Raw genomic sequence first — 56,371 nt, 5'->3', positions numbered from 1 at the left:
GTAGATGTCGGCGGAGACCACCATCACCTTCTTCTTGCGCCGTTCCTTGAGGTGCTTGGCGAGCTTGCCGACGGTGGTGGTCTTGCCCGCGCCCTGCAGGCCGGCCATCAGGATCACCGCCGGCGCCGGCACGTTGAGGTTCAGGTCGGCGGCCTGCGAGCCCATCACCGCGGTCAGTTCGTCGCGCACGACCTTGATCAGGGCCTGGCCCGGGGTCAGCGACTTGAGCACTTCCTGGCCGACCGCGCGCACCTTGATGCGCTCGATCAGCGCCTGCACCACCGGCAGGGCGACGTCGGCCTCCAGCAGGGCGATGCGCACCTCGCGGGTGGCTTCGCGGATGTTCTCTTCGGTCAGGCGGCCGCGGCCGCGCAGGCGCTCGATGGTGCCGGAGAGGCGTTGGGTCAGGGACTCGAACATGGCTGGGGGCGGGGCTGCGGCGACGGGGCGGGCAGTATAGCGGGGCCGGAAGTGAGCGGAGAGGAGCGAGAAGTGAGCGAAAGCGCCCCTGCTCGCTCCTCGCTGCTCTCCGCTCGCTCCTGCCCTTATGCCAAACTCCCCCGATGACAATCGTTCTCATCGCCATCGCCCTGTACCTGAGCGCGGCCGGCCTGCTGGTCCGCGCGGTGCGCCGCGACGGCGGCCGCGGCGCGCGCGGCTGGCTGCTGCCGGCCAACCTGGCGGTGTTGCTGCACGGACTGGCCCATCTGATGGCCTGGCGCGGCGCCGGCGGCGCCGACCTGCACTTCTTCGCCGCGCTGTCGCTGGTCGGGCTGGGCATGTCGATCCTGACCGCCATCGTCGGCGCGGCCGGACGCATGGCCGCGCTCGGCGTGGTGGTGTTCCCGCTGTCGGCGCTGATGCTGCTGGCCTACCAGCTCTACGGCCACGTCCAGCATCCCGAGCCGCTGGACTGGCGCCTGCAGCTGCACGCATGGATGGCGCTGCTGGCCTACGCCACCCTGGCGGTCGCGGCGCTGTTCGCGGTGATGCTGTGGCTGCAGGAAAGCGCGCTGCGCCGGCGCGAGTTCCACGGCTGGCTGCGCGCGCTGCCGCCGCTGGTGGAGCTGGAAAGCCTGCTGTTCCGCACCATCGCGGTCGGCTTCGTCCTGCTCACCGCGACCTTGCTGACCGGCGTGCTGTTCGTGGAGAACCTGCTGGCCCAGCACCTGGTGCACAAGACCGTGCTCAGCGTGCTGTCGTGGCTGGCGTTCGGCGGCCTGCTGCTGGGGCGCTGGCGCTACGGCTGGCGCGGCGTGGTCGCGGTGCGCTGGACCCTGGCGGCGATGGCGCTGCTGGTGTTGGCGTTCTTCGGCAGCAAGTTCGTGCTGGAACTGGTGCTGCGGCGGGTCTGACCGCCGCGGATCGAATCGGGGGCGGCCGACCCGGTCGGCGCAGGGAACGCACGATGGTCAACTGGATCAAGTCGCTGTCGGAGCGCAGCGAATTCGTCGGCGTACTGACCCTGGCCTTCGGCTGGTCGATCTACCAGAGCCTGAGCATGGCGCTGTCGCCGCAGCCGCTGACGGCGGTGTTCGACAACGCCAGCCTGAGCGGACTGATGGGCACGCAACTGGCCACGCTGGCGATCATCGGCGCCTTCCTGCGCCTGCGCGGCTGGACCTGGGCGCGGCTCGGGCCGGCGCCGGGCTGGCGCGACCTGCCGCGCGGCGTCGCGCTCGCCGCCGCGACCCTGGTCGGGTTCTGGCTGTTCCATGCCGTGGCCGCGCTGATCGGGCTGCTGCCGATCGACGCCGACGATTCGGTACGGGTCGCGTCCGACCTGGACTGGCGGCTGATGCTCGCCGCCTCGGCGGTGAACGGATTCTTCGAGGAAGCCCTGGTCTGCGGCTACCTGGTCTCGGCCCTGCGCGAACGGCCGTCGATGTGGACCGCGATCCACCTGAGCACCGCGATCCGCGCCAGCTACCACCTCTACCAGGGCGAGGCCGGCGCGGTGATGGTGCCGATGGGGCTGGCCTTCGCCTGGCTGTACTCGGTCACCGGCCGGCTGTGGCCGCTGGTGGTGGCGCACATCGCACTGGACGCGCTGGCGCTGTTCGCGCGCTGAGCCCCCGGGCCGGCGCCGGCGCTGCGTGGATCGGCGCCGCCGGTCGCGCCCCCCGCCCGCCGGATCCCGGCCCCGTCCGTCGCCGGCTTGGCCATGTTTGGCCTGTTGCGGCGCAACAAATCGTCCTCGCGGCGCGACGGTCAGTATTCGACCGCTTCGGTCACAGACTCGCGTCCGCGAGGAATATCTTTTTAATCAGATAGTTGCCGAAAACGAACGGAGCGAATCGCTTTGCGAACGCCCGGTCGGTACTTGCTGAACGGGCCTTTTGCCAGCTCAATATTTGCATTGACAACTATTGCGCGGGCGAGCAACATGCCGCGCCATGACGACCCCGACCCCCACCCAGCCCTGCTCCACCTCCAACCTCGGCCTGCTGTTCCGCCAAGTGCGCGACGCGATGTGGGCGCAGATGGAGCGCGAGCTGGCCCAGGCAGGCCACGATCTGACCTTCAGCCAGTTCATCACCCTCAAGGAGTTGGCCATCGGCACCGCCGGGGTCACCGAACTGGCGCGAGCGGCCCAGCTCAATCCGGGCGCCATGACCCGCCTGCTCGACAAGCTCGAGAGCCGCGGCCTGGTCGCGCGCGTCGCCGATCCGGACGACCGCCGGGCGCTGAACATCCACCTGACCGAAGCCGGCACCGCGATCTGGGCCGACATCGACCAGTGCGGCCGCCGCGTGCGCGAGCGCGCCATGTCCGGCCTCAGCGACTCCGACCGCGAACAGCTCTACCGCTTGCTCGAACAGGTCCGCGACAACCTCTCCCTTTCCGGTTCCTGAGCCATGTCCGTCCACGACACTCGCCCGCGCCGCGGGCTGCTTTACGTGCTCGCGCCGCTGGCCGCGGCGTTGATACTCGCCGGTTGCGCCAGCACCCGCGGCCTGCAGCCGTCGGGCCGCGCGCTCGATGCCGACAGCCTCGAAGCCAAGCGCAGCCTCGCCGTCGCCGACCTGTCCGCCGCGCAGTTCCCGCAGCGCGACTGGTGGACCGCGTTCGGCGACGCCCAGCTCAACGGCCTGATCGACGAAGCCCTGGCCGGTTCGCCGAGCCTGGACGCGGCCGACGCGCGCGTGCGCCAGGCGGTGGCCCAGGCCGGCCTCGCCGACGCGGCGCGCAAGCCGACCCTCGGCGGCAGCGCGCAGTACTCCGGCGCGCACCTGCCCGAGACCCTGGCGCCGGATCCGATCGGCGGCAAGTACCTCGGCGCGGACGTGCTGATGCTGAGCTTCAAGTACTCGCCCGACCTGTGGGGCGGCAAGCGCGCGCGCTGGCAGGCCGCACTGGGCCAGTCGCGCGCGGCCGAAGTCGAAGCGCAGGCCGCGCGCCTGACCCTGTCGTCGAACATCGCCCGCAGCTACGTCTCGCTGGCCCAGGCGTTCGAGGCGCAGGACGTGGCCAAGGCCGAGAAGCGGCGCTCCGACAACCTGCTCGGCCTCGGCCAGCAGCGGGTCAAGGCCGGCCTCGACAACCAATTGCAGATCCGCAACGCGCAGAGCGCCAGCGCCAGCGCCGACCAGCAGATCCAGGCCGCGCAGCAGCAGATCGACGCCGCCCGCAACGCGCTCGCCGCGCTGCTGGGCAAGGGCCCGGACCGCGGCCTGAGCATCGCCCGCCCGACCCTGCTGGCCGGCAACGCCGCCGGCGTGCCCGACGTGCTGCCGAGCGAGCTGCTCGGCCACCGTCCCGACGTGGTCGCCGCGCGCTGGCGCGTGGAAGCGTCCTCGCACGGGATCAAGGCGGCCAAGGCCGACTTCTATCCGACCGTGAACCTCAGCGCGATCGTCGGCCTCGCCACCGCGCACCTGTCGGACCTGTTCACCAGCCAGGCGCGCCTGTACCAGGGTGGCCCGGCGATCAGCATGCCGATCTTCGATGGTGGCCGGCTGCGCAACGAGCTGGCCGGCAGCGACGCCGACTACGACCTGGCCGTCGCCAACTACAACCAGAGCCTGATCGGCGCGCTGCGCGAAGTCGCCGACGCGGTGCAGTCCTCGCGTTCACTCGACGGCCAGCTGGCCTCGGCGCAGCAGGCGCGCGACGCCGCGCAACAGGCTTGGCAGATCGCCACCAGCCGCTACCGCGCCGGCCTGGGCACCCAGATCGACGTGCTGACCGCGCAGCGCCCGCTGCTGCAGCTCGACCAGCAACTGGCCACGCTGCGCGCGCAGCGCCTGGCCGCGCGCATCGACCTGGATCGCGCGCTCGGCGGCGGCCTGCAGCTGAGCCCGCCCGATCCGGTGGCCGCGACGGTCCCCGACGCTTCTTCCGACAACAACGCTATTGCCAAGGCCCCCACGCCATGACGACCGAAGTCAACCCCAATGCCGCCGCGGCCGCGCCCGCCGCGCCGCCGAAGAACGGCAAGCGCCGCAAGGCGCTGCTGATCCTGTTCGCCGTGGTCGCGATCGCCGCGGTGGCCTGGACGCTGTACTACATGCTGGTGCTGCGCTGGCACCAGGACACCGACGATGCCTACGTCCAGGGCAACGTGGTCAACATCACCCCGCAGGTGCAGGGCACCGTGGTCAGCATCGGTGCCGACGACGGCATGAAGGTGAGCGCCGGCCAGGTGCTGGTGCAGCTGGACCCGAACGACGCCCAGGTCGCCTACGACCAGTCGGTGGCCAACCTCGCCAACACCGTGCGCCAGGTGCGCGGCTTGTTCAGCGCGGTCGATGCCGGCCAGGCCGATCTGTCGGCGCGCGAAGTCGCGGTGCAGAAGGCCCGCGCCGACGTCAAGCGCCGCGAAGGTTTGGTCGCCAGCGGCGCGGTCTCGGCCGAGGAACTGGCCCACGCCCGCGACGAACTGGCCTCGGCCGAAGCCTCGCTGTCGTCCTCGCGCGGCAGCCTGGCGCGCAACCGCGCGCTGGTCGATGCGACCACCGTCGCCCGCCAGCCGCAGGTCGCCGCCGCCGCCGCGCAACTGCGCCAGGCCTATCTGAACCTGCAGCGCTCGGCCATCGTCGCGCCGGTCAACGGCTACGTCGGCAAGCGCAACGTGCAGCTCGGCCAGCGCGTGGCGCCGGGCACCGCGCTGATGACGATCATCCCGCTCAACGAAGTGTGGGTGGACGCCAACTTCAAGGAGACCCAGCTGGCCAAGATGCGCATCGGCCAGCCGGTCGAACTGCATTCGGACCTGTACGGCTCCGACGTGCGCTACGACGGCAAGGTCGTGAGCCTGGGCCTGGGCACCGGCAGCGCGTTCTCGCTGTTGCCGGCGCAGAACGCCAGCGGCAACTGGATCAAGATCATCCAGCGCGTGCCGGTGCGCATCGAGATCGAGCCCAAGCAACTGGTCGAACACCCGCTGCGCCTGGGCCTGAGCATGCACGTCGACGTCGCCATCCGCGACCAGAACGGCGCGGTGCTGGCCGCCGAACCGCCGGCCAAGCCGGTGCTGAGCACGCAGGCCTACGCCAAGCAGCTGCACGACGCCGACGCGATGATCGACAAGATCGTGCGCGAGAACCTGCCGGGCGTGCAGCACGGCTGAGCATGGAAGCGGTCGGGCGCGCACGAGGCGCGTCCGACCGCATTGCGGCACGGGCCGCGTTCGCATCGGCCGATGTCCCCTCCCCCCGCATCGGGATCGAAACGAACGCGTTCCGCCGCCGCAAGGCGCAGGCGAGCACCTCCCCCACGTCGTTCTCGCCTGCGCTTCCTTTTTTGTTGTTGCGGCACAAGCGGTCTCGCCCCGGCGATGTCGGAAGCAGCGCCGCTGCGACACCGTCATTCCGGCGAAAGCCGGAACCAACCGAAGCAACGCAACCCCGGCCACATCCGAAGCCGCATCGCTTCAAGCCCGTCATTCCGGCGAAAGCCGGAATCCATTTTGATCTCCCCGGCGCAAGTCAAAAGCAACAGCAAAATGGATTCCGGCTTTCGCCGGAATGACGGCTAGGCGGGTTCGGTCTTTCCGACGAACGCACGCCATCGCGACAACACGATTCGCGGCCCCGCGCTCTCCCACGCGGCCCGTCCTGAGCGATCAGGCCCCCGACTCAACAGGCACGCTCCATGTCCGCCACCACCGCCAACGCTGGACCCGCCGGCCCCGCCGCGCCCGCTCAGCCGCAAGCCGCCTTCAAGCCGCCGAACATGGCGCTGACCACGCTGGGCCTGGCCCTGGCGTCGTTCATGCAGGTCCTCGACACCACCATCGCCAACGTCTCGCTGCCGACCATCTCCGGCAACCTCGGCGGCAGCGCCAACCAGGCCACCTGGGTCATCACCTCCTTCGCCGTCAGCAACGCCATCGCGCTGCCGCTGACCGGCTTCTTCACCCGCAAGTTCGGCGAGCGCAAGCTGTTCATGTGGGCGACGCTGCTGTTCGTGATCGCCTCGTTCCTGTGCGGCCTGGCCAACAGCATGGGCCTGCTGGTCGCCGCGCGCGCGCTGCAGGGCTTCGTCGCCGGGCCGATGTATCCGGTGACCCAGGCGCTGCTGATCTCGATCTATCCACCGCACAAACGCGGGCAGGCGATCGCGCTGCTGGCGATGGTGACCGTGGTCGCGCCGATCGCCGGCCCGATCCTCGGCGGCTGGATCACCGACAACTACAGTTGGGAGTGGATCTTCTTCATCAACGTGCCGATCGGCATCTTCGCCAGCATCGTGGTCGGCAACCAGTTGCGCGGCCGCCCGGAGCGGCTGGACAACCCGAAGATGGACTACATGGGCCTGGCGATGCTGGTGATCGGCGTGGCCGCGCTGCAGATCATGCTCGACCTGGGCAACGACGAGGACTGGTTCAACTCGACCACCATCGTCGCGCTGACCATCGTCGCGGTGATCGCGCTAGCGGTGTTCGTGATCTGGGAACTGACCGAACGCGACCCCATCGTCAACCTGCGCCTGTTCCGCCACCGCAACTTCGCCAGCGGCACGGCCGCGATGGTGCTGGCCTACTCGGCGTTCTTCGCCATCGGTCTGCTGGTGCCGCTGTGGCTGCAACGCAACCTGGGCTACACCTCGATCTGGGCGGGCCTGGCGACCGCGCCGATCGGCATCCTGCCGGTGCTGCTGACCCCGTTCGTGGGCCTGTACGCGGCGCGCTTCGACCTGCGCTGGGTCGCCACCGGCGCGTTCATCGTCATGGCCGCGACCAGCTTCGTGCGTTCGGGCTTCAACCTCGACGTCGACTTCCAGCACGTCGCCCTGGTGCAGCTGTGGCAGGGCCTGGGCGTGGCGCTGTTCTTCATGCCGGTGCTGACGATCCTGCTGTCGGACCTGGAGCCGCACGAGATCGCCGCGGGCTCGGGCCTGGCGACCTTTGTCAGAACCCTGGGCGGCAGCTTCGCCGCCTCGCTGACCACCTGGGCCTGGAACCAGCGCAGCACCATCCACCACGCCCAGCTGACCGAGCACATCGGCGCCTACGATCCGCAGATCCAGCAGACCGTCGACCAGCTCGGCCGCGGCGACCCGACCCGCGGGGCGTTGGCGCTGAACCAGATGATCTCGCAGCAGGCCGCGCAGATCGGCTTCAACGAGATGCTGTACCTGATCGGCATCCTGTTCGTGGTGGTGACCGCGTTCGTGTGGATGGCCAAGCCGCCGTTCTCGGCCAAGGTCGGCGGCGGCGCCGCGGCGGCCGGCGGGCATTGAGGCCGGGACATCGTCGGATACGCAAACAGGCCGGGGCGACCCGGCCTGTTTTTTGTTGCGTCGCAGTAACGGCTTCGCGGTCGCGGCTCGTGACCGAAGGAAATCCCGTGGGACGCCGCTCCTACAGCGGCTCCGGGGTCAGGCGCCGACCCTGGCTTCGGCGCGCTCGGCGGCGAAGCTCTCGCCGGCTTCGCACGGGGCGGCGGCGTGCTTGCGCACGAAGCGGCGGCGGGCGTCGTGGTAGCTGCGGTCGCTGCCGAAGAAGTTGCGGTACATGTGCGCCAGTTCTTCCGCGCCGTAGCTTTCCAGCGGCTTGCGCCGCTCGTCTTCGTTGCGGCGCCGGCGCTTGAGCGTCAGCGCCTTGCGGCAGGCGCCGGGTTCGGCCAGGCGTTCGGCGCGCTGTTCGACGTGGGCGAGGAAGTCGGCGCCGCCGGCGCCGAAGGCGGCGTCGATCAGGCCGATGCGCTCGGCCGCGGGCGCGCCGATCGGGCGCAGGCCTTCGGTCAGTTCCTGGGCGACGGTCTCGCCGACCCGGCGCGGCAGCAGGTAGGTCCAGTACTCCGAACCGTACAGGCCGCCCATGCCCTTGTAGTGCGGGTTCATGACCGCGCCGCGCCGCGCCCAGACGTGGTCGGCGGCCAGCGCCAGGATCACCCCGCCGGCGCCGGCGTTGCCCTGCATCGCCGACACCACCAGGTGCGAGTCGGTGAGCACGATCTCGCGCACCAGCGCGTTCATCGCCAGGATGTTGCGCCACGATTCCAGCGCCGGGTCGTCGGCCGCCTCGATGGCGTTGAGGTGGATGCCGTTGGACCAGATATCGTCGCCGCCCATCAGCACGATCGCCCGGGTCGGGCGCTGGCGCGCGTGCAGGAACGCGGTGCGCAGGCGGTCGCACTGCTGCGTCGACATCGCGCCGTTGTAGAAGTCGAAATGCAGGTAGCCGACCGCGCCGGCTTCGCGGTAGCGGATCTGGCGGTAGCCGTGATCGCGCCGCCCCGCCACCGAAGTGACCGGCTTGAGCGCGCGCGCGGGCACGCCGCGCAGGCGCGCCTCGCCCAGCACCTGGGTCGCCGGCAGCTTGATCCCGTCCTTCCCGCGCAGATGGCTCAGCCACAGCGCGCCGTCGGCGCTGGCCACGCACACCGCGCCCTCGCGGCGGCCGAGCAGTTCGCCGGGGCGGCCGCGCAACGAGGGTTCGACGTGGGCGCCGAACACCTGGCAGCGCAGCCCGGCGATCTCGCCGCGCGCGCCCGGCGCGCTGTCGCCGCAGCGGATCCGCGCCAGCAGCGCGGCGTTGTCCATGTCCCAGTCCAGCGCGCGGTCGCCCGGGCGCATGCTCGGGCGCAGGCGCCCGCGCACCGCCGGGTCGGCGTAGTCCAGCGGCTGCGGCGCGTAGCCGCCGGCTTCGAAGCGCTCCACCGCCTGCAGCAGCGCGCGGATCGCCGCGTCGGTGACTTCGTGGCGGTAGAGCTGGCTCTTGGACGCGCCGCGCACGGCGAAGCCGGCGCTGGCCCAGATGTCGCCGGCGTCCATCTCGGCCGCGGCCTGCAGCACGGTGACGCCCCAGTCGTGCTCGCCTTCCAGGATCGCCCAGTCCAGCGAGGACGGACCGCGGTCGCCGACGATGCCGGGATGCACGATCAGGCAGGTGTGGCGGCTCCAGATATCGTCGGGAATCGCCGACTTCAGCATCGGCGCGACGATCAGTTGCGGCCGCTCGCGCGCGACCGCCGCGCGCATGGTGTCCGGGTCGGACGCCACCTGCACCGCGACCTCGTGCCCCAGTTCGGTCAGTTCGGCCCAGGCGCGTTGCGCCAGCCCATTGAACGCAGTGCATAGAAACACGATGCGCAGCGACATGGTCCATCCCCCTGTCACGACGAAGGCTCGAATGTGTGCCAATGCGTGTTCATAAACATGAGCAAAGATCACAAATTCCTGCTGCATCGCAGCGGCCTTGCGTTTCTTCGACGCGCATCGCCGTTCGACGAGAAAGTCGTCGCGAAAGCGTTGCGCGGTGGCCGACGGCCTCGCCGTATCGCGTTGGCCCCTGCCGTCGCGCGCATCGCGCGACCGGCCGGCGCGCGCGCCGACCGCGCATCGCTCACGACGAGCGTCCGTCCCATCGCACAAGGAGAGATCGATGTTCCGACACACCCGCCGCACCCTCGCCGTCACCGCGTTCTGCTTCGGCCTGGCGTTCTCGCTCAGCGCGCTCGCCGCCGGCTGCCAGGAATGCTGGGACAACTGCTTCGCCAAGCGCCTGCAATGCCGCGCCGCCGGCAATCCGGTCGCGGTGTGCACCGCGGCGTACCAGGCCTGCGGCCGCGGCTGCGGCTGCCAGATTCCCTGATCCGCGCCAGCCGCACGGCCACCACCTCCAAGGTCCATCACCTCTAAGGACTCCGCCATGTTCAAACGCAACCGCATCTTCGCCGCCGCCGCGTTCTGCTTCGGCTTGGCGTTCTCGTTCGGCGCCTTCGCTCAGCAGGATTGCCAGGCCTGCACCGATGCGTGCTACGAGCAGTACGAGCAGTGCAACAGCGACGGTTATCCGTTCTGCAAGCAGAACCTGCGCGCCTGCACCAAGGCCTGCGGCTGCCAGGTCTGAGCGCAACCTCGGCGTGGACGGCCCGGGCGGATGCGAGCGTCCGCCCGGGCCGGTTGCGGCATCGGCCTTCGGCATCCGCGCAGACGACGGCGGCCACGCATCGCTTTCGCGCGAAACGCATGCCGCAACGCAGCGAAGCGCGTGCCTGCGACCGGCGCGCAGCCCGCTGCGCGCGCCCGACAGCGCCCCAGGCACAGGAATTCCGCAACGGACATCACATCCACGCTGCCGAGCCGATAGGGAACGCCTGCACGGCGGTGCTATAACTCCAGCGCGCCCATTGAGGGGCACAAGGAGGAACACGATGTTCGCCACCGCTCGCCGCCGCGCAACCGCGGCCTATCTCGCCGGCTTCGCGTTCTGCTTCGGCCTGGCGCTCTCGCTCAGCGCTTCCGCCTCCGGCTGCTCGGAATGCTGGGACCGCTGCTTCGCGGAACGCCGCGAATGCCGCCAGGCCGGCAACCCGGCCGCGCAATGCCAGGAAATCTTCCAGGACTGCGGCAACGGCTGCGGCTGCCCGATTCCCTGATCCCATTCGCAGCGCGATCCGACCGCCGTCGCGGCTCCCCCGCGGCGGCGGCGCGGCCGTGCCTGCGCGTACCCCCGCAACCATCGACCGATCCAGGAGGGATCATGTTGCAACGCACCCGCAATCGTCTGGCCCTGCTCGCCGCCATCGCCGCTTTCGGCTTCGGCCTGACCTTCTCCGTTACCGCCGCGCCGGAAACCTGCGAGCAATGCCTGGCTCGCTGCGATCAGATGCGCGCCAACTGCACCACCGCCGCCTGCGTGCACGAAGCGAAGATGTGCGCGATCCGCGGCTGCCGCAGCGCCTGCTCCCCCTGATCGCGCGCGCCAGACGGCCTGCGCCCTCGGGCGCGCGCCGCGCAAAGCTTTGCCGCAGCGCAGCGTAACGCGCGCCACCGGCGCCGCCGCCCCCGCCGTGGGCGGCGGCGGCGCCTGTCGGAACCGACAGGGCTCGCGCGTTTCGGCAACCCGCATCACATCCGCCGCGCCGTCGGGACATGGAACGCGCGCGGCGCGGTGATATAACGCCACAGCGCCCACAGACGGGCACAAGGAGAAACCGCGATGTCGATCGCCGAATTGCGCCGCGCACCCGCGGCCCGTCGCCTCGCCGGCCTGGCGTTCTGCTTCGGCCTGGCCTTCTCGCTGAGCGCGTTCGCCGGGCTGCCCCCGGAGCAATGCGCGTTGTGCTGGGACGATTGCAACGCGCGCGCGCAGTTGTGCCGCGAAGAAGGCGGCACCCCGGGCGAATGCGGTCGCGAGCGCCTGCGCTGCGTCAACGCCTGCGGTTGCCGCGCCTGAGGCCGCATTCCGACGCGCCCGGGTTTCCGCCTCCCGCTCCCGTTCACCACCGCGGCGTCCGCCGCACACCACCACCACGATCCACTGAGGACAAGGAATGAATTTCAAGTCGATCCTGACCACCATCCTGGTCGTTGCCCTGGCCTTGGGCCTGGGCGTTGGCGCCGGTTACCTGGTCCGCAACACCGGACTGCTCGGCGGCGGCGGCAAGGGCGTGGAGATCGTCCAGGGCGACTATTCGGCCGTTTACGCCAAGGCCGGCGGCGACATCGTGCTGTACTCGCTGTCGACCTGCCCGTTCTGCCACAAGGCCAAGGAACTGCTGGACAAGCACAACGTGCGCTATGTGGAGCGCGTGATCGACAAGGACGAAGCCGCACGCAAGGAGGCCGACGGCCTCAAGATCAACAGCGTGCCGGTCATCTACATCGGCGACCAGAGCATGCGCGGTTACGACGAAGCCAAGCTGGTCGAACTGCTCGACAAGCACGGCAAGAAGGTCTGAGCAAAAGCGGCCGCAAGCCGCTTGCGGGAGCGACGCGAGTCGCGACCGCGCCACAGCGCTTACGTCGTCGGTGGCGCGGTCGCGACTCGCGTAGCTCCTACAGGCGGGCAATCAAACAGGCGGGCAGTCAAACAGGCGGATACACCCGCCGGCGGCGCGGCGCTCAGATCGCGTCGATGGCCTCGGCCAGCCGCTCCACCGCGATCACCTCCATCTCCCCGACCCGGCCGCCGCGCGGCGCGTTGCCCTTGGGCACGATCGCGCGCTTGAAGCCGTGGGTGGCGGCTTCCTTCAAGCGGTCCTCGCCGTTCGGCACGGGGCGGATCTCGCCGGACAGGCCGACCTCGCCGAAGGCGATGGTCTGCTCGGCCAGCGGCTGGTCGCGCAGCGAGGACAGCACCGCCAGCAGCACCGGCAGGTCGGCCGCGGTCTCCTGCACGCGGATGCCGCCGACCACGTTGACGAACACGTCCTGGTCGCCGACCGCTACGCCGCCGTGGCGGTGCAGCACCGCCAGCAGCATCGCCAGGCGGTTCTGCTCCATGCCGACCGCGACCCGGCGCGGATTCGACAGCGGCGAGGAGTCCACCAGCGCCTGCACTTCCACCAGCAGCGGACGGGTGCCTTCGCGGGTCACCATCACGCAACTGCCGGGCTGCGGCGCGCGGCTGCCGGAGAGGAAGATCGCTGACGGGTTCGGCACCTCGCGCAGGCCCTTGTCGCTCATCGCGAACACGCCCAGTTCGTTGACCGCGCCGAAGCGGTTCTTGAACGCGCGCAGCACCCGGAAGCGGCTGCCGCTCTCGCCTTCGAAATACAGCACCGCATCGACCATGTGCTCGAGCACGCGCGGGCCGGCGATGCCGCCTTCCTTGGTGACGTGGCCGACCAGGAACACCGAGGTGCCGGTTTCCTTGGCGTAGCGCACCAGCCGCGCCGCGCTCTCGCGCACCTGGCTGACCGAGCCGGGCGCGGCGCCGAGCTGTTCGGTCCACAGGGTCTGGACCGAGTCGGCGACGATCAGCGCCGGCTTCATCTTCGAGGCGTGCTCGAGGATGCGCTCAACGCAAGTTTCGGCCAGCGCGTGCACGCCGTCGAGCGGCAGACCCAGGCGCGCGCCGCGGCCGGCGACCTGCGACAGCGACTCCTCGCCGGTCACGTACAGCCCCGGCAGGGCCTGGACCATGCGGGTGATCGCCTGCAGCAACAAGGTGGACTTGCCGATGCCCGGATCGCCGCCGACCAGCACCACCGCGCCGTGGACCAGGCCGCCGCCGAGCACCCGGTCGAACTCGCCGATGCCGGTGGTCACGCGCGATTCTTCCTGATGGGTGACGTCCTTGAGCGCGGTCACCACCGGCGCGTCGGCGCGCCCGGCCCAACTGGCGCGGCGGCTGGCGGCGAGGTTGGGCGCGCCGCCCTTGACCGCCGGCTCGACCACGAACTCGCTGAGCGTGTTCCAGGCCCCGCACTCGCCGCACTGGCCCTGCCATTTGTTGTAGTCGGCGCCGCATTCGGAACAGACATAGGCGGTGCGCGCCTTGGACGCGGCGGACTTGGCGGGGGCTTTGGACATGGCGGACGGCGACTGCGCGGGTAAAGCGGCACTTTAGCCGTTGGCGGTCGCAACGTGCGAGACGGGACGCGGCGGCGCGGCGGATTCCTACGCACGGGTGCGCGGGTGCGCGGGGATGCGCGGCGGGCGGGCATGCGTGGCGAGCGGATTGCGCGGCGGACGGATCGTTCGCGGTCGCGGCTTGCGCCGCGCCTACAGGTCGCCCGGATCGATCCGCAGCCGCTGTAGGAGCGGCGCAAGCCGCGACCGCGACAGCGCGCTTACGGCGCCACCGTCTTCAAGCGATGCACTGAGATGCACTGATCCGCGCGCCCGGACGCTTCCGCGCCCGAATCGCGCTCAAGCCGCCATCGGCCGATGCTGCTCGGGATAGATCGCCGGCAGATTCTGCTGCGGGATCGCCAGCAGGCCGCTGACGTCGGTCGAGGCGACGATGCTGTAGCCGCGCGCGTCGATGTCGTTGCCGATCGCGCGCCAGTCGAGCTTGGGCATCGCCAGCCCGGTGTCGATGGTCCAGCCGAAGCGCAAGGCGCCGAGCGCGCGCATTTCGTCCAGCGGCAACCAGCTGTCGGACGGCGCGACCACATACCCCTCGTTGTCGCCTACCACGAATACGTCTACGCGCATTTTCGTCACTGCCTTGTCTGCCTGTGTCGCGGGCCGGCGCATGGTGTCCATCGGGGCGATAAAAAAGAGTGAAGAAGAAATGGTCGATTGGTAAAGACCGCGGCGGCGAGCAGTTTGAGTTCACTTTCTATGCAAGCCGATGACAGGCGCCGGACCGGGCCGGCGATGGCCGCCCTGGCGCATTCAGGATGGCGCGCGCGCGTCGCAGGGGCCGCGACCGGCGCCCGTCGCCGACCGGCGGCGCGGCATTGCCGGGTGAGACGCGACTGAGCTTCAATACTGCGCAACGGCGTCACGCCAATGGCATGGTTTTGCCGCCTACGGGCCGCGCAGGGGCGTTCCTGCGGCCCGCAGGCGAGCGCAGGCGCGACGCCGTCCGCGCCAGTTCCCGGTCCCACCCCGTCCGTGCGACAAGAACGCCGCCGGTGCGCGCCGCGCGCCGGCGGTCCGGTTGCCCCTGCTGTTCACAAGCACGCCGTCCACAAGCACACGATCCAAAAGCACGCCGTCCACAAGCACGCGGTCCACAAGCGACTCGCTCTCACCCGGCACGCCGTGGACATCCCGCTTCGACACTCGCTCCCACACGTCATTTTCTAAGGAAGGAAACGACATGCCCTCTTCATCGCAATCCCCATCCGGTCGCTGGACCTGGTGCGGCGCCGTCGCGGCGCTGGGCCTGGCCGCCGGCGCGACCGCGCTGCACATCGGCACCGCCGACGCGGCGCTGCAAGCGCTGCCGCCCGAACTGGCGCGCAGCCTCGCGCTGCATCCGCGCGAAGCGCGCACCCAGCTGCCCGACGGCAGCTGGCTGGTGCTCGAACGCGACGGCAGCGCGCTCAAGCGGGTCGAAGACCGCGCCGACGGCCGCACCCTGCGGCGCTGGCCGCTGTCCTCGCCGCGCCGCTACGCCAGCCTGAGCCTGCTGCCGAGCGGCCGCGCGCTGCTGTGGGGCGGCGTGGACGCGCAGCAGCGCCTGCAAGCCGGCGGGCTGTGGTTCGATCCGGCCGCTTCGACCCTGGCGCCGGCCACCGACGTGCCGCTGTCGCCGCGCGCCGGACATGCCGCCAGCGTGCTCAGCGACGGCCGCCTGCTGGTCACCGGCGGCTGGACCGCCGCGGCCGATGCCGGCGCGCGCGCCGAAACCTGGGACGAGCGCGCTGCGCGCGCCGCGGTCGCGGCGGCGGCGCCGGCTCGGCTGGGCCATCGCGCCCGCGTCGAGGCCGACGGCCGCGTGCGCCTGTTCGACGGCCTCGATGCGCAAGGCCGCGCGCAGGCGCAGGACCAGTTCTACGATCCCGCGCGCGGCGCCGCCCGCGCCGCGGCGAACGCGCCGGCGGCCGCGGCCGCGCCGCGCCTGAGCGGGTCCTCGCCGCGCGACGGACAGACCGACGTCGCCACCGACGCGCGCCTGTCGCTGCGCTTCAGCGAACCGCTGCGCGCCGGCGAACTCAACGCCGCCAGCGTCACCCTGCTCGGCCCCGGCGGCTACGCCGCGGTGCAGGTGACCCCGGCCGAAGCCGGCCGGCTGTTGTTCGTGACCCCGCGCCAGCGCCTGCAGGCGAATACCGACTACTCGCTGCTGATCGACGGCGCGCACGCGCGCAACGGCCAGCCGCTGGCGCCGACCGTGGTCGATTTCGCCACCGGCGCGGCGCGCGCCGACGCCGCGAGCGGCGACGCAGCCGCAGGCAAAAACCAGCCCCAGCGCGACAAACAAACCCCGCAGGCCAAACCAGTCCGCGCAACGGCGGCCATACCCGCAGCGGCCGCGCCCGCAGCGCGACCGGCCGCGTCCAACGCCGCGCGCAGCGCCACGCCCGCCAAACCCCAACGCGACAGCGCGCGCACGGCAATAACCGCGGCGGACGTCGTCGTCGACGGCGCATCCGTGTCGGTGCAGACCGACACCGCCGACGAAGCGGTCGACTTCGGCTTCGACATCGCCCAGGCCGGCGACTACGGCCTGGGCCTGTCCGCCTTCGCCACGCCCGGCGCCACCGCGGCCGCGACGCTGACCGTGCAAGGCGCCGCCGGCACGGTCGCGACGCTGGCCTGCGCGGCCGCCGACGACGGCTGCGGCGCCAACCTGCCCGCGCTCGCGCCCGGACGCTACACCGCGCGGGTGCAACCGCCCGCCGGCGCGACGCTGCGCTTCGCCGCGACCCTCAGCCGCGACCTGTCCGCCGGCCTGTTCCCGGGCTACGGCCGTCCCATCGCCCTCAACCGCCGCGGCCGCGACGCCTCGGTGGACCTCGCCGTCCCCGACGCCAGCCATCTGCAGATCAGCGCGCAGAGCACCCAGCCGGCCGCGCGCGAGGTGCGCTACACGCTGTACGCGGACGACGGCACGCTGCTGCAGAGCGTCGCCTTCGCCGGCGCGCACCAAGTGATCGACCTGGCCACGCCGGAACGCGGCACCTACCGCCTGCGCATCGATCCGGCCCATGGCGCCACCTACGCCGCCACGCTCTCCGTCGGCTACGGCGCCGCCAACGTGCTGGTCACCGACGGCCCGGTCCGCGACTTCGTGTCCGAACCCGGCGCGCCGGTGCGCATGCAGTTCGTGCTGGAAACCGATCAGCCGCTCGGCCTGGGCATCGGCAACCTCAGCATCGCCGGCAGCGACCAGCCGGCCACGCTGCGGCTGTACAAGCCCGACGGCAATTCGGCGCTCACGCCCAAGTCGTGCCTGCCGGCCAACGGCGGCTGCGACCAGGCGCTCTCCGTCGTCGCCGGCTACCTGCCGCCGGGCGTCTACACCGCCACGCTCACGCCGCCGGCCAACGGCACCGCGCGCTTCAGCGCCGCGCTCAGCAGCGAACGCACGGTCGACATCGCCCTGGGCGGCAGCGCGAGCCTGAGCCTGGACCGCTACGGCCGCACCGGCCGCTTCGCCTTCGACCTCGCCGCCGGCGAGGTGTTGCAGTTGAACGTCTCGCCCGACACGGTGCCGGCGCAACGCCCGGTCGGCTACAGCCTGATCGGTCCCGACGGCGCGGCCTATTTCGTCAAGCCGCCGGCGGTCGGCCCGCAGTCGCTGGTGGCCGCCGCGCCCAAGGCCGGACGCTACGCCTGGGTGGTGGACCCGCAGCAAGGCGAACTGGCCACCGTGAACGCCACGCTGACCCAGCCGGCCGGCTCCACCGCGATCGGCGCCGCGCCGGTGTCGCTGTCGACCCAGGCCTCCGGCGCGCGCGCGAGCTTCAGCTTCGCCAATCCGCGCCGCAGCGATCTGGGCATCGGCATCGCCGACCTGCAACTCGTCGGCAGCGCGTCCTACGCCGACGTCACCCTGCGCAATTCGCGCAACGCGCTGATGGCCAGCGAGCAATGCCACGCCGACGCCGCGCGCGGCGGCTGCGACCTCGACCTGCGCGATCTCGCCGCCGATGTGTACACGGTCGAGATCGTCCCGCACGACGGCCAGGGCCTGCTGAGCCTGCGCGCGGCGGTCAGCGAGGACCTGGTGCTGCCGCTGTCGCGCGCGCAGCCGGTCGATCTGCAACTGACCCGTATCGGCCAGAACGCCAGCCTGGAGTACGACGCCGGCGCCGGCGAGAACCTCAACGTCGCCATCGCCGGCCAGCTCACCGCGCCGGCCGGCCGCTTCGTGCGCTACGGCCTGCAGGCGCCGTCCGGCTACGAGATCGCCAACAACTCGGTCGGCGCCAACGGCAGCGGCGGCATGAGCCGCGAGAACGTCGCCGCCGGCCGCTACCGCGTGCGCATCGATCCCGAATACGGCGCGACGATGTCCGCGCGCGTGGCGATGATCGACGACTTCGCCGACGAACTCGTCGTCGACGGCGCGCCCCGGCAGATCGCCACCCAGTTGAGCGATCAGAGCGTGCGGCTGTCGTTCCAGGTCGAACCCGGCGCCCGCCTCGGCCTGGGCATGGATCAGTTGAGCGGCATGCAGCCGTTCCCCCTCGACCTGACCCTGTCGGCCGCCGACGGCCGCGTGGTGTGGACCGACCTGTGCCGCGAGATGGACAAGAGCTGCGCGTTCAATCTGGACGGACTGCCCGGCGGCCGCTACACGCTCAAGGTCGATCCGCCCAGCCAACAGGGGCCGTACGGCTTCCGCGCGACGCTGAGCTCGGACCTGGAACTGCCGCTGGCGCTGGGCCAGACGCTGGCGCTGCAGCAGGACCGCTGGGGCCGCAACGTGCGTGTGCGCTTCCATGCCGAGCCCGGCGACGATTTGTATCTGGCCGTCGCCGACGTCGTCCGGCTGTCGCCGCCGCCGCAATCGGACCGGCGCGACATCGAGTACACCCTGCGCGGCCCCGACGGCGCGACGATCCGCAGCGACGCTCATTCCGACGGCCTGTCGATGCGCATCTCTGACCTGACCCAGAGCGGCGACTACACCCTGACCATCGATCCGCCGCTGGGCGATGCGCTGGGCGCGAACGTCTGGCTCGGCCGCAACCAGCCGCTCGGCGAGCTCGCGATCGACGGCGATGCGGCGGTGTTCGCCTCGCCGCTGCCCGGTGCGCCGATGCGGGTGAGCGTGCAGGCCCCGGCCAACGCCAAGCTGCGCTTCGGCATCGCTCCGGACGGCCCGGTGCCGCCGCGTGGTTTCATCGTCAACGGCCTGCGCTGCAACTTCGGCGACGACGATGCGCCCGGCTGCGCCTACGGCCTGCAGACCACCGACGCCGGTCGTTACGAAATCAGCGTGTACCAGGACTACCTGGTCCCGCCGACGCAGTTCCGGGTGCGCGCGATCGTCAGCACCACCTACCAGGCCGCCTTGCAGCTGGGCGTGGCTCAACCGCTGAACCTGCGCAGCGGCCAGAACGCCTTGCTGAGTTTCCACGGCACCGCGGGGCAACGCCTGCGGCTGAAGGTGTCGGGACAGGCCACCCTGCCCGCCGGCTACAAGGCCTACTACGGCCTGCGCCGGCCCGGCGAGCGGCTGCCCGACTTCAGCGCCATCTCCGCCGCGGCGGACGGCAGTTGGGAGCTGCCGCCGCTGGCGGCGACCGGCGACTACGTGTTGGAAGCCGCCGCGGTCGGCTGGCCCGGTCTGCAGACCACGGTGTTGCTGGAACCGAGCACGCCCTGAGCGCCCCGCCCGCGCGCCGCGATCCGGCGCGCGGGCGGTCACGGCGGCGCCCGCCGCCGTTTGCTGTGGCATGCGCGGGATGCTGCGATACTGCGCGAATCGCCGCGTCCTTCCGCACGCGCCGCACCGGAACCCCATGCTCATGGAAGACACCGCCACGCCGACCGGCTGCGGATGCGCTCGCCGCCGGTTCGCACCGACGTTCGTCCTGCCGCTGGCGCTGTGCGCCATCGCCGTCGCGCCCGGCGCGTTCGCCAGCGGCCACATGCCCGGCTTCCCGATCCCGCCGCGCAGCTTCGCCGATTACGCCGCGTGCAAGGCCTTCCTCGAAAAGACCGCGCGCGACGACCGCGCCCGCGCCGAGCCGCAGCCGCGCGAGACCGAACCCGGCGTCACCCGGCAGACGCTGGTGATCAGCGACGGTGTGACCGAGTCCGGCGAGAATCAGGCCGCGTATCGGGTCCAGGTCGGCGCGCAGTTCCGCCGCCGCGACGAAGCGCGCGAGTCGATCGTGACCACGTTTTCCTACGACGAGAACAGCTACCGCTGCAACGGCGGCGAGCTCAGCGGCGAGTCCGGCGCGCGCGGTTACCACCTGCCCGGTTACGAGCCGATTCCCGCGCCGGCGCGGTGACGCCGGCGCGTTGATGCCGGCACATCTGGCCGGCGATTCGCCGCGAGGGGCTTCGGGCTCGATGCCAGGGGTCTTCGTCGCGAACTGGAACAAGGGCGTCGGGCCTGAAGGCCCTCCCACAGCGGCTGCGGCCGGTGGCGGCCGGCGAGCCCACCCGCCCGCTCCCGGCCGGCACGCGAGGCCGGCGTCCAGGGCCGAGTTGTGTTTTTGGGTAGTTCTGTCCGGCGCCGCCGCCGGGCCCGTTTGACAACGTTGTCATCGGTGCGCGAAGTTTGCCCGCTGCGATCCATCGCCAGCGCGCGACCACCAGACACTCGACCACAAAGGGACCAACCCATGGGGCAGCATCGTTGCTTGGGCGCCGGCATTCTCGCCGCGTCGATCTTGATCGTCGGTTGCAGTCAGCAAGCCGACCCCGCCGCCGCGCAGGCGCCCAAGCCGGCATCGCCCGCGGCCGCCGCGCCGGCCGCGGGCGATGTCGCGGTGTTCTTCGACGACTTCAACTACCCCGACCTCGCCGCGTTCCAGGGCAACGGCTGGAAAGCGCGCACCGAGACCGGCCATCCCGGCATCAAGGGCGCGACCTGGTCGGCCGAAGGCCTGTCCTTCCACGCCGACATCGCCGACACCCACGGCGGCGCGGTGCGGATGAGCTCGGTCACCAACGGCAAGGCCGACAAGACCCGCCAGACCCAGTTCTGCCACGCGCGCAAATACCGCGAAGGCACCTACGCCGCGCGCATCTTCTTCCGCGACGCGCCCAGCTACGGCCCGGACGGCGACGAAGTCATCCAGACCTTCTACGCCATCAGCCCGCTCAAGGCGCCGATGGACAAGAACTACAGCGAGACCGACTTCGAATATCTGCCCAACGGCGGCTGGGGCGAGAACAGCAAGCCGGCGATGTGGACCACCAGCTGGGACACCTTCCAGCTCGAACCGTGGACCAAGGTCAACGAGTTCACCCGCCACGAAGGCAGCTACGCCGGCTGGCGCACCCTGGTGCTGACGGTCGCCGACAAGCAGCTGAAGTACTACGTCGACGGCAAGCTGTTCTCCGAACACAGCAGCGCGGTGTACCCGGAAGACTTCATGTCGATCAACTTCAACCTGTGGTTCATGCCCAAGGGCGCCGACGGCTCGTTGGGCCCCGTGGACTCGCCCGAGATGCGCGAATACCAGGAGGACATCGACTGGGTGTTCTTCCGCGAAGGCGCGGCGCTGTCGACCGCCGACGTGGAAAAGCAGGTCGCCGAACTGCGCGGCAAGCAGGTCGCCCACCTCGACAACGTCAAGGAACAGAACCCGCCGCTGCCCTCGCCCTGCGGGCTCTGACCGCGCCCGCCGCCGCGCGCGGCGCCGCACCTGCCACAAGGCCCGCGCATGCGGGCCTTTTTCTTGTCGGCGCGGGTAGGCGCCCGCGCCCGCCTCGCGGGTTCACGACCGGCCGCGCGCCGCGTTGGTAAGGGCGACCTCGGCCGACGCCGCGCGGGCGCTCCGTCCGCAGCGACGGCGCCGGCGCGAGAGCGCCCCCACCCGCGACACGAGGAAGCCGTCATGAGCAACTACTGGCCCGAGCAGAACTTCGACACCGGCAAGTTCCACCTGCAGTTGCACCCCTATCTCGCCGTGCCGGAAGATGTGATCGACCCGGAAGCGTTGCTTCAATACGGCGCCGACTTCAAGCTCCGCTTCGCCCGCGCCGCGCCGCAGACCCACCCGATCGGCCTGATGCAGCTGATCTTCCCGCAGACGTCCGCGAACGAGAACAATCTAGTGGGCCGATGGAACGTCGACAAGCGCGACCCCACGCCCGACCAGACGCCGATGCGAAACTGCATGTACGGCGAACCGGGCGAGACCATCGCGGAGCACTCGCAGTTCTACGCGGGCCAGCCGGCCCGTCACGTGTCGCCGGCCGAATGCTGGCTGATCGACACCCCGCGCGAGTGCAGCAAGCGCTTCGATCACGGCCGCTTGACCAGCAACACCGATACCAAGTTCGCCAACTACGTGGTCGATACGGCCACCGGCAAAGTGTTCGATCACGGCATGGTGTGGGGCTATCACGTCGTGCAGAACAGCAAGAAGCTCAACGAGTTCGAACCGGTGATCGTGGCGCCGAAAGAGTCGCGGCTGAGCCAGAGCAACGAACATCTCGACGCGATCGCGCGCTTCCTCAAACTCACCCGCGACGAGGTCAAGAGCTACATCGCCTGAGGCGGGACGGCCGCCGCCGGGACGCGCCCGCGCGCCCGCGCGCCGGCCCTCGCGGGCGCGCCCGGACCGCCCGGGCGCCGGGCGCCGCACCCGCCCGAGCCACCGCGGTGCGACCGCGTCCGAATTGACCGCCCCGCCCCCGGCGCCTAGAATTGCCGTCCTTCGCCGGAATAGCTCAGTTGGTAGAGCGGCGCATTCGTAATGCGTAGGTCGTAGGTTCGATTCCTATTTCCGGCACCAGATACATCAAGCACTTAGGCCGCCTTCGGGCGGCCTAAGTGCTTTTCAGGGATACGACCGAACACGGTTCGAGCACGAACCGTCAACGCCCTTGAGCCTTCTTGCCTTTGCGCGCCTTAGCCGATGAGGTGCTGCCTCGCCGCTCTAGGTACTCCGTCAGCAGTCCGAGAGGCGGCACGCCGAGCGCCTCGGCGAACTCGACCAACTCCACGACGTCAATACGCCGTTCCCCGCGCTCGCACTTGGACACGAAGGTCTGCGTGTTCCCCAGCCTCTCGGCCAAGTCGATTTGCGACATACCCGCCCGCTTGCGGGCCGCCTTCAGGACGGTCAGCAGTAGCTGGTAGTCGGGATTGTGGGTCGATTGGGCCATCGCGCGGTGACAGGCTGGTCACCGCACGCTAGAGTCCGTATTGGATTAGTCCAAAATGGACTATTTACTAGCATTGCTCTGGGGGAGCGCATGAAGCGGATAGGGATTCTTCTGGTTGTCCTGGTGGCCTTGGCGTGGGTAGGGTCGAAGCTTGTGCCGCGCAGCGAGCCCACGGTTGCCGCGGCGCCCGTGGCCGAGGGGCCGCAGAAGCAGGCCCAGCAGCCCGAGGCGCCGAAGCCCGAGCCGGAGCGCCCCATGATGCCTATGCGCGTAAGCACGACACCATCACAACGTAAGCCACTTTTCACCCCGGAGACCGCAGCCGTGCTTTCCATCCCGAACACCTTCACGCCCGAGCGGCGCGAGCTGTTCTTCCAGGTGCTGGAGGACACGTGCTCGCCCAAGCAGGCCGCTGCGGCGGCGGGTATCAGCAGGCAGACGGCCTTCTACCACAAGGCCAACGACATCGAGTTCCGTACGCGGTGGGAGAGGCGCCCGAGGCCACCGAGAAGAAGCCCCGAGGCAAGGGTATCGGCGCGCTCGCACGCGCGATCCTGATGGACCAGGCGGGCCACCCGCACGCGCTCATCGCCGAGATGGTAAACGCGCAGATCGAGGGCGCTGCCGCCACCGCCAAGTCGGTACGCTGGTACGCCAACGACATGCGCAAGAGGGGAGTCGAGGTGCCGCCGCGTCAGAAACATCATCCGGCCGACATGGACGAGGAGCAGTCAGCCGAGGCCCTGCGCACCGTGCGGGTGGTCGAGCCCGCGCCCTCCGACGGCTGACGCCGTTCTCCCGCCGTGCAAGAGAAAGGGCCACCGAGACGGTGGCCCTTTCATTTCATCGACTTGTGGTGCGTCGCGCTCCGATGGTGGATCAGGCGGCAGCTTCCTCGGGCGTCATAACGGGGACTTGAGCCTCGGGGTCATCGGCCTTCCGGGCGTTGTAGAGGTGCTTCGCCTTCTCCCACACGAGGGCCGCCGTCGTGCGCGCGTGGAGTTCATGCATGCCTTCGAACCCACGCAGGTAGTCGGTGAGGGCGGCCTTCGGCCAGTCCTCTGCGCCGTAGACGTCCGCCAAATCGATGTAGTAACGGTACCAGTCGTACTCCGCGTGGCAGTCGAGTACGTCCGCGCCGAACCCGCGCAGGGCAGTCGCCTCGTCGAGGTCCTTCTTCACCGCCTCGAGGAGTACCCAGCCCTCGTCGTTGTCATGGTCTCTGTCACTGAGGATACTCGTCGGCATCAGCTTCCAGGCCGAGACGAGGCGCTCCGTGGAGCCGCCGGTTTCCGACGGTGCAAGATCGATCGCGACCGCAAACAATTGGTAGCGAGCGAACTCATAGATACCAGCCACGGCCTTGGTGTTCGTTTCGATGTTTCGGTTCTGGCTCATGTGCATTTTTCCCAGTTGGTTGTCACTGATCGGGCGACCAGCTGGTGAGGAATGCTAAGCACACTTTTCGACGCCGTATGTAAACGAATGCTGGAACTGCCGCCTTCCCGACATTTCCGAGGAACGTTTATTTACAACGCGCCAGCGCGCGTGCTTGCGAGGCGAGGAGGCCACTCGCCTTCCGTCCATTCAAGGCCGAGCTGTTCGAGGATGTAGCGCGACGCCGCCTCCTGGTGCTTGCGCAGGTGCTCGGGGCCGACGTGGATGTAGCCCATCGTGACGTTGCTCGCCGCGTGGTTGAGCAGGTACTTCAGCTCAAGCAGCGGGACGCCCGCCTGCACGGCTAGCGTGGCGAACGTATGCCGCAGGGCGTGCCCCGTCAGGCCATCCAGCTCGTGCTGCGCGACCTCGGCGACGTGACCCGACTTCGACTCGGCGGGGAACAGCCACGGCGTCTTCCGGTGGAGTCGCGGGTTCTCCTCGACGCGGTGGCCGAGCAGGTCGGCGAGCGGCCCCGACAGCGGCAGGTCGAACGCTCGGGTCGATCCACCCTTGGGCTTGGGCACGTGCAGGCGCCCGGAGGCGAGGTCCAGGTCCGAGGCGCGAGCCTCGCAGGCAGACGTGCGCCGCATGCCGGTGAGCACCATGAACAGGTGCAGGTCGCGCCGCACCGGGTGGAGGCCGAGCACCGCCTTGCCCCAAGCCCTGAGCCTGTCCGTCGGCGCGTCCACCTTGCGCCGCCGCAGCCCGTGGTAATCCACGTTCCCGCAGGGGTTCGGCGGCAGGTCCGGGTGCTCGCGCAGGCCCCGGTTGTACACGGCCCTGAAGATGCGGAAGGCGTTGTCCGCCGAGGGCGCGCCGTGCCGCTCGGTGATCCTGCGGTGCCTGTCGCGCACGCCCGAGCGGTCCGCGCCGAGCTCGGCCAGCGGGCGGTCGAGCCAGTCGGACAGGTACTGCTCGCAGTTGTAGCGGTAGTCGTCCTTGGTCCTCGGGGACAGCGGCTTTGCCACCAGGTGGAGGTCGAGCGCTTCGCGCAGGGTGATCCCGCGCGCACGCGCCCGGCGGCGCTCCTCGTTCGGGTTGACCCCGCCGCGCATGCCGACCAGCGTCTGCCGGGCGGCGTCGCGGGCCTGCTTGGCGTCCATCGCCGGGTGGTCGCCCAGCTTCGTCCTGACCTGGCGGCCGTTGACGAGGGACTGGACGTAGAAGCTGCGCTTGGTGGCGGTGACGATGAGGTAGAACCCCCTCATCTCGGTGTCGGCGTACAGGGCCGACTTGCCCGGTTCGGACCGGGGTGCCCTCTCGACGAGGGACTGGGTGATCTTCGACTTCATGCTGGCTCCGTGGGTGGCGGGGCCACGGCACGGACACGGTTTCGCACCACAAGGTGCCGTGTTCAGACGCGCCGTAAGTGCCCCTGAAGCCTCATTAGGTCGCGGTTTTCCCTTGCTGTAAGCGCACTTAGGCCATCTGATACCAAATCATGGCAGTATGCGCACGCAGCGATTCGTAATGCGTAGGTCGCAGGTTCGATTCCTGTTTCCGGCACCACGTAACCCCGAAAACAGTCCAACCGCCCGGCCAACGATCCAACGGCCGCGCCGCGTCCCGGACACGTCTCCAGACGGCTCCGCCTCCACGCGGGGCCGTTCGCGTTTGCGGCGCCGCCCGATCCGGCCGCGCGCGCATGGCACGCCGCTCCGCATCCAACGCCCTGCCTCCGCCGCCGCCCCCCCCCCCGCTGCATTCCTGCGCGCGCCGCGCCGTCCGCCCGACAAAACCGCCGCGCGCAGCGCCCTCGTCGCCACGCCGCCGCCCCTGCCCGCAGCGCACGCCCGGTGCGCTTCGCCGCGCACGCCCGATCCGCGACCTCGTTGCCGCTTTGCGCCATCGCGCACGTCGAATGTGCTGTTTTGTGCGCTCGCGCCAAGGCGGGGCGCTTGCCGATGGCCGAGTCTCGCCGCGCGGCGCGGATGCAGGGGGCTGCCGCCGCTGCCACCTTTTTTCGCAGCAGGAGCCCCCCCATGAACCGTTCTGTGTTGCAACGCGGCTTGCCGCTCGCGCTGGCGATCGGCGCCACGCTCGCCGCCGCCTCGGCCCAGGCCAAGCTGCCCGACGGCGCGCTCGACCCCGCCTTCGGTCGCCGCGGCCTGGTCGTCACCGACTTCCCGGTGAACGACGACTTCGTCCGCGCCGTCGCCATCCAGGCCGACGGCAAGATCCTCACCATCGGCGAAGGCGGCGGCGACGCGCCGCTGCATCGCGATTACCTGCACTGCCGGCTGCTGCGCTTCGGCGCCGACGGCAAGCTCGACGCCGGCTTCGGCGACGGCGGGCAGGTGCGGATCAAGCTGCGCTCCAACTCGCAGCCCGCCGCATGCCGCGCGCTGGCGGTGCAGGCCGACGGCCGCATCCTCGTCGCCGGCGGCAACAAGGGCGATGCGCTGCTGCTGCGCTTTCTCGCCGACGGCAAGCCCGACCGCGGCTTCTCACGCGACGGCGTGCAGACCCTCGACGCCGGCGGCTTCGACGAGTTCTACGGCCTCGCGCTGCAGGCCGACGGCCGCATCGTCGCCGCCGGCAAGCGTTTCGACGCCGACAGCGGCCAGGATGCGGTGGTGCTGGCGCGCTACCGCGGCGACGGCAACGCCGACCGCGGCTTCGGCCGCAACGGCGTGGTGGTGACGGCGCATCCCGAACAGGCCCAGGGCGCCGGCGCCCAACACGTGCTGCTGCAAGCCGACGGCAAGATCGTCGTCGCCGGCGGCGGCGGACGCTGGAACCTGATCGCGCGCTATCTGCGCGACGGCCGCCCCGACCCGGGCTTCGGCAAGAACGGCAGCACCGTCGACCGCATCACCGGCCTCAATGCCGGCGCGCAGGGGTTGGTGCTGCAGACCGACGGCAAATTCCTCAGCAGCCATCCCATCGTCGCCGGCAGCGGCGTGCGCGGAACGTTGCTGCGCCACAACGCCGACGGCAGCCTCGACACCACTTACCACCGCCCGGACCTGGAGATCTCCGGCCGGCTGGCGCCGCAATCCGACGGCCGCGTGCTGGTGGTCGGCAACACCGCCGGCGCCGCGCCCAAGCCCGGCCGCCTGCAGCGGGTGAATCCGGACGGCTCGGTCGATGCCACGTTCGCGGTCGCGCCGATCGACTTCGGCGGCAACGACGATTACTTCATCGACCTCGCCGTGCCCGGCGGCGGCCGCATGGTGGTGGCGGCGTGGCTCAGCGACGAGAACCGCATCGGCCTGGCGCGCGTGGCGGCGACCACCTACTGCCTGGCCGACCCGGTCAACCCGGGCCGCTGGATCGGCTTCAGCGAGAGCGGCTGGTTCTCGACCATCGACAGCGGCATCGGCGGCAGCGGCCAGGGCCTGCTCGCCCAGGGCCGGCTGCGCTCGGTGCAGCCGCCGGGGCAACCGGCCGGACGCGCGCTCAGCGCCGGCGGCCCGGCGCCCGCGGCGTACCGGGTCGACGCGTTCGCCGTCACCGGCGACGTGCGCGGCTTCGGCTTCGCCAACGTCAGCAAGCGCGGCAGCGCACCGGCGACGTACGGCCTGGTGGATACGCGCATGAACGATCCGGCCTGCAAGATCCTGCCGGGACGCTGAGCGCGGCGCCTGAAAGACAGCGGCCGGGCCCGCGGGTCCGGCCGTCGCGCGTCGCGGCGGATGCATCGCCGCGACGTCCGCGCGCCTGGGTGGCGAGCGTTTTCACGGCGGCAGCTGTCGAAGCCGCCGGGTCGAAGCCGCTGCGTCGAAGACCCTCGCGCTCAAGAACCATTGCTTTCGAAGCCGCCGCATTCGCAGCCACGCTTGTCGAAACGGCACGCCCCCGCATCCGCCCGCTCTCGAATCCTTCCCCAGCGCCCGCCGTCGAAAACGCGGGCCTGCGCGCGCCGGCGCATCGCCGCGCACACCGCATCCAAGGACGTCCACATGCCCCGACCCTCCGCTCCGCGCCGCGCCCGCGCCGGCTTGTGCCTCGCGGCTTCGCTGCTCGCCGCCGCCCTCGCCCTTCCGTTCGCCGCAACCGCCGCCACGCCGGCCGACGGCAGCGCCGACCGCAGCTTCGGCCGCGACGGCATCGCGCAGCCGCAGTTCCCGGTCTACGACGACGCGCTCGCCTCCATCGCCGTACAAGGCGACGGCGGCGTGCTCGCGCTGAGCGCCGACTACACCGTGCCCAACGACTGGGGCACGCTGCGCTGCCGCCTGCTGCGCCTGGACCGCGACGGCCGCGTCGATCCGCGCTTCGGCGACAGCGGCCAGGTGGCGATCGTGCAGGCCACGCGCTTCGGCAATTCCAGTTGCGCGCAACTGCTGCTGCAACCCGACGGCAAGATCGTGATCGTCGGCTCGCTCGACGCCGACCTGATGCTGCTGCGCTTCAACGCCGACGGCAGCGCCGACACCGGCTTCGGCGACGGCGGCAAGAGCCTCGTCGATACGTTCTACATCATCAGTCCGTACGCGGCGGCGTTGCAGGCCGACGGCAAGGTCGTGGTCGCCGGCGAAGGCTTCGACGACTCGGCCAAGCGCTCGGTGGCGCTGGCCGTGCGCGTCGGCGCCGACGGCCGCGCCGACGCCGGCTTCGGCCGCGACGGCCTGAGCATCACCGATCTGCCTGAGCTGCGCTTCGGCGTTTACGCCGGCCATCTCGCGCTGCAGCCCGACGGACGCATCCTCATGGCCGGCGGCGCATCGCCGCTCGGCCTGCTGTTGCTGCGGCTGCGGCCCGACGGCAGCCCCGATCCCGAGTTCGGCCAGCGCGGCCGGGTGATCGCGCACATCGACGGCATGTACGACGACACCGCCGGCCTGTTGCTGCTCAACGACGGCAGCCTGCTCAGCAGCCACTTCGTCTGGCCGACCGGTCCCGGCGCGCCGACCCGCGGCGCGGTGCTGCGCTGGCGCGCGGACGGCAGCCGCGACCTGGGTTTCCGCTCGCCCGACCTGCTCGTCGGCGGCGAGCTGATCGCCCAGGCCGACGGCCGCATCCTGGCGGCGGCCAATCGCGGCGACATCAAGCCGCACGGGTTGATCCAGCGCTTCGCCCTGGACGGAACCGTGGATGCGTCGTTCGTCCCGCAACTGCCGGACGTGGGCGACGACGACGCCTACCTGGGCCCGATCGCGTTCGCCGACGACGGGCGCATCGTGATCGCCGCCCGCTACGACCGCAGCCGCCGCTATGCCGTCGCCCGGCTGCACAACGCCACCTACTGCCTCGCCGATCCGGCCGATCCCGGCCGCTTCCTCGGCTTCAGCCCGAGCGGCTGGTTCTCCACCGCCGACAGCGGCGTCGGCGGCAGCGGCGCCGGGCTGATCGCGCGCGGGCGCGTGCGCACAGCGCATCTGCCCGGCCAGCCGCTGGCCTACGCGCTCAGCGCCGGCGGACCGGCGCCGGCGGCGTACCGGGCGGACGCGTTCGCGGTCGCCGACGGCGCGCACGGCTTCGGTTTCGCCAACATCGCGCTGCGCCGGGCGGCGACGCCGGGCCGCTACGCGCTGGTGGACGCGCGCGCCAACGACTCGGCCTGCCGGCCGCGATCGGGGCGCTGAGCCGCAGGCGCGAGCGCGCGTAGCGACGGACGAAAAAAAACCGGCCCGTCGGGGCCGGTTTTTTCGCCGCGCGACGACGGCGCTCGGCCGGCGTCAGCTGACCAGCTGCAGCCGCAGTTCCTTCGGCAGCGCGAACACCATGCTCTCCTGCTCGCCGTCGAGTTCGGTCACGTGCTGGGCGCCGAGTTCGCTCAGTCGGTCGATCACCCCGCGCACCAGCACTTCCGGCGCCGAGGCGCCGGCGGTGATGCCGATGCGGCTGCGGCCCTCGACCCAGCGCGGATCGATCTCGTCCGCGCCGTCGATCAGGTAGGAGGTCACGCCCTCGCGCTCGGCCAGCTCGCGCAGGCGGTTGGAGTTGGAGCTGTTCGGCGAACCGACCACCAGCACCAGGTCGCAGCGCGCGGCCAGCTCGCGCACCGAATCCTGGCGGTTCTGGGTGGCGTAGCAGATGTCGTCGTTCTTCGGGCCCTGGATCGCCGGGTACTTGGCGCGCAGGGCCTCGATCACGCTGCGGGTGTCGTCGACCGACAGCGTGGTCTGGGTGGTGTAGGCCAGGTTGTCGGGCTGGTCGACCTGCATCGCGGCGACGTCGTCGGCGTCCTCGACCAGGTAGATGCGGCCCGAACCGGCCTCGCGCTTCCACTGCCCCATCGTGCCCTCGACCTCGGGATGGCCTTCGTGGCCGATCAGCACCACGTCGCGCCCGGCACGGCAGTGGCGCGAGACTTCCAGGTGCACCTTGGTCACCAGCGGACAGGTCGCGTCGAACACCTTGAGCCCGCGCCGCTCGGCTTCCGCGCGCACCGCCTTGGACACGCCGTGGGCGCTGAAGATCACGGTGGCGCCGTCGGGCACCTCGTCGAGTTCCTCGACGAACACCGCGCCGCGGTGCTTGAGGTCGTCGACGACGAAACGGTTGTGCACGACTTCGTGGCGCACGTAGATCGGCGCGCCGAGGGTCTCGATCGCGCGCTTGACGATCTCGATGGCGCGGTCGACGCCGGCGCAGAAGCCGCGGGGGTTGGCGAGCAGGACGTCCATGGGGGGATTGTACTCCGGTCCCGGGGGGCTGGCAGCGGAGGAGAAGTGAGCCTGGAGGAGCGAGGAGTGAGCGAAAGCCGCTCTTGCTCGCGTCTCACTCCTCTCCGCTCACTCCTGCTTTTCCTTGCTGAACAGCCCGAACGCCGCGATCCCGATCGCGCCGCCGACGATGGCGGCATCGGCGATGTTGAACGAGGGCCAGTAGAAGCTGCGCCAGTACCACTGGATGAAATCGACCACGTGGCCGTGCATGAGCCGGTCGATGACGTTGCCGATCGCCCCGCCGATCACCAGCGCGTACGGCAGCGCGGTCTTCCAGTCGCCGCGCGGGGTGCGCGCCAGCCAGCGCGCCAGCAGGCCGCTGATGCCGACCGCCAGGGCCAGGAAGAAGTACTTCTGCCAGCCGCCGGCGTCGCTGAGGAAGCTGAAGGCCGCGCCGGTGTTGTAGCTGCGGTACCAGTTCCAGAACCCTTCGATCACCACCACCGGGGTGTACTCGGGCAGCGCGCTCAGCACCCAGTTCTTGCTCCACTGGTCGAGCGCGATCACCACGATCGAGACGATCAGCCAGGGCAACGCGTTCTTTGCGGGGGTGCTTGTCATTGTTCGGAATCGGGCAATGGGGAGTGGAGAATCGCGAGCCGGCGCGCGCATCGCTACGCGCGCCGCCAGCGCGTCAGAACCAGCGGCGCTCTTCGCCCGGGCCTTCGACGTTGCTCACGCAGCGTCCGCAGAGCTCGGGATGCGCGGGGTCGGAACCGACGTCGGCGCGGTAGTGCCAGCAGCGCACGCACTTGCTCTTGCCGGTCTTGGCCGCGAGCACGGCGATGTCCTTGATGCCGTCGTCGGCCACCACTTCGACGTCGCCGCTGATGAACAGGAAACGCAGTTCGTCGGCCAGCGGCGCCAGCCAGTTCTGGTCGGCCACGCCGCAGCGCAGCGAGATCTCCGCTTCCAGCGCCGCGCCGATCTCGCCGGCCGCGCGCATCGGCTCCAGCGCGCGGGTCACGCTCTCGCGCAGTTCCAGCAAGCGCTTGAAGTCCTCGTCCGACAGCGCCGCGTCGGCCGGCAACGGCGCCAGGCCGTCGTACCAGGTCGCGAACAGCACGTTGTCTTCGCGCGCACCGTGGTCGGTGTTGGCCGGCAGGTGCCGCCACATTTCGTCGGCGGTGAACGCCAGCACCGGCGCGATCCAGCGCACGAACGCTTCGGCGATGCGGTACATCGCGCTCTGCGCCGAGCGGCGGCCGCGCGAATCCTCGCGCATGGTGTAGAGCCGGTCCTTGGTCACGTCCAGGTACAGCGAGCCCAGGTCGACGCTGCAGAAGTTCGACAGCAGTTGCACGATCTCGGCGAAGTCGTAACGCTCGTAGGCCGAGGCGATGCGCTCCTGCACTTCGCTGGCGCGATGCACGATCCAGCGGTCGAGCGCGACCATGTCCTCAAGCGCGACCAGATCGCGCGCCGGGTCGAAGCCGCTGAGGTTGCCGAGCAGGAAGCGCGCGGTGTTGCGGATGCGGCGGTAGACGTCGGCGTTCTGCTTGAGGATCTTGTCCGACACCGACATCTCGGCGCTGAAGTCGGTCGAGGCGACCCACAGGCGCAGCACGTCGGCGCCCATCGCGTCGATGACCTTCTGCGGCACCACCACGTTGCCGAGCGACTTGGACTGCTTCTTGCCCTGCTCGTCGACCGTGAAGCCGTGGGTCAGCACCTGTCGGTACGGCGCCGCGCCGTCCATCGCCACGCCGGTCAGCAGCGCGCTGTGGAACCAGCCGCGGTGCTGGTCGGAGCCTTCCAGGTACAGGTCGGCCGGCTTGCGCAGGCCGTCCTGCGGCCGCTGCGCGAGCACGCATTCGTGGCTGGCGCCGGAGTCGAACCAGACGTCGAGGATGTCGGTGACCTTCTCGTAGTCGCCGGCCTCGTCGCCCAGCAGTTGCTCGGCGGTCATCGCGTACCACGCGTCCACGCCTTCGCGTTCCACCGCGTCGGCGACCTGGCGCATGATCTCGACCGTGCGCGGATGCGGCTGGCCGCTCTCGCGGTTGAAGAACAGCGCGATCGGCACGCCCCAGTAGCGCTGGCGCGAGATGGTCCAGTCCGGACGGCTCTCGATCATGTTGTAGATGCGCGACTCGCCCCAGCCCGGGATCCAGGTCACGCCCGGGATCGCGGCCAGCGCGTCGCGGCGCAGCCCGGCCTTCTCCATCGACAGGAACCACTGCGGGGTGGCGCGGAACACCACCGGGGTCTTGTGCCGCCAGCAGTGCGGATAGCTGTGCTTGATCCGGCCCTGCGCCAGCAGCGCGCCGTTCTCGCGCAGGATCTGCAGCAGCAGTTCGTCGCTCTTGAAGATGTGCTTGCCGGCGAGGACGTGCTCGCCCGCGGCCGGCGTCGACGGCAGGTACAGGCCGCGGCCGTCGACCGGATTGATCTGCCCGGCGCTGTAGCGCTCGATCAGGCCGTACTTGAGCGAGACCGCGTAGTCCTCCTGGCCGTGGCCGGGCGCGGTGTGGACCGCGCCGGTGCCGGCGTCGGTGGTCACGTGCTCGCCCAGCAGCACCGGGATTTCGCGCTCGGCATAGAACGGATGGCGCAGGCGCAGGCCCTCGAAGGCCTCGCCCGGGTGCGCGGACCAGTCGCGGGTCTCGACGCTGTGGCCCTGCTTGAGCACGTCCGCACGGGTGATCGCGGCCAGCACCGCGCCGACCAGTTCGCTGGCGATCAGCAAGTATTCCGGACGCGCGCTCGGCTCCTTGAACAAGGCCTCCTCGCCCGGCTCGATCCGCACCAGCGAGTATTCGACGCTCGGGCCCATCGACACCGCCAGGCTCGCCGGCAGCGTCCACGGCGTGGTCGTCCAGATCGGCACCGACAGCGGGCTGCCGTCGTCCTCGATCCCGAACACGTCGAACACGCGCTTGCGGTCGAGCACCGGGTAGCGCACGTAGATCTGGGTCGATTCCTTGTCGTGGTACTCGATCTCCGCCTCGGCCAGGGCCGAGCCGCAGTCGAAGCACCAGTGCACCGGCTTGGAGCCGCGCACCAGGTGGCCGCGTTCGACGATCTTGGCCAGCGACCGCATGATGTCCGCCTCGTAGCGGAAATCCATGGTCAGGTAGGGATTCTCCCAGTCGCCGATCACGCCCAGGCGCTTGAAGTCGCGGCGCTGCAGCTCGACCTGGGTGGCGGCGTACTCGCGGCACTTGGCGCGGAACTGGGCCGCGTCGAGCTTCTCGCCGACCTTGCCCCAGGTCTTCTCGACCTTGGTCTCGATCGGCAGGCCGTGGCAGTCCCAGCCCGGGACATACGGCGCATCGAAGCCGGCCAGCAGCCGCGACTTCACCACGATGTCCTTGAGCACCTTGTTGAGCGCGTGGCCGATGTGGATCTCGCCGTTGGCGTACGGCGGGCCGTCGTGGAGCACGAAGCTGCGCTCGCGGTCCTTCACCTTCTCGCGAATTCGCTGATACAGGCCTTCGCTTTCCCAGCGCGCCAGGGTCTCCGGCTCGCGCTTGGGCAGGTCGCCGCGCATCGGGAATTCGGTCGCCGGCAGCAGCAAGGTGGCCTTGTACGGGTTGCCGGCGGCGGGTTGGCTCGGATCGTTGGTCACAGCGGGTCTCGGACGGGTCTTCGGCGGATTGGGTCGCGCTGAGGGTTCGCGCTAGAGGGTCAGGCGGTCGTTTCGGCCGCGTCGGCGCCGGACGCGCGCAGCGGGTCCGGCGGCAAGGCGGGATGCAACTGGCGGCGCTGCGCGTCCAGCGCCAGCGACTGGCGCGCTTGCGCGGCATCGCGGTGCATCTGCTGCGTCAGCGTGGCCAGGTCGGGGAACTTGAGTTCGGCGCGCAGGTGGGCGACGAATTCGACCTCGATCCTGTGACCGTACAGGTCGCCGTCGAAATCGAACAGATGCGCTTCCAGCAGCGGCTCCACCCCGGCCACGGTCGGGCGCGTGCCCAGGCTCGACACCGACGGCCACGGCCGCTCGCCGATGCCGTGCACCCAGGTCGCGTAGATGCCCGACAACGCCGGGGTCTTGCCGCCGAAACGCAGGTTGGCGGTGGGAAAGCCGAGGGTGCGGCCGAGCTGGCGGCCGCGTACCACGTGGCCGCCGATCGCGTAAGGCCGGCCGAGCAGGCGCGCGGCGGCGGCGAAATCGCCGGCCAGCAGGATCTCGCGGATGCGGGTGCTGGACACGCGCTCGCCGTCCAGGTGCACCGGCTCGATCTCGTGCGCGCCGAAACCGGCCGCCTCGCCCATGCGCCGCAGCAGCGCGATGTCGCCGCCGCGGGCCTTGCCGAAACGGAACTGCGGGCCGACCCAGACCTCGCGCGCGGCCAGTTGTTCGACCAGCACGCGCTGGACGAATTCCTCGCCGCTCCAGCGGCTCAGCTCGCCGTTGAAGCGCAGCAGGCCGACCTGATCGGCGTCCAGCGCCAGCAGGCCCTCGGCCTTGGCCCGCGGCAGCAACAGCCGCGGCGGCGGCGCTGCCGGGGCGAAGAACTCGCGCGGCAGCGGCTCGAAGCTCAGCGCCACCGCCGGCACGCCCAGGGCGCGCGCGCGCGCCACCGTGTGGCGCACCAGCGCGCGATGGCCCAGGTGCAGGCCATCGAAGGCGCCGATGCAGACCACACTGCCGTGCGGGCATCGCGTCCCGCGGTCGACGTCTCGAAACAGCCTGCTCATTCGGATTCTGGCGTGGACGAACCCGGATCGCCCGGGATACGGCTTGAAGGATGAATAGAGAAGTATAGCCGGCGGCCGCCGCTCTCAATGGCACCCGGCGCCGCGGTTGGCCGAGGTTCGCCTTGCCGAGCGACCTTCGAGCCGTGGTGGGAGGACCTTCAGGCCCGACGCTTTCGGCTCAGGTCGCCGAACTCGGACACAACAGCATCGGGCCTGAAGGCCCTCCCACCACAGCCCGAAGGCCATCGGCCGAAGCCTCAATGCCCGCGCAGATCCCGCGGCCGGATGCCCTGCAGCCACAGCAGCGCGCCATACGCCGCGCCGCCCGCGCCGACCACCACCGCCAGCTTCCACGCCCGCTCCCACCACGGCCAGCCGGTCCAGCCCGGCCATAGCCACAGCAGGAACAGCACCACGGCGCTCAGGCCGACGCTGGCCACGCCGATCTGGCGCAGGAATCGGCCCCAACCCGGCTGGCGCCGGTACACCCGCGCCCGGCGCAGGTACCAGGCCAGTTGCAGCGCATTGGTCCAGCCGGCGATGGCGATCGCCAGGGCCAGGCAGGCGTGCGCGCCGGGCACCTCGCCCAGCGCCTGGGTCAGGCTCGCCCCGCGCGCCAGCGCGGCGCGGCCGGCGTCGCTGAAGTACACCGCCGCCAGCAGCAGGCCGACCGTCGACAGCAGGTTCACCGCCACCGACACCACGGCCGACTTGACCGGGGTCTTGGTGTCCTGGCGCGAATAGAACGCCGGCGCCAGCACCTTCACCAGCAAGAACGCCGGCACCGCGGTCGACTGCGCCATCAGGCTCAGCTGGATCATGCGGGTGTCCTGCGGGGTCAGCCGGCCGTACTGGAACAGCGCCGCGATCAGCGCCTCGGCGCACAGCACCAGGCCCAGGCAGGCCGGCACGCCGATCAGCAGGCACAGGCGGAACCCCCAATCCAGCGCCTTGGAATAGCCCTCGCTGTCGGTCGCGGCATGGCGCTTGGACAGGTGCGGCAGGATCACCGTGCCGATGGCGACGCCGAACATGCCCAGCGGAAACTCCAGCAGGCGATCGGTGAGGTACAGCCAGCTCACGCTGCCGACGATCAGAAACGAGGCCAGCGCGGTGTTCAGCAGCAGGTTGAGCTGGGCCACCGACGAGCCGAACAGGGTCGGCACCATCAGCTTGAGGATCTTGCGCACGCCCGAATGCTTCCAGCCCCAGCGCGGCCGCGGCAGCAAGCCCAGCTTGGCCAGCGCCGGCAGCTGGAACACCAGTTGCAGCACACCGGCGAAAAACACGCCCCAGGCCAGCGCCAGCACCGGCTCGGCGCCGAACGGCCGCATCAGCGGCGCGGCCGCGGCGGCCGCGGCGATCATCGAAATGTTCAGCAGCACCGGCGACAGCGCCGGCACCGCGAACTTCTCGTAGCTGTTGAGCACCCCGCCGACCAGCGAGGCCAGCGAGATGAACAACGCGTACGGGAAGGTGATCTGCAGCATCTGGGTCGCCAGCCGGTACTGCTCGCTGCCCGGGGCGAAGCCCGGCGCGAACACGCCCATGACCCAGGGCGCGGCCAGCACCACCACGGCGGTCAGCACCACCAGCGCCGCCGTCAGGGTGCCGGTGACCCGGTCGATCAGTTCCTTGACCGCGGCGTGGTCGTGCTGTTCCTTGTACTCGGCCAGCACCGGCACGAAGGCCATCGAGAACGAACCCTCGGCCGAGAGCCGGCGCATGAAGTTCGGAATCCTGAACGCGACGAAGAACGCGTCCATGGCCGGGCTGGCGCCGAACTGCCAGGCGTAGACTTGGTCGCGGATGAGACCGGTGATGCGCGAGATGAAGGTCATCGCGCTGAACACCACCGAGGAACGCAGCAGGCCGCCCTTGCTCATGCCCGCCCTCCCCGGCTCTGCGCCGCCCGGCCTTGTCCGGATCCGGGCGGGTTGACGCAAGCCCCTGAATCGCCCATACTTTTGGGTCTGATTTTCCGCGACTGCGCAAGACCCGGTTCCGACCGTCGTCCGGCGTCTTGTCTCTCGTCTAGTTTCATCAACGTTTTCAACCTAATTTTCAGGAATTCACCGTGGCAAACATCAAGTCCGCCAAGAAGCGCGCCAAGCAGACTGTCGTGCGCAACGCCCGCAACGCCAGCCAGCGTTCGATGCTGCGTACCGCCGTCAAGAAGGTGCTCAAGGCCCTCGGCGAGAACGACGCCGCCGGTGCCAAGTCCGCGTTCGACGTCGCCCAGCCGATCCTCGACCGTTTCAGCGCCCGTGGCCTGATCCACAAGAACAAGGCCGCCCGCCACAAGAGCCGCCTGTCGGCGCGCATCAAGGCGCTCGCGACCGCCGCTTGATCCGCCGCCCGCCCGGGCTGCGACCAACACAAACCCGGCCTCGGCCGGGTTTTTGTTTGCCTGGCGCTTTTCGCCGTCCCGGCGCTGCGCAGGGACGCACTGCCCGGCCGCGCGCGGGCGCGGCGAGGCCAGGACGAGAGGACGCAACGCGGACATGCCGCGCATCTTCGGCGCGGCGGGTGAAGCTGGATTGAAGTCGGCCGCGCCGCTCGCGCGCGCGGCCGGGCCGCGGCGCCAGCTGCGCCGCGACGGGTTCACGTGTTGAGGATGCCGAGCCCGAGGCTCAGGGCGCATGGCCGCCGGCGGCGCTGGCAGCCTCCAGCGCGTCCTCGCGCTGGCGGTCGAAGAACGCCATCACGTCGCGCATGATCGGCGCGGTGCCTTCGCGCCCGATCGCCGAGACCACGTACCAGCGGTCGGTCCAGCCCAGCTCAGCCAGCGTCGCGCGCACGATCTCGTCGCGCTCCTCGTCCAGCAGCAGGTCGGACTTGTTGAACACCAGCCAGCGCGGCTTGTCGAGCAATTCGGGATCGTGCTTGCGCAGCTCGTTCTCGATCGCGCGCACCTGCTCGGCCGGGCTCAGGCCTTCTACCCCGCCCTCCATCGGCGCGATGTCCACCAGGTGCAGCAGCAGGCGGGTGCGCTGCAGATGGCGCAGGAACTGCGCGCCCAGGCCGGCGCCGTCGGCCGCGCCTTCGATCAGGCCCGGGATGTCGGCGATGACGAAGCTGCGGTGCGCCTCGACGCTGACCACGCCGAGGTTGGGATACAGCGTGGTGAACGGATAGTCCGCGACCTTCGGCGTCGCCGCCGAAACCGCGCGGATCAGCGTGCTCTTGCCGGCGTTGGGGAAGCCCAGCAGGCCGACGTCGGCCAGCAGCTTCAACTCCATCTTGAGCATGCGCTCCTCGCCCGGCAGGCCCGGCAGCGCCTTGCGCGGCGTGCGGTTGATCGAGCTCTTGAAATGCATGTTGCCCAGCCCGCCCTTGCCGCCGCGCGCGACCAGCAGGCGGTCGCCGTGGGCGGTCAGGTCGCCGATGACCTCGTCGGTCTCGACATTGGTCACCACCGTGCCGACCGGCACGACGATGATCAGGTCTTCGCCGCCCTTGCCGTACATCTGCCGGCCCATGCCGTTCTCGCCGCGCTTGGCGCGGAACTGCTTCTGGTGGCGGAAATCGACCAGGGTGTTGAGGTTTTCGTCGGCCAGCAGGTACACGCTGCCGCCGTCGCCGCCGTCGCCGCCGTCCGGCCCGCCGAGCGGGATGAACTTCTCGCGACGGAAGCCGACGCAGCCGTTGCCGCCGTTGCCGGCGATGACCTGGATTTCAGCTTCGTCTACGAGTTTCATCGGGGCCGGGAATAGAAAATGGAGTTGGAAAAATCGTCGATGCGGCACGCGCGAGTCTAACGCCGCGCGGCGCCGATGCATGTCCGTCGGGGCGGAACGCGAACCATCGGGACGGAGGGAGAACCGCCGCGGCGATTCCCGATGCCCGAGGCTCCAGGCGTCGAGCCCCAAACGAAAAACCCCGCCGAAGCGGGGCTCCTCGCGGCAACGTCGCGGCGCGATTACTCGGCGACGACGACGCTGACGGTGCGGCGGCTCTTCGGGCCCTTGGTCGAGAACTCGACCTTGCCGTCGACCAGCGCGAACAGGGTGTGGTCGCGACCAAGGCCGACGTTGGCGCCCGGGTGGAACTGGGTGCCGCGCTGACGCACGATGATGTTGCCGGCCTCGATGGCCTGGCCGCCGTAGATCTTCACGCCCAGGTACTTCGGGTTGGAGTCGCGGCCGTTGCGGGTGGAACCTACGCCCTTTTTGTGTGCCATGGCTGCTGCTCCTTACTTGTTGTCGCCACCGGCGATGCCGGTGATCTGGATTTCGGTGTAGTGCTGACGGTGGCCCATCTGCTTGCGATGGTGCTTGCGGCGGCGGAACTTGACGATGCGCACCTTGTCGGCGCGGCCGTGGCCGACGACCGTGGCGGTGACGCTGGCGCCCTTGAGCGCGTCGCCGATCTTGATGCCTTCGCCGTCGCCGAGCATCAGCACGGTGTCGAACTTGATTTCGCTGCCGGCTTCGACGTCCAGCAGCTCGACGCGGAGCGTCTCGCCTTGCATCACGCGGTATTGCTTACCGCCGGTGACCAGAACTGCGTACATGACCAGATTCCTCTGTAGTTATTTTGGTCCTGCGCCGCCCAGGGATGGACGGACAGAAGCGGAATTCTAGGCGCTTCAGCGAGTTACGGCAACTGCGAGGGTCCGACTGACTCGGCCCGGGCCGGCCGCGCAAATCACATCCATTTAAAATCAATAACTTAGCCAATTCAGACCGCAATCGGCCGCCGCCTGGTTCTGAACGGGGCATCCGCGGCTCCGCCTGAATGCGACGCAGAGGCCCTCCCGACCCCGCAGGTGCCACATCCGACCTCGCCTCGGCCAGCCCCGCGCCTGCGCGAGCCGGCCCGATTCGGGCCACCCGGCACCTCGAGGCGTACCGAACCACTCTCCTCGCCTTCGCGGCTTTGGCCGATGCGCCAAAACGATTCGGCAGCGGAAACAAAATTCGCGCGCGCACCTCCATCGCGGTCGCACGCAGTCGCATGCGCGGACAAGAAGCGTGCAAGCGCTCAAGAAAATGCACCGCCGCACATCAGAAAGCGCATCGACGAAGTTCACAGTTCCGGAAGAAATTTTTTCGCGCAAAAAATCCACGCGCGCAACACCGCCGGCGCATCCGCGCGCGAAAACGCCTGCAAATCCAGGCCCGTACGAATAGCGCCGAAATCGCGGCAAAAAAACTCACTGCGCATGGATGTGCGCTCAGTCGCATTCATCCGCCGTACACCGCTTCGATGACACTTGCATGCCACCGTCGCGCTCAATTAGCTTCGGACGCAAGCGACTTGCAGGGGGTCGCGCGACATGGAACGGCACCGTCCTTGCGCAGCGCGTGCGACGCACGCGCGCCAGCATGGTGCAGTCGCGTCATCGGGGACTTCCTGCATGGGCTTGCAGTCGTCTGTTCGCTGTCCCGCCAAAACATCGGCACGCACATCGGCACGTACATCGGCAATCCGCGCGGCGCTCCGTCGCCGCGCACCCGCACGCACGCATTCGCGCTGTCCACGCCGCCCGCGGCGCATGGAGACGCGCCGCTGCGCGCGCCGCACACCGCAGCACGCCGGCCCCGCGCCGCGCGCGCTCGCCCAGCAAGTCCCGCGACGGCGCCCGGCACGGCGCCTGCGCGGACCAAGGCCCGACGCTCGACAGGGGATGCGAAGGGGATCATGCGCAACGAAGGATCAAGGAAGTTTGTCATGACTCGCAAAGCACGTTCGATGAAATGGACCGCTCTGGCGCTGGCGACTGCCGTGGTGATCGCGCCGGTCGCCTATTCCGGCGGCAAATTGCAGGCCGTCAACAAGGTGCCCAACGCCAAGGCCGCCGCCTCGCAGAAGGCGACCAAGCTGGCGCAGGCCAAGCAGACGCCGGAGACCACCTCCAGCCGCTTCATCATCACCCGCGCGCAGGGCGCCGCCGCCAAGGTGAGCGCGGCCGCGATGAACCAGCAGTACGCCAAGGCCGCCAGCAAGCTCGGCCTCGGCATCAAGCCGCTGCGCACGCTGGCGACCGGCTCGCAGCTGATCAAGACCGACACCCCGCTCGACGCCGCCGCCGAGAAAGAGCTGGCGATCGAGCTGATGAAGAACGACTCGAGCATCATCGAAGTCACCCGCGACAAGCGCGTGCATTCGTTCATGGTGCCCAACGATCCGGGCTACGCCCAGCAGTGGCACTACAAGAACGGCCCGGGCGGCCTCAACCTCGAGCCGGCCTGGGACATCGCCACCGGCAGCGGCATCGTGGTCGCGGTGCTCGACACCGGCATCACCCCGCATGGCGATCTCAACGCCAACATCATTCCGGGCTACGACTTCATCGAAGATCCGGAAGTCAGCGTCGACGGCGACGGCCGCGACGCCGACCCGAACGATCCGGGCGACTGGCACGACGGCGAGTGCAACATCTTCGGCATCCCCGAGGACAGCAGCTGGCACGGCACCCACGTGGCCGGCACCATCGCCGCGGCGACCAACAACGGCACCGGCGTGGCCGGCGTCGCCCACGGCGCCAAGGTCCAGCCGGTGCGCGTGCTGGGCAAGTGCGGCGGCTACACCTCCGACGTCATCGACGCGGTGACCTGGGCCTCGGGCGGCACCGTCGCCGGCGTGCCCGCCAACGCCACTCCGGCCGAGGTCATCAACCTCAGCCTCGGCGGTTCCGGCGCGTGCTCGGCGGCCGAGCAGACCGCGTTCGACGCCGCGCGCGCGCGCGGCACCACCGTGGTCATCGCCTCGGGCAACGCCGGCAGCGACGTGTCCGGCTACTCGCCGGCGAACTGCGACGGCGTGATCGCGGTGTCGGCGGTGGGCCCGACCGGCGCGCTGGCCGACTACTCCAACTTCGGCAACAAGATCGACGTCGCCGCGCCCGGCGGCTCGGGCGTGGTGCCGGCGGCCGACAACATCCTGTCGACCCTGAACCTGGGCCTGCAGGGCCAGGAAGGCGAAGGCTATGCGTGGATGGCCGGCACCTCGATGGCCTCGCCGCACGTGGCCGGCGTGGTCGCGCTGATGCAGTCGGCGGCGTCCACGCCGAAGACCCCGGCCGAGGTCGAGAAGATCCTGGTCAACACCGCCCACGTCGGCGGCCAGCCGGGCGGCTGCAGCTGGAGCAACTGGTGCGGCTCGGGCATCGTCGACGCGCGTCTCGCCGTCGCCGTGGCCAAGGGCACCGAGCCGCTGCCGCCGGATCCGCAGGCGCCGGAACCGGAGCCGGCGACCGAGCTGGAGAACGGCATCACCGTGACCAACATCGAGGTCGACGCCAACGGCATCCTGCGCTACCAGCTGCTGGTCCCGAACGGCGCCTCGAACCTGCTGTTCGCCATGTACGGCGGCACCGGCGACTCGGACATCTACGTCAAGTACGGCGCCGAGCCGAGCAGCACGTCCTACGACTGCCGCCCGTTCACCTCGTCCAACAACGAGACCTGCTTCTTCCCGACCCCGAAGGGCGGCGTGTGGTACGTCCAGATCAAGGGCTATCGCGCCTCCAGCGGCATCTCGCTGTACCCGAGCTTCGTCGACGCGAACTATCCGCGCCGCCTCGACGCCAAGGCCAGCGCGCTGCCGAACCACCGCACCTCGGTCAACCTGTCGTGGGAGAAGGGCAAGAAGAACATCGACATCTGGCGCAACGGCGCGATCCTCAAGACCGTCCGCAACACCGGCGCCAATACCGATACCTTCCGCATCATCGGCAGCGGCACCATGAGCTACAAGGTGTGCAACAACGGTACGCAGGAATGCGACGATCCGGTCGAGATCACCTACAACTCGAGCCGCTGATCGCCGCGCTGCGGCACAGGCACTAAGCGAAGGGCCCGGCGCGCCGGGCCCTTCGTGTTTGCGCCGCTCCCAGCCCGTCGTTCCCGCGAACGCGGGAATCCAGGGCGTTTCGAGCGAGAACGCCGCGGGTTGATGCGACGACCGCGCGGACGGATTTGCGACATCGTCGCGATGAAGCCCTGGATTCCCGCGTTCGCGGGAATGACGACGTGGCGAGCGGCGCCGCGCCGCACGTATCGCGATCGGTGCCGCACGATCGGTGCCGCACGATCGGTGCCGCATGATCGGCGCACTTCGATCAGCGCCGCGCGATCGCGACCATCGCGGGAACTTGCGCGCCGCGACGGACTCCGTTAACTCGTAGCCGCTAGCCCGTAGCCACCGCGACGCATCGCCATCGAAGCCTCGCGGCACGCGATCCCCCACGCATCGAACCGCACGCGCCACCCCGTTCCTCGCAGCCCCTTCCAGCGGAGACTCCATGCGCACTGCCCGTTCCAACCACCGTCCCGATCCCCGCGCCGGCCGCGCCGACATCGTCGCCGGCGGCGCTTCCCGCAGCGGCGCGCTCGCCGCCGCCGCGTTGCTGGCCGCCCTCGCCGGCCTCAGCGCCTGCAACCGCAACGCGCCCGCCACCGACGCCGCGCCCGTCGCCGATGCGGCCGCGCCGGCCGCCGCCGCGCCGGTCGCGCCGGTCGAGGCCAAGCTCGGCCTGGCCAACAACAACGGCGCGATCCGCTACGACGGCCGGGTCGACAGCGAAGCCACCCGCAAGGCGCTCGCCATCGCCCTCGCCCAGGCCTATTCGGGACAGATCGCCGGCGACCTGGAGGTCGGCAAGGCGGTCAAACCGGCGCCGTGGCAGGACAAGCTGCCGCAGTTCGTCGCCGCGCTGACCATGTCCGGGGTCGCGGTGACGTTCGAAGGCGACAGCATCGAGCTCAGCGGCCAGGCCAGCGACGCCGACCGCGCGCTGCTGCTGGAGAAGGCCAAGACCCTGTTCCCGGGATTCCGCTACGGCGGTCTGTTCGAGGGCGTCGGCGGAGAAGCCGCGTCCAGCGACGCGGCGGCGCAGGCGCTGGCGGCCCTGGTGCCGGGCAAGTCCGGCGCCGGCGAGATCGCGCAGGCGCTGAACAAGATCGAGGTGCGCTTCGAGGAAGGCGGCGCGCGCATCGCGCCGGCCAGCCTGGACATCCTCAGCCGCGCGGCCAAGGCGCTCGCGGCCGGGCCGAAGGACGCGCGCTACGAGATCGTCGGCCCCGGCGGCGGCGCCGGCCAGCCCGCCGACAACGAGATCCTCTCGCGCCAGCGCGCCGAGGCGGTCAAGGTCCAGCTGATCGTCGCCGGCACCAACCCCGGCGCGCTCGACACCCGTGGCGAGCCGGGCACGGCGGCGACGCCTTTGAAGTTCAATCCGGTCAAGTAGCGCCCTGAATCGAACGCGCCGGCGGCCGCCGCGGACGGCCGCGGCCGCTCGAAACTGAACGATTACAGCAAGTGCGGCCAAGGCCGCATTCCTGTGGGAGGGGCTTCAGGCCCGATGCTTTCGTCTCAGGTCGCCGCGACCTGAGACGAAAGCATCGGGCCTGAAGCCCCTCCCACAGCCTTATGCGCCGCGCATTTGCGCGTCGCCCGCGCCACCGTCGCGAAGCCGGCCGCTCGCCCGGCCCGACCCGCGACCCAAGCCCCACGGGCCTGCGACGGCATCGCCCGCGCGCCCCGCCGCCGCTTCCGTTGCGCGGATTTGCCCCCATCTCCCCCACTCGATACGCTCCCCTGTTCGCCGTCGCCTTCCGCGCCGGCGACCCTCCCCCTTGCAGGCACCCGATGGCGCTGGACTACATCCGCATCCGCGGCGCGCGGACGCACAACCTCAAGAACATCGATCTCGATCTGCCGCGCGACAAGCTGATCGTGATCACCGGACTGTCCGGTTCGGGCAAGTCCTCGCTGGCCTTCGACACCATCTACGCCGAAGGCCAGCGCCGCTACGTCGAATCGCTGTCGGCCTACGCCCGGCAGTTCCTGTCGGTGATGGAAAAGCCCGATGTCGACCACATCGAAGGCCTGTCGCCGGCGATTTCGATCGAGCAGAAATCCACCTCGCACAACCCGCGTTCGACCGTCGGCACGATCACCGAGGTCTACGACTACCTGCGCCTGCTGTACGCGCGCGTCGGCAGTCCGCGCTGCCCCGACCACCACTATCCGCTGGAAGCGCAGACCGTCAGCCAGATGGTCGACCAGGCGATCGCGCTCGATCCGGAACAGCGCTACATGCTGCTGGCGCCGGTCATCCGCGAGCGCAAGGGCGAGCACGCCCAGGTGTTCGAGCAACTGCGCGCGCAGGGCTTCGTGCGCGTGCGCGTGGACGGCGCGCTGTACGAGATCGACGCGGTGCCGCCGCTGGCGCTGCGGGTCAAGCACACCATCGAGGCGGTGGTCGACCGCTTCCGCCCGCGCGAAGACATCAAGCAGCGCCTGGCCGAATCCTTCGAGACCGCGCTCAAGCTCGGCGACGGCATGGCCCAGGTGATGTCGCTGGACAAGGACGACGCCGAGCCGCTGCTGTTCTCGTCCAAGTACAGCTGCCCGGTCTGCGACTACTCGCTGCCGGAACTGGAACCGCGGCTGTTCTCGTTCAACTCGCCGGTCGGCGCCTGCCCGACCTGCGACGGCCTCGGCGTGGCCGAGTTCTTCGATCCCGCGCGCGTGGTCGTGCATCCCGAACTCTCGCTCGCCGCCGGCGCGGTGCGCGGCTGGGACCGCCGCAACGCCTATTACTTCCAGCTGATCCAGTCGCTGGCCAAGCACTACAAGTTCAGCGTCGACACGCCGTGGCAGTCGCTCAGCGCCGCGCAGCAGAAGGCGGTGCTGTACGGCAGCGGCGACGAGCTGATCAGCTTCAACTACATCACCGAGAACGGCGGCCGCAGCCAGCGCAAGCACCGCTTCGAAGGCATCGTGCCGAACCTGGAGCGGCGCTACCGCGAGACCGAATCGGCCGCGGTGCGCGAGGAACTGGCCAAGTTCATCAGCCAGCGTCCCTGCCCCGACTGCGGCGGCGCGCGCCTCAACCGCGCCGCGCGCAACGTGTTCGTGGCCGAGCGTCCGCTGCCGGAACTGGTGGTGCTGCCGGTCGACGATGCGCTGGAGTTCTTCAAGACCCTGCAACTGCCGGGCTGGCGCGGCGAGATCGCGGTCAAGATCGTCAAGGAGATCGTCGACCGCCTGCGCTTCCTGGTCGACGTCGGCCTGGATTACCTCACGCTCGAGCGCAAGGCCGACTCGCTGTCGGGCGGCGAGGCCCAGCGCATCCGCCTGGCCAGCCAGATCGGCGCCGGCCTGGTCGGCGTGATGTACGTGCTCGACGAGCCGTCGATCGGCCTGCACCAGCGCGACAACGAACGCCTGCTCGGCACCCTGACCCGGCTGCGCGACCTCGGCAACACCGTGATCGTGGTCGAACACGACGAGGACGCGATCCGCCTGGCCGACCACGTCGTCGACATCGGTCCCGGCGCCGGCGTGCACGGCGGCGAGGTGATCGCCCAAGGCACCCTGCAGGACCTGCTCAAGGCGCCGCGTTCGCTGACCGGCCAGTACCTCAGCGGCAAGCGCAAGATCGACATCCCGAAGAACCGGCACAAGCCCAATCCGAAGGCGACGATGCACCTGCGCGGCGCCACCGGCAACAACCTCAAGGACGTCGACCTGTCGATTCCGGCGGGCCTGCTGACCTGCATCACCGGCGTGTCGGGCTCGGGCAAGTCCACCCTCATCAACGACACGCTCTACGTCATCGCCGCAAACGAACTCAACGGCGCGGCGCAGACCCCGGCGCCGCACAGGTCGGTGGAGAACATCGAGCTGTTCGACAAGGTCGTCGACATCGACCAGTCGCCGATCGGCCGCACCCCGCGTTCGAACCCGGCCACGTACACCGGCCTGTTCACCCCGCTGCGCGAGCTGTTCGCGCAGGTGCCGGAAGCGCGCGCGCGCGGCTACTCGCCGGGCCGTTTCAGCTTCAACGTGCGCGGCGGCCGCTGCGAGGCCTGCCAGGGCGACGGCCTGATCAAGGTCGAGATGCACTTCCTGCCGGACGTGTACGTGCCCTGCGACGTCTGCCACGGCAAGCGCTACAACCGCGAGACCCTGGAGGTCCTGTACAAGGGCTACAACATCAACGACGTGCTGGAGATGACGGTCGAGGCCGCGCTGGCGCTGTTCGAGGCGGTGCCGACCATCGCCCGCAAGCTCGAGACGCTGATGGACGTGGGCCTGAGCTACATCAAGCTGGGCCAGAGCGCGACCACGCTGTCCGGCGGCGAAGCGCAGCGGGTCAAGCTGTCCAAGGAGCTCTCGCGCCGCGACACCGGCCGCACCCTGTACATCCTCGACGAGCCCACCACCGGCCTGCACTTCCACGACATCGAGCACCTGCTCGCGGTGCTGCACCGCCTGCGCGACGACGGCAACACCGTGGTCGTGATCGAGCACAACCTCGACGTCATCAAGACCGCCGACTGGGTCGTCGACCTGGGGCCGGAAGGCGGCCATCGCGGCGGCAGCATCCTCGCCACCGGCACGCCCGAGCACATCGCCTCGCTGGCGCATTCCTACACCGGCCGCTTCCTCGCGCCGCTGCTGGGCATGCCGGTGCCGGGCGAACCGGGATCGGGCAAGGCCGGCGGCGACAAGAAGCCGGCCAAGGCCGCCAAGCCCGCGGCCAAGACCGCGAACAAGACCACCCCATCCAAGACCGACGCGCCGCCCGCGCGCGCCAAGAAGAAATCCGCCGCATGAGCGACAGCAACAACGAAGCCGCACCCAAGGCCAAGACGGCCAAGCCCCCAAGCAAACAGGCGCTCAAGCAGACGCCCAAGCAGGCGGCCACGCCCGCCGCCGGGCAAACGGCCAAGCAGGCCGGCAAGAAGACGGCGCCGCGCAAGCGTGCGCCGCGCAAGCGCAACAGCGAGACCGCCGCGCCCGCGGCGGTCGAGAGCGTCGCCGCGGCCGCGCCGCAAGCCGATGCGGGCATGGTCGCCGCGGCGGCGCCCGCCGCCGAGCCGCGTCCGGCCCGCGCCCAGCTCGAACCCGCCACGCAGCCGCAAGCCGCGCCCCCCGCGCAACTGGTCGAATCCTTCGCCGTCGCGCCGGCCGCGTTGATCCGGGTGCCGCTGTCGGTGCGCTGGCGCGACCTGGACGCGTTCAACCACGTCAACAACTCCAAGTTCCTCAGCTACCTCGAGGAAGCGCGCCTGCGCTGGATGGTGACCCTGCCCGGCCACGGCATGGACGAGCACGTCGCGCCGGTGGTCGCGGCCGCGCACCTGAACTACCGCCGGCCGATCGAATGGCCGAACGAGATCGACATCGAACTGTTCGTCGAGCGCCTCGGCAACACCAGCCTCAGCGTCGGCCACCGCATCGTCGGCGCCAACGACCCCAGCGCGCTGTACTGCGACGGCAACGTGGTGCTGGTGTGGATCCATCGCGAGACCGGCCAGCCCGCGGCGCTGCCGGAGCCGGTGCGCGCGGCCTGCGCGCCGCGCTGAGCGGCGCCGGGAAATAAAGTCGGAAGGCCTTCAGGCCTGGTTTTTTTTGCTTGAGTGCTCGGGCCTGCAGGCCCGATGCTTTTCGCTCGGATCGCCGCGATCTGAAACAACAGCATCGGGCCTGAAGGCCCTCCCACAACAGCATCCGCGGCCCGATTGCGGGCCCGCGCTCAAGGCGCGGCCTTGCGCACCTCGAACTCGCCCAGCAGCGAGCCGCCGCCCTTCAATTCGAACTCGATCGCCACCCGGCTGCCTTCCTTGAGCGGCGCATGCGGCTGCATCAGCATCAGATGCATGCCGCCGGGCTTGAGCACCGCCGCGCCGTCGGGCGCGATCCGCAGTTCCGGCAGCGCGCGCATCTTGCTGACGCCGTCGACGATGCGGGTCTCGTGCAGCGACACGTCGGCGAAGGCCGCGCTCTTGGCGCCGACGATGGTCACCGGCGCCGCGCAGCGGTTCTCGATCCGGCCGAAGCCGGCCATCATCGGCATCTGCATCGGCGGCAGCCGCACCCAGCCTTCGCGCACCTGCGCCGCGCACGCCTTCGCGGCGGCCGCGGGCGCCGGCGATTTCGCCGCCGCGCCGTTCATCGAAGCGGCCAACAACGCCGCCAGCGCCAACCCCGTTCGGATGCGAGATACGTTCATCGGCCTATGATAACCCTCGGCCGACGATCGGCCGAACAGGTAGGGAACCATCAAGGAGTCGACGATGAACCAACCGTTGCGTCCCCGTTTCTCGCCGCCCGCGTTCGGCGCGCTCGCCGCGGGACTGCTGGCCGCCTGCGGCGGCGCCCCTTCCGGCGACCGTGCCGCCGCCCCGGCCGACCGCAGCGCCGAGGCCAAGCCGGCCAAGTCCGAAGCCGCGCGCGAAGGCACGCTGCGCCTGACCGTCTACAGCGGCGACTACGAGGCTCTGGCCGGCGTCCGCGCCGCCAGCGCCGGCATGCCCGGCTACGCCCTGGTCGAACGGCCGCTGCGCGAATCGCTCAAGCGCGGCGCCAACGCGCTGGAGGAATCGCCGCTGCCGCCGTCGATGGACGTGGAGGCCGCGACCCTGGTCCCGCGCACGCCCGGCGTCGGCGTGATCGCGCAGCGCTACATCGCCGCGGTGTCGGGCGCGCAGAACGTCATGAGCGGCGCGATCGGGCGCAAGGTCGCGGTCGAGCACACCTCCGGCGGCGCCAAGCAGACCGACAGCGGCGTGCTGCTCGCCACCGGCGACGGCCTGACCCTCGCCCTCGACGACGGCCGGGTCAAGGTGATCCGCAACTACGACAGCTTCAGCCTGATCGACAACGAAGGCGCGCTGCCGCGCCGCTCCTCGCTGCGGTGGACGGTCGAGGCGGCCCAGGCCGGCGACGCCGATTTCGTGCTGAGCTATCCGATGGGCGGCCTGGCCTGGCGCGCCGAATACCAGGCCACGCTGGCGCCGGGCGCGGGCTGCACGCTCGCGCTCGACGGCGCGGCGCTGGTCGCCAACCGCTCCGGCCGCGGCTTCGACCGCGCGCGGCTGAGCCTGGTCGCGGGCGAGCCCAACCGCCAGCGCGGGGTGCAATTGGAAACCATCCAAGTCACCGGCGCGCGCATGGCCTACGCCGACGCCGCGGCCCCCGCACCGGCGCCGCCGATGCCGGTCGAACGCGCCGCCGGCGAATACCACGCCTACGACCTGCCGCAACCGGTCGACCTGCGCAACGGCGGCACCGAGCGCATCGCCCTGTTCCCGCGCAACGGCGCGGTCAAGTGCGAACGCATCTACGCGCTCGACGCCGCCGGCGTCGGCTGGGAACCGCCGACGCCGCTGCTGGACCGCAACTACTCCGGCCAGACCGGCGACCTGTCGGTGCTGAGCAAGGTCGAGTTCGTCAACGACAAGCCCGCCGGCCTCGGCCTGCCGCTGCCGGCCGGGCGCGTGCGCGCGTTCGACGGCGACGATTTCCTCGGCGAATCGCGCCTGGAGCACACGCCGGCCGGCGCCGAGATCAAGCTCGAGCTGGGCAAGGTCTTCGACCTCAGCGCCAAGCGCGAGGCCACCGCGTTCCAGCTCGACCGTACCGGACGCACGATGACCGAATCGTTCGCGATCGAGATCAAGAACGCCAAGAAGACGCCGGCCACGGTCCGCGTCACCGAACCCTTGCCGCGCTGGAGCGATTGGGAGATCGTGTCGTCCAGCCTGCCGGCGAAGAAGAAGGACGCGCACCGCGCGCAATTCGAAGTGGCCGTGCCGGCGCAGGGCGACACCAAGCTGACCTACACCGTGCGCTACCGCTGGCCCCAGGACGTCAAACCATGAATTGCGTAGAAACCCAGACCCACGGCGACATCGTCGAAATCAAGCTGGCGCGCGCGCCGGTCAACGCGCTCAATCCGGCGCTGTGCAACGCCGCGCGCGAAGCCGTCGAGCACGCCATCGGCCACGGCGCCCAGGGCATCGTGCTCAGCGGCGGGCCGAAGGTGTTCTCCGCCGGACTGGACGTGCCCTACCTGCTCTCGCTCGGCGACCAGCGCGATCACCTGCTGCTGGCCTGGCAGTCGTTCTTCGGCCTGGCGCGCACCCTGGCCTCGGCCCAGGTGCCGGTGGTCGCGGCGATCGCCGGCCACGCCCCGGCCGGCGGCTGCGTGCTGACGCTGTGCTGCGATTACCGGGTGATGGCCGCGGGTGCTTACCGCATCGGCCTCAACGAGACCCAGGTCGGCCTGGTCGCGCCGGAAGGCATCCAGCGGCTGATGCGGCGCGTGGTCGGCACCTATCGCGCCGAACGCCTGCTGGTGGCCGGAGCGATGGTCGACGCCGAGACCGCGCTGCGCATCGGCCTGGTCGATGAGCTGGTCGAGATCGAGCAGGTCGCCGCGCACGCGCGCGAGTGGCTGCAACAACTGCTTAGCCTGCCGCGCAGCGCGATGCTGCAGACCCGCGCGCTGGCCCGCGCCGACCTGATCGAGGCGCTGCGGCCGGAGCATATCGAGCTCGACCGCTTCGTCGACTCCTGGTATTCGCCGGACACCCAGGCCGCGTTGCAGGCGTTGGTGGCGAAGCTGGGCAAGTGACGAAGGAGCGAGCGTGGAGGAGTAAGGAGCGAGCCAAAGCTTTCGCTCACTCCTCACTCCTCCACGCTCGCTCCTCGCTTCAAAGCAACCACACCTCGACCCGCTCGTTGCGATAGCGCGCCAGCGGATCGCGGGCGCCCGCCACCGCCAGCGCCGTGCCCATGCCGCGCGCCACCTGCACCTTGATTCCGCGCGAGACGAGCTCCTGCGCGACCAGATCGGCGCGATCGTTGCTCATCATCATCGACGCCATCGGCGAGCCGGCGCTGGCGTCGGCGAAGCCGACCACCAGCACGCTGCGGCCGCGGTTCGGCGGCAGGCGCATGAAGCTGCGCAGGCGGTCCAGGTCGCGCACCGCGCGGCTGTCGTAGACGCTGGCGGCGACCGCGGCCTCGCCGGAGCCGGCGAAGTTGAAGCGCAGGCTCAGCGGCAGGCGCACCGCGCGTTCGACCATCTGCCGGTACTCCAGCGGCCCCAGCGTCAGCGCGCGTTCGCGGCCCGGCACCAGGGTCACCGCGACGTGGCCGGCCCGGGCGACCGCGCGCTGGCCGCCGCGGCCCATCGAATACAAGGCGAAGCTGCGGCTCAGCGCGCCCATCATCTGGCCGCCGTAGAGGTAAAGCCGGCGGCTGAGCGGATAGTCCTCGCTGAGCACGTCGGCGCGGGTCGGCGCGATCGCGCGGCCGCCGTCGGACACCGCCACCGGCCGCGCGCCCTGGCCGTAGCTCTCGCCGATCGGAACCAGCCCGACCGCGAACGGATCGGCGGCGACCGCCGCGATCAGCGCGCGCGCGTCGGAGTGCATCTGCGCCTCGCCGAACGCGGCGCCGCGCATGACCTTGTCGTTCATCAGGTCGCGCACCGCGCCGGCGTTCGCGTCCAGATGCAGATGCACTTCGCCGGCGGCGGCGCCGAGTTCGCGCCAGTCGCGCGAGCGGCCGGAGAACAGCGCGCGCAGTTGCTCCAGGTCCAGCCGCGCGATCGGATTGGCGCGGTTCACCACCACCGCCACGCCGTCGAGCGCGACCACGAATTCCTGATCCTGCGAGGCCAGGTCGCCGAGCTGCCAACCGGCGTCGATCTCGGCCGCGTTCGGCCGCCGCGCCATCATCGCGATCTGCGCGCGGCCTTCGACCAGGTCGGCGAAGCCGAGCGCCGAATCGCTCGCGGCGATCTCCACCACCAGCGGCTGGCCGTCGCGCGTGGCGTGGATCTCGGTCAGCGCCGCGCGCGGCTTGCGCACCTGGATGTCGCGATAGCCGATATCGCGCAACCAAGCCTGCGCCACCGTCGGCACCAGCGCGCGCGCGAGCGTGTTGGAACCGCTGATGCGCACCCGTTCGGCCTCCTGCGCGGGCGCGGCCGCGGCGAACAGCAGGACGAACCAGAACAACAGCGACGAAACCGCGGCACGCACCATGGCGCGCTCCCCCTGAAGAGCGAATTGCGCGCAAGGATGGGAACGGGATGTGACGCAGCGATTACGCGATGTGCGTCACTTGCATATCGTTATGGAATGCACTGATTGCGCATGAAAAGGCGGCCTCTTTCTCATGGCTTCGATGCGACTGGCGGCCGCGCCGATGCGCTTGTGCAAGGGCCTGCAAGCCCGATGCTCTTCGCTCTTGTGGGAGGGCCTTCAGGCCCGATGCTCTTCGCTCAGGTCGCCGCGATCCGAGCGAAGAGCATCGGGCCTGAAGGCCCTCCCACAAAAGCGATCGGTCGCTGCGGGACGCAGGAGTTCCCGGGTCCCCGCGTTCGCGGGGATGACGGCATGCAGGAGATAACGATATGCAGGAGATGCGGCGAACCCCGCCTCACTCGTCCCCGGTCGCCACCGGCCGCTGCGGGTCTTCGATCCAGCCGCTCCACGAGCCGGTGTATAGACCGGCCCCGTCGAAGCCTGCATGCGCCAGCGCCAGCAGGTGATGGCAGGCGGTGACGCCCGAGCCGCACATCGCCGCGACCTGCGCGGGTTCGCGCCCCTGCAGCAGCGGCGAGAACTCCTGCGCCAGCGCCTGCGGCGACTTGAAGCGGCCGTCGTCGAGGTTCAGCGCGTACGCGCGGTTGCACGCGCCGGGCACGTGGCCGGCGCGCTTGTCCAGCGGCTCGACTTCGCCGCGGAAACGCTCGCCGGCGCGCGCATCGATCAGCAGCCCGCCGGAATCGAGCAGCGAACGCACCTGTTGCGCGTCGAGCAAGCGGCGCGCGTCGTAGCCGGCCTCGTACGAGGTCGGCTGCGGCGTCGGCAGTTGCGCGTCGGTAGGCAATCCGAGCGCGCTCCAGCGCTGCCAGCCGCCGTCGAGCACGGCGACGCGGCGATGGCCGAGCACGCGCAGCAGGAACCACAAGCGCGAGGCCGCGAGCGCGCCGTCGGCGGCGTCGTAGACCACGACCTGATGCTGCGCGGTCACGCCCCAACGGCCGAGCGTGGCGACGAAATCGGCCGCGTCCGGCCACGGATGGCGGCCGCCGCCGGGCTTGCGGTGGTCGGACAGGTCGCGGTCGAGATCGGCGTAGCGCGCGCCGGGGATATGCGCCTGGCGATAGGCCTGTTCGCTGGCGGCGCGATCGGTCAGCGAGGTGCGGGTGTCGATCACGATCAGATCGTCGCGGCCCAGCGCCGCGGCCAGGTCTTCGGCCGATACCAGGGTGGTCCAGTCGCTCATCGCACGGCCTCCAGGCGTTGTCGCAGGTTGAGCAGCATCGACGCGGTCGCGCCCCAGATGCGCTGGTCGGGCCAGCGGTATTCCAGCACGTGGCGCGCGCGCCCCTTGTACTCCAGGGTGCGGGTGGTGAGGTTGTCGGGGTCCAGCAGGAACGCCAGCGGCACTTCGAACACCGCCGCGACTTCCGCCGGATCGGGCGCGGCGACATAGGCCGGATCGACCGTCGCCACCAGCGGCAGCACGCGGAAGCCGGTGATGGTCACCAGCGGGTCGAGGAAGCCCAGCGGCGCGATCTGCGCGGGCGGCACGCCGATCTCCTCGAAGGTCTCGCGCAGCGCCGCGGCGACCGCGTCTTCGTCGTCGGGCTCGATCCGCCCGCCCGGGAAGCTGACCTGGCCGCCGTGCTGGCGCAGGCCGTCGGTGCGCCGGGTCAGCAGCACCTGCACGCCCTGCGGCCGCGGCACCAGCCCGACCAGCACCGCCGCCTGCGCGCGCAGCGCGTTGTCCGGCAGCAGGCCGTGCAGGTCGTCGAGGTTCCAGCCGTCGTCCTCGGGCGCGGCGTCGAGCGGGTGCAGCGCGGTCAGCAGGCGGGTGCGCGCGCGCGAGTCGCCGGCGAGGAAGTCGGCGTCGAAGTCGCGGCTGCCGGCGATACGTTGATCGGAAGCGGATGCGTTCGACGCGGGTGCGCTCGAAGCGGGTGCGTTCGAAGCGGAATCGATCGCAGCGGTGTCGCCGGGACCCGGCGCGTTGGCAGCGTCCGCGCCGGCGACGCGACCGTCCGCAGCGCGCGGCCCCGCGGCGCGACCCTCGTCGGGGCGGTCGCGCCCGCTCATGCGCGGTTCGATTCGCGCTGCGGCAGCACGTGTTCCATCAGGCGCAGGCGCTCGTCGTCGTTCATCTGCGACCAGCGCGCGATCTCGGCGGTGGTGCGGTGGCAGCCCAGGCACAGGCCGTCGTCGTCGAGTTGGCAAATGCCGATGCACGGGCTCAGCACCGCGCGGAATGTCGTCATGTCGTCCACCGGGGCCATGCCGCCATTGTGCCTGGCGGCGCGGCCGGGTAAAGCCTCGCCGCCAGGACCCGATCGCGTCCGGCGGCAAGCGCAGCGATAAACGGCGGGCGCCGGCCGCGGCGTGCGGCCGCGGCGCCCGCCCCAGAAACGACTTGCGCCGGACGGGCCGGCGCAAGTGCGTTGGAGCCTAAGACCGCGAACGCGGGTCTTACTTGACGCTGATCAGCTTGATCTCGAACTGCACGGCCACGTTCGGCGGGAACGGGGTGCGCGGGTCGGCGCCGTAGGCCTTCTCGGACGGCAGGGTCACTTCCCACTTCGAGCCGGCCGGCATCTGCAGCAGCACGTCGCGCATGGCCTGCATCTCGATCTCGCTGACCTTGATCGACGGGATGTTGTTGGCCGGACGCGCCTGCGCCGGACGCTCGCCCCACGGGAACGGACCGGCCACTTCCAGGGCCACGGTGCTGGCCTGGGTCGGCTTGGCGCCGGTGCCGTTCTCGACCACGCGGTACTGGGCGCCGCCCGGCAGCACCTTCACGCCGGCCTTGGCCTTGTTGGCGTTGACGAAGGTGTCGCTCTTGGTCTTGTTCTCGGCCGCGGCCTTGTCCCACTCGGCCTTGGCCTTCTCGGCCTGGCGCTTCTGCATGTTCTGCACCGCGGTGCGCAGCTGATCGACCGGCACCGAGGGCTGCTTCTTGGCGTAGCCGTCCTGCAGGCCCTTGAC

General features: G+C 70.4%; 49 protein-coding genes, 1 tRNA gene and 4 pseudogenes (2 of these 54 only partly in view). 31 read left to right on the top strand and 23 right to left on the bottom strand.

Annotated features, from left to right (window positions below):
* A protein-coding gene (ffh, locus tag RDV84_RS16345; protein ID WP_078999869.1) for a signal recognition particle protein crosses the window boundary here: on the bottom strand, positions 1–420 show its 5' portion. 954 nt of this gene lie to the left of the window's left edge; only the first 420 of its 1,374 coding nucleotides appear in the window; it begins with the start codon at positions 418–420; the stop codon falls past the left edge of the window.
* 143 nt (positions 421–563) lie between these two features.
* Here ffh and RDV84_RS16340 point away from each other — a divergent pair, with 143 nt between their 5' ends.
* The 7 genes from RDV84_RS16340 to RDV84_RS16310 all read left to right on the top strand — a co-directional run bounded on the left by RDV84_RS16340 (position 564) and on the right by RDV84_RS16310 (position 7,686).
* Positions 564–1,355, top strand: a complete 792-nt coding sequence (locus RDV84_RS16340; protein WP_250449722.1) for a cytochrome C assembly family protein — start codon at positions 564–566, stop codon at positions 1,353–1,355.
* Between the two features lie 53 nt (positions 1,356–1,408).
* Positions 1,409–2,071 (top strand): CPBP family intramembrane glutamic endopeptidase, encoded by a 663-nt coding sequence (locus RDV84_RS16335; protein WP_250449721.1) that lies wholly within the window; start codon positions 1,409–1,411, stop codon positions 2,069–2,071.
* Between the two features lie 325 nt (positions 2,072–2,396).
* Positions 2,397–2,855: a MarR family winged helix-turn-helix transcriptional regulator gene (locus RDV84_RS16330; protein WP_057948160.1), complete on the top strand. Its 459-nt coding sequence runs from the start codon at positions 2,397–2,399 to the stop codon at positions 2,853–2,855.
* A gap of 3 nt (positions 2,856–2,858) precedes the next feature.
* Positions 2,859–4,379, top strand: coding sequence for an efflux transporter outer membrane subunit (locus RDV84_RS16325; protein WP_309150930.1), 1,521 nt, complete (start codon positions 2,859–2,861; stop codon positions 4,377–4,379).
* Positions 4,376–5,572, top strand: a complete 1,197-nt coding sequence (locus tag RDV84_RS16320) for an efflux RND transporter periplasmic adaptor subunit (RefSeq protein ID WP_309150929.1) — start codon at positions 4,376–4,378, stop codon at positions 5,570–5,572. Before RDV84_RS16325 ends, RDV84_RS16320 begins: the two co-directional genes overlap by 4 nt.
* A gap of 2 nt (positions 5,573–5,574) precedes the next feature.
* Positions 5,575–5,973 (top strand): hypothetical protein, encoded by a 399-nt coding sequence (locus RDV84_RS16315; protein ID WP_309150928.1) that lies wholly within the window; start codon positions 5,575–5,577, stop codon positions 5,971–5,973.
* Between the two features lie 123 nt (positions 5,974–6,096).
* Positions 6,097–7,686 (top strand): DHA2 family efflux MFS transporter permease subunit, encoded by a 1,590-nt coding sequence (locus RDV84_RS16310; protein WP_057948163.1) that lies wholly within the window; start codon positions 6,097–6,099, stop codon positions 7,684–7,686.
* Positions 7,687–7,824: 138 nt separating this feature from the next.
* Here RDV84_RS16310 and RDV84_RS16305 read toward each other — a convergent pair whose 3' ends face one another.
* Positions 7,825–9,549: a hydrogenase maturation protein gene (locus tag RDV84_RS16305; protein ID WP_309150927.1), complete on the bottom strand. Its 1,725-nt coding sequence runs from the start codon at positions 9,547–9,549 to the stop codon at positions 7,825–7,827.
* 283 nt (positions 9,550–9,832) lie between these two features.
* Here RDV84_RS16305 and RDV84_RS16300 point away from each other — a divergent pair, with 283 nt between their 5' ends.
* From RDV84_RS16300 to RDV84_RS16275, 6 genes are all read left to right on the top strand, one after another.
* Complete coding sequence (locus RDV84_RS16300) at positions 9,833–10,042, top strand: hypothetical protein (RefSeq protein WP_057948164.1); 210 nt, start codon at positions 9,833–9,835, stop codon at positions 10,040–10,042.
* A 57-nt stretch (positions 10,043–10,099) separates the two neighbouring features.
* Positions 10,100–10,300 (top strand): hypothetical protein, encoded by a 201-nt coding sequence (locus RDV84_RS16295; RefSeq protein ID WP_057948165.1) that lies wholly within the window; start codon positions 10,100–10,102, stop codon positions 10,298–10,300.
* 304 nt (positions 10,301–10,604) lie between these two features.
* Complete coding sequence (locus tag RDV84_RS16290) at positions 10,605–10,829, top strand: hypothetical protein (RefSeq protein ID WP_057948166.1); 225 nt, start codon at positions 10,605–10,607, stop codon at positions 10,827–10,829.
* Positions 10,830–10,933: 104 nt separating this feature from the next.
* Positions 10,934–11,146, top strand: coding sequence for a hypothetical protein (locus tag RDV84_RS16285; protein WP_078999865.1), 213 nt, complete (start codon positions 10,934–10,936; stop codon positions 11,144–11,146).
* A gap of 246 nt (positions 11,147–11,392) precedes the next feature.
* Positions 11,393–11,629, top strand: coding sequence for a hypothetical protein (locus RDV84_RS16280; protein ID WP_078999864.1), 237 nt, complete (start codon positions 11,393–11,395; stop codon positions 11,627–11,629).
* Positions 11,630–11,726: 97 nt separating this feature from the next.
* The gene (locus RDV84_RS16275; RefSeq protein WP_057948169.1) at positions 11,727–12,134 is read left to right on the top strand and encodes a glutaredoxin family protein; all 408 of its coding nucleotides are present in this window, start codon (positions 11,727–11,729) and stop codon (positions 12,132–12,134) included.
* Between the two features lie 163 nt (positions 12,135–12,297).
* Here the strand turns inward: RDV84_RS16275 and radA are convergent, their stop codons facing one another.
* Both radA and RDV84_RS16265 read right to left on the bottom strand, forming a co-directional pair.
* Positions 12,298–13,710, bottom strand: a complete 1,413-nt coding sequence (gene radA, locus RDV84_RS16270) for a DNA repair protein RadA (protein ID WP_309150926.1) — start codon at positions 13,708–13,710, stop codon at positions 12,298–12,300.
* A 339-nt stretch (positions 13,711–14,049) separates the two neighbouring features.
* Positions 14,050–14,337, bottom strand: a complete 288-nt coding sequence (locus RDV84_RS16265) for a hypothetical protein (RefSeq protein ID WP_139382056.1) — start codon at positions 14,335–14,337, stop codon at positions 14,050–14,052.
* Positions 14,338–14,950: 613 nt separating this feature from the next.
* Between RDV84_RS16265 and RDV84_RS16260 the strand changes: the two genes are divergently transcribed.
* From RDV84_RS16260 to RDV84_RS16240, 6 genes are all read left to right on the top strand, one after another.
* Positions 14,951–19,414, top strand: coding sequence for an Ig-like domain-containing protein (locus RDV84_RS16260; RefSeq protein WP_309150925.1), 4,464 nt, complete (start codon positions 14,951–14,953; stop codon positions 19,412–19,414).
* A gap of 142 nt (positions 19,415–19,556) precedes the next feature.
* The gene (locus RDV84_RS16255) at positions 19,557–20,048 is read left to right on the top strand and encodes a hypothetical protein (protein ID WP_309150924.1); all 492 of its coding nucleotides are present in this window, start codon (positions 19,557–19,559) and stop codon (positions 20,046–20,048) included.
* A gap of 13 nt (positions 20,049–20,061) precedes the next feature.
* On the top strand, positions 20,062–20,295 hold the full coding sequence (locus tag RDV84_RS26645) for a DUF6053 domain-containing protein (RefSeq protein ID WP_425606247.1): 234 nt from the start codon (positions 20,062–20,064) through the stop codon (positions 20,293–20,295).
* 89 nt (positions 20,296–20,384) lie between these two features.
* Complete coding sequence (locus tag RDV84_RS16250; protein ID WP_198944664.1) at positions 20,385–21,383, top strand: glycoside hydrolase family 16 protein; 999 nt, start codon at positions 20,385–20,387, stop codon at positions 21,381–21,383.
* A gap of 222 nt (positions 21,384–21,605) precedes the next feature.
* On the top strand, positions 21,606–22,268 hold the full coding sequence (locus tag RDV84_RS16245; protein ID WP_309150923.1) for a hypothetical protein: 663 nt from the start codon (positions 21,606–21,608) through the stop codon (positions 22,266–22,268).
* A gap of 164 nt (positions 22,269–22,432) precedes the next feature.
* Positions 22,433–22,508, top strand: a tRNA-Thr gene (locus RDV84_RS16240).
* An 82-nt stretch (positions 22,509–22,590) separates the two neighbouring features.
* Here the strand turns inward: RDV84_RS16240 and RDV84_RS16235 are convergent.
* Positions 22,591–22,881 carry a helix-turn-helix domain-containing protein gene (locus RDV84_RS16235; protein WP_309150922.1) on the bottom strand — a complete coding sequence of 97 codons (291 nt, stop codon included), beginning with the start codon at positions 22,879–22,881 and terminating at the stop codon, positions 22,591–22,593.
* Between the two features lie 488 nt (positions 22,882–23,369).
* Here RDV84_RS16235 and RDV84_RS16230 point away from each other — a divergent pair.
* Positions 23,370–23,669, top strand: a pseudogene (locus tag RDV84_RS16230) (hypothetical protein); the annotation flags it as partial.
* Between the two features lie 91 nt (positions 23,670–23,760).
* Here the strand turns inward: RDV84_RS16230 and RDV84_RS16225 are convergent.
* The gene (locus RDV84_RS16225; protein ID WP_309150921.1) at positions 23,761–24,279 is read right to left on the bottom strand and encodes a hypothetical protein; all 519 of its coding nucleotides are present in this window, start codon (positions 24,277–24,279) and stop codon (positions 23,761–23,763) included.
* Positions 24,280–24,410: 131 nt separating this feature from the next.
* Positions 24,411–25,613 (bottom strand): tyrosine-type recombinase/integrase, encoded by a 1,203-nt coding sequence (locus RDV84_RS16220; RefSeq protein WP_309150920.1) that lies wholly within the window; start codon positions 25,611–25,613, stop codon positions 24,411–24,413.
* 690 nt (positions 25,614–26,303) lie between these two features.
* On the opposite strand from RDV84_RS16220, the gene RDV84_RS16215 reads away from it, so the two are divergent.
* The gene (locus RDV84_RS16215) at positions 26,304–27,899 is read left to right on the top strand and encodes a hypothetical protein (protein ID WP_309150919.1); all 1,596 of its coding nucleotides are present in this window, start codon (positions 26,304–26,306) and stop codon (positions 27,897–27,899) included.
* Between the two features lie 327 nt (positions 27,900–28,226).
* Complete coding sequence (locus tag RDV84_RS16210) at positions 28,227–29,852, top strand: delta-60 repeat domain-containing protein (RefSeq protein ID WP_309150918.1); 1,626 nt, start codon at positions 28,227–28,229, stop codon at positions 29,850–29,852.
* Positions 29,853–29,945: 93 nt separating this feature from the next.
* Here the strand turns inward: RDV84_RS16210 and ispH are convergent, their stop codons facing one another.
* The 4 genes from ispH to RDV84_RS16190 form a co-directional block, all read right to left on the bottom strand.
* A complete protein-coding gene (gene ispH, locus RDV84_RS16205) occupies positions 29,946–30,896 on the bottom strand; it encodes a 4-hydroxy-3-methylbut-2-enyl diphosphate reductase (protein ID WP_057948178.1) in 951 nt (316 codons plus the stop codon).
* A 108-nt stretch (positions 30,897–31,004) separates the two neighbouring features.
* Positions 31,005–31,499 carry a signal peptidase II gene (gene lspA, locus RDV84_RS16200; protein WP_057948179.1) on the bottom strand — a complete coding sequence of 165 codons (495 nt, stop codon included), beginning with the start codon at positions 31,497–31,499 and terminating at the stop codon, positions 31,005–31,007.
* 73 nt (positions 31,500–31,572) lie between these two features.
* The gene (gene ileS, locus RDV84_RS16195; protein WP_309153743.1) at positions 31,573–34,431 is read right to left on the bottom strand and encodes an isoleucine--tRNA ligase; all 2,859 of its coding nucleotides are present in this window, start codon (positions 34,429–34,431) and stop codon (positions 31,573–31,575) included.
* A 137-nt stretch (positions 34,432–34,568) separates the two neighbouring features.
* Positions 34,569–35,582: a bifunctional riboflavin kinase/FAD synthetase gene (locus RDV84_RS16190; protein WP_309150917.1), complete on the bottom strand. Its 1,014-nt coding sequence runs from the start codon at positions 35,580–35,582 to the stop codon at positions 34,569–34,571.
* Positions 35,583–35,725: 143 nt separating this feature from the next.
* On the opposite strand from RDV84_RS16190, the pseudogene RDV84_RS26640 reads away from it, so the two are divergent.
* Positions 35,726–35,812 (top strand): annotated as a pseudogene (locus RDV84_RS26640) (DUF6053 domain-containing protein); the annotation flags it as partial.
* A 27-nt stretch (positions 35,813–35,839) separates the two neighbouring features.
* Here RDV84_RS26640 and murJ read toward each other — a convergent pair.
* The gene (murJ, locus tag RDV84_RS16185) at positions 35,840–37,468 is read right to left on the bottom strand and encodes a murein biosynthesis integral membrane protein MurJ (RefSeq protein ID WP_078998826.1); all 1,629 of its coding nucleotides are present in this window, start codon (positions 37,466–37,468) and stop codon (positions 35,840–35,842) included.
* A gap of 191 nt (positions 37,469–37,659) precedes the next feature.
* Between murJ and rpsT the strand changes: the two genes are divergently transcribed.
* A complete protein-coding gene (gene rpsT / locus RDV84_RS16180; RefSeq protein ID WP_057948182.1) occupies positions 37,660–37,932 on the top strand; it encodes a 30S ribosomal protein S20 in 273 nt (90 codons plus the stop codon).
* Between the two features lie 283 nt (positions 37,933–38,215).
* Here rpsT and cgtA read toward each other — a convergent pair whose 3' ends face one another.
* The 4 genes from cgtA to RDV84_RS16160 form a co-directional block, all read right to left on the bottom strand.
* Positions 38,216–39,283, bottom strand: a complete 1,068-nt coding sequence (gene cgtA / locus RDV84_RS16175) for an Obg family GTPase CgtA (protein WP_309150916.1) — start codon at positions 39,281–39,283, stop codon at positions 38,216–38,218.
* 221 nt (positions 39,284–39,504) lie between these two features.
* Positions 39,505–39,765, bottom strand: a complete 261-nt coding sequence (gene rpmA, locus RDV84_RS16170) for a 50S ribosomal protein L27 (RefSeq protein ID WP_078998824.1) — start codon at positions 39,763–39,765, stop codon at positions 39,505–39,507.
* Positions 39,766–39,777: 12 nt separating this feature from the next.
* Positions 39,778–40,098, bottom strand: a complete 321-nt coding sequence (rplU, locus tag RDV84_RS16165) for a 50S ribosomal protein L21 (protein WP_057948185.1) — start codon at positions 40,096–40,098, stop codon at positions 39,778–39,780.
* A 515-nt stretch (positions 40,099–40,613) separates the two neighbouring features.
* Positions 40,614–40,751, bottom strand: a complete 138-nt coding sequence (locus RDV84_RS16160) for a hypothetical protein (RefSeq protein WP_309150915.1) — start codon at positions 40,749–40,751, stop codon at positions 40,614–40,616.
* A gap of 528 nt (positions 40,752–41,279) precedes the next feature.
* Here RDV84_RS16160 and RDV84_RS16155 point away from each other — a divergent pair.
* From RDV84_RS16155 to RDV84_RS16140, 4 genes are all read left to right on the top strand, one after another.
* The gene (locus RDV84_RS16155) at positions 41,280–43,352 is read left to right on the top strand and encodes a S8 family peptidase (protein ID WP_250449706.1); all 2,073 of its coding nucleotides are present in this window, start codon (positions 41,280–41,282) and stop codon (positions 43,350–43,352) included.
* 481 nt (positions 43,353–43,833) lie between these two features.
* Positions 43,834–44,778, top strand: coding sequence for an OmpA family protein (locus tag RDV84_RS16150; protein WP_309150914.1), 945 nt, complete (start codon positions 43,834–43,836; stop codon positions 44,776–44,778).
* 401 nt (positions 44,779–45,179) lie between these two features.
* Positions 45,180–48,158: an excinuclease ABC subunit UvrA gene (gene uvrA, locus RDV84_RS16145; RefSeq protein WP_309150913.1), complete on the top strand. Its 2,979-nt coding sequence runs from the start codon at positions 45,180–45,182 to the stop codon at positions 48,156–48,158.
* 233 nt (positions 48,159–48,391) lie between these two features.
* Positions 48,392–48,910: an acyl-CoA thioesterase gene (locus tag RDV84_RS16140; protein WP_425606381.1), complete on the top strand. Its 519-nt coding sequence runs from the start codon at positions 48,392–48,394 to the stop codon at positions 48,908–48,910.
* Positions 48,911–48,966: 56 nt separating this feature from the next.
* On the opposite strand, the pseudogene RDV84_RS26635 reads toward RDV84_RS16140, so the two are convergent.
* Both RDV84_RS26635 and RDV84_RS16135 read right to left on the bottom strand, forming a co-directional pair.
* Positions 48,967–49,047, bottom strand: a pseudogene (locus RDV84_RS26635) (DUF6053 domain-containing protein); the annotation flags it as partial.
* Between the two features lie 33 nt (positions 49,048–49,080).
* Positions 49,081–49,608 (bottom strand): copper chaperone PCu(A)C, encoded by a 528-nt coding sequence (locus RDV84_RS16135; RefSeq protein ID WP_267272128.1) that lies wholly within the window; start codon positions 49,606–49,608, stop codon positions 49,081–49,083.
* Between the two features lie 13 nt (positions 49,609–49,621).
* On the opposite strand from RDV84_RS16135, the gene RDV84_RS16130 reads away from it, so the two are divergent.
* Positions 49,622–51,208, top strand: coding sequence for a DUF4139 domain-containing protein (locus RDV84_RS16130; protein ID WP_309150912.1), 1,587 nt, complete (start codon positions 49,622–49,624; stop codon positions 51,206–51,208).
* Positions 51,205–51,963, top strand: a complete 759-nt coding sequence (locus RDV84_RS16125) for an enoyl-CoA hydratase/isomerase family protein (protein WP_078998655.1) — start codon at positions 51,205–51,207, stop codon at positions 51,961–51,963. The genes RDV84_RS16130 and RDV84_RS16125 overlap by 4 nt, the downstream gene beginning before the upstream one ends.
* Before the next feature lie 79 nt (positions 51,964–52,042).
* Here RDV84_RS16125 and RDV84_RS16120 read toward each other — a convergent pair whose 3' ends face one another.
* A complete protein-coding gene (locus RDV84_RS16120; RefSeq protein ID WP_309150911.1) occupies positions 52,043–53,383 on the bottom strand; it encodes a substrate-binding domain-containing protein in 1,341 nt (446 codons plus the stop codon).
* Between the two features lie 111 nt (positions 53,384–53,494).
* Here RDV84_RS16120 and RDV84_RS26630 point away from each other — a divergent pair.
* A pseudogene (locus RDV84_RS26630) lies at positions 53,495–53,668 on the top strand (DUF6053 domain-containing protein); the annotation flags it as partial.
* Between the two features lie 112 nt (positions 53,669–53,780).
* Here the strand turns inward: RDV84_RS26630 and RDV84_RS16115 are convergent.
* The 4 genes from RDV84_RS16115 to RDV84_RS16100 form a co-directional block, all read right to left on the bottom strand.
* A complete protein-coding gene (locus RDV84_RS16115; protein ID WP_309150910.1) occupies positions 53,781–54,632 on the bottom strand; it encodes a sulfurtransferase in 852 nt (283 codons plus the stop codon).
* Entirely contained in the window at positions 54,629–55,465 is an 837-nt protein-coding gene (locus RDV84_RS16110) for an NUDIX hydrolase (protein ID WP_309150909.1), read from the bottom strand. Before RDV84_RS16110 ends, RDV84_RS16115 begins: the two co-directional genes overlap by 4 nt.
* Positions 55,462–55,644: a DUF1289 domain-containing protein gene (locus tag RDV84_RS16105; protein WP_057950174.1), complete on the bottom strand. Its 183-nt coding sequence runs from the start codon at positions 55,642–55,644 to the stop codon at positions 55,462–55,464. Before RDV84_RS16105 ends, RDV84_RS16110 begins: the two co-directional genes overlap by 4 nt.
* Before the next feature lie 208 nt (positions 55,645–55,852).
* Positions 55,853–56,371, bottom strand: the 3' portion of a protein-coding gene (locus RDV84_RS16100; RefSeq protein WP_057948195.1) for an FKBP-type peptidyl-prolyl cis-trans isomerase N-terminal domain-containing protein. 168 nt of this gene lie beyond the right edge of the window; 519 of the gene's 687 nt are visible here — the last part of the coding sequence; its start codon lies off the right edge, out of view; its stop codon occupies positions 55,853–55,855.

The organism is Lysobacter yananisis, from assembly GCF_031199375.1.
Lineage (GTDB): Bacteria > Pseudomonadota > Gammaproteobacteria > Xanthomonadales > Xanthomonadaceae > Lysobacter > Lysobacter yananisis.
Note: the sequence above shows the minus strand (reverse complement) of the source record. Positions and strands in the feature narration are given on the sequence as shown.

Bases quoted from the DNA above. Each gene is read 5' to 3' on its own strand.
- RDV84_RS16130 (WP_309150912.1), top strand. From the start codon at position 49,622: ATGAACCAACCGTTGCGTCCCCGTTTCTCGCCGCCCGCGTTCGGCGCG.
- RDV84_RS16335 (WP_250449721.1), top strand. From the start codon at position 1,409: ATGGTCAACTGGATCAAGTCGCTGTCGGAGCGCAGCGAATTCGTCGGC.
- RDV84_RS16190 (WP_309150917.1), bottom strand. From the start codon at position 35,582: ATGAGCAGGCTGTTTCGAGACGTCGACCGCGGGACGCGATGCCCGCAC.
- RDV84_RS16315 (WP_309150928.1), top strand. From the start codon at position 5,575: ATGGAAGCGGTCGGGCGCGCACGAGGCGCGTCCGACCGCATTGCGGCA.
- RDV84_RS16255 (WP_309150924.1), top strand. From the start codon at position 19,557: ATGGAAGACACCGCCACGCCGACCGGCTGCGGATGCGCTCGCCGCCGG.
- ileS (WP_309153743.1), bottom strand. From the start codon at position 34,431: ATGCGCGGCGACCTGCCCAAGCGCGAGCCGGAGACCCTGGCGCGCTGG.
- RDV84_RS26645 (WP_425606247.1), top strand. From the start codon at position 20,062: ATGCCGGCACATCTGGCCGGCGATTCGCCGCGAGGGGCTTCGGGCTCG.
- RDV84_RS16215 (WP_309150919.1), top strand. From the start codon at position 26,304: ATGAACCGTTCTGTGTTGCAACGCGGCTTGCCGCTCGCGCTGGCGATC.
- RDV84_RS16300 (WP_057948164.1), top strand. From the start codon at position 9,833: ATGTTCCGACACACCCGCCGCACCCTCGCCGTCACCGCGTTCTGCTTC.
- radA (WP_309150926.1), bottom strand. From the start codon at position 13,710: ATGTCCAAAGCCCCCGCCAAGTCCGCCGCGTCCAAGGCGCGCACCGCC.
- RDV84_RS16260 (WP_309150925.1), top strand. From the start codon at position 14,951: ATGCCCTCTTCATCGCAATCCCCATCCGGTCGCTGGACCTGGTGCGGC.
- RDV84_RS16235 (WP_309150922.1), bottom strand. From the start codon at position 22,881: ATGGCCCAATCGACCCACAATCCCGACTACCAGCTACTGCTGACCGTC.
- RDV84_RS16155 (WP_250449706.1), top strand. From the start codon at position 41,280: ATGAAATGGACCGCTCTGGCGCTGGCGACTGCCGTGGTGATCGCGCCG.
- RDV84_RS16290 (WP_057948166.1), top strand. From the start codon at position 10,605: ATGTTCGCCACCGCTCGCCGCCGCGCAACCGCGGCCTATCTCGCCGGC.
- RDV84_RS16340 (WP_250449722.1), top strand. From the start codon at position 564: ATGACAATCGTTCTCATCGCCATCGCCCTGTACCTGAGCGCGGCCGGC.
- RDV84_RS16305 (WP_309150927.1), bottom strand. From the start codon at position 9,549: ATGTCGCTGCGCATCGTGTTTCTATGCACTGCGTTCAATGGGCTGGCG.
- rplU (WP_057948185.1), bottom strand. From the start codon at position 40,098: ATGTACGCAGTTCTGGTCACCGGCGGTAAGCAATACCGCGTGATGCAA.
- RDV84_RS16210 (WP_309150918.1), top strand. From the start codon at position 28,227: ATGCCCCGACCCTCCGCTCCGCGCCGCGCCCGCGCCGGCTTGTGCCTC.
- RDV84_RS16245 (WP_309150923.1), top strand. From the start codon at position 21,606: ATGAGCAACTACTGGCCCGAGCAGAACTTCGACACCGGCAAGTTCCAC.
- RDV84_RS16265 (WP_139382056.1), bottom strand. From the start codon at position 14,337: ATGCGCGTAGACGTATTCGTGGTAGGCGACAACGAGGGGTATGTGGTC.
- uvrA (WP_309150913.1), top strand. From the start codon at position 45,180: ATGGCGCTGGACTACATCCGCATCCGCGGCGCGCGGACGCACAACCTC.
- RDV84_RS16135 (WP_267272128.1), bottom strand. From the start codon at position 49,608: ATGGTTCCCTACCTGTTCGGCCGATCGTCGGCCGAGGGTTATCATAGG.
- RDV84_RS16150 (WP_309150914.1), top strand. From the start codon at position 43,834: ATGCGCACTGCCCGTTCCAACCACCGTCCCGATCCCCGCGCCGGCCGC.
- RDV84_RS16310 (WP_057948163.1), top strand. From the start codon at position 6,097: ATGTCCGCCACCACCGCCAACGCTGGACCCGCCGGCCCCGCCGCGCCC.
- RDV84_RS16320 (WP_309150929.1), top strand. From the start codon at position 4,376: ATGACGACCGAAGTCAACCCCAATGCCGCCGCGGCCGCGCCCGCCGCG.
- murJ (WP_078998826.1), bottom strand. From the start codon at position 37,468: ATGAGCAAGGGCGGCCTGCTGCGTTCCTCGGTGGTGTTCAGCGCGATG.
- rpmA (WP_078998824.1), bottom strand. From the start codon at position 39,765: ATGGCACACAAAAAGGGCGTAGGTTCCACCCGCAACGGCCGCGACTCC.
- RDV84_RS16285 (WP_078999865.1), top strand. From the start codon at position 10,934: ATGTTGCAACGCACCCGCAATCGTCTGGCCCTGCTCGCCGCCATCGCC.
- RDV84_RS16140 (WP_425606381.1), top strand. From the start codon at position 48,392: ATGGTCGCCGCGGCGGCGCCCGCCGCCGAGCCGCGTCCGGCCCGCGCC.
- RDV84_RS16250 (WP_198944664.1), top strand. From the start codon at position 20,385: ATGGGGCAGCATCGTTGCTTGGGCGCCGGCATTCTCGCCGCGTCGATC.
- RDV84_RS16275 (WP_057948169.1), top strand. From the start codon at position 11,727: ATGAATTTCAAGTCGATCCTGACCACCATCCTGGTCGTTGCCCTGGCC.
- RDV84_RS16120 (WP_309150911.1), bottom strand. From the start codon at position 53,383: ATGGTGCGTGCCGCGGTTTCGTCGCTGTTGTTCTGGTTCGTCCTGCTG.
- RDV84_RS16160 (WP_309150915.1), bottom strand. From the start codon at position 40,751: ATGCGCAGTGAGTTTTTTTGCCGCGATTTCGGCGCTATTCGTACGGGC.
- ispH (WP_057948178.1), bottom strand. From the start codon at position 30,896: ATGGACGTCCTGCTCGCCAACCCCCGCGGCTTCTGCGCCGGCGTCGAC.
- RDV84_RS16330 (WP_057948160.1), top strand. From the start codon at position 2,397: ATGACGACCCCGACCCCCACCCAGCCCTGCTCCACCTCCAACCTCGGC.
- RDV84_RS16220 (WP_309150920.1), bottom strand. From the start codon at position 25,613: ATGAAGTCGAAGATCACCCAGTCCCTCGTCGAGAGGGCACCCCGGTCC.
- cgtA (WP_309150916.1), bottom strand. From the start codon at position 39,283: ATGAAACTCGTAGACGAAGCTGAAATCCAGGTCATCGCCGGCAACGGC.
- RDV84_RS16295 (WP_057948165.1), top strand. From the start codon at position 10,100: ATGTTCAAACGCAACCGCATCTTCGCCGCCGCCGCGTTCTGCTTCGGC.
- RDV84_RS16125 (WP_078998655.1), top strand. From the start codon at position 51,205: ATGAATTGCGTAGAAACCCAGACCCACGGCGACATCGTCGAAATCAAG.
- RDV84_RS16110 (WP_309150909.1), bottom strand. From the start codon at position 55,465: ATGAGCGGGCGCGACCGCCCCGACGAGGGTCGCGCCGCGGGGCCGCGC.
- lspA (WP_057948179.1), bottom strand. From the start codon at position 31,499: ATGACAAGCACCCCCGCAAAGAACGCGTTGCCCTGGCTGATCGTCTCG.
- RDV84_RS16325 (WP_309150930.1), top strand. From the start codon at position 2,859: ATGTCCGTCCACGACACTCGCCCGCGCCGCGGGCTGCTTTACGTGCTC.
- RDV84_RS16280 (WP_078999864.1), top strand. From the start codon at position 11,393: ATGTCGATCGCCGAATTGCGCCGCGCACCCGCGGCCCGTCGCCTCGCC.
- RDV84_RS16115 (WP_309150910.1), bottom strand. From the start codon at position 54,632: ATGAGCGACTGGACCACCCTGGTATCGGCCGAAGACCTGGCCGCGGCG.
- RDV84_RS16105 (WP_057950174.1), bottom strand. From the start codon at position 55,644: ATGACGACATTCCGCGCGGTGCTGAGCCCGTGCATCGGCATTTGCCAA.
- RDV84_RS16225 (WP_309150921.1), bottom strand. From the start codon at position 24,279: ATGAGCCAGAACCGAAACATCGAAACGAACACCAAGGCCGTGGCTGGT.